At 68.5% G+C, this 56,703-nt stretch carries 46 protein-coding genes, 1 tRNA gene and 3 pseudogenes (2 of these 50 running past the window's edge); 31 read left to right on the forward strand and 19 right to left on the reverse strand.

What is annotated here, in order from left to right; all coding sequences use genetic code 11:
* Both ACP2AH_RS12650 and ACP2AH_RS12655 read right to left on the reverse strand, forming a co-directional pair.
* On the reverse strand, positions 1 to 35 hold the beginning of the coding sequence (locus ACP2AH_RS12650) for a GNAT family N-acetyltransferase (RefSeq protein WP_425106107.1). 1,012 nt of this gene lie to the left of the window's left edge; 35 of the gene's 1,047 nt are visible here — the first part of the coding sequence; the start codon lies at positions 33 to 35; the stop codon falls past the left edge of the window.
* Positions 36 to 268: 233 nt separating this feature from the next.
* Positions 269 to 1,801, reverse strand: a complete 1,533-nt coding sequence (locus ACP2AH_RS12655) for a YifB family Mg chelatase-like AAA ATPase (protein WP_425106108.1) — start codon at positions 1,799 to 1,801, stop codon at positions 269 to 271.
* A 262-nt stretch (positions 1,802 to 2,063) separates the two neighbouring features.
* Here ACP2AH_RS12655 and ACP2AH_RS12660 point away from each other — a divergent pair, with 262 nt between their 5' ends.
* The 14 genes from ACP2AH_RS12660 (at position 2,064) to ACP2AH_RS12725 (ending at position 18,932) form a co-directional block, all read left to right on the forward strand.
* Positions 2,064 to 2,537, forward strand: coding sequence for a formate dehydrogenase subunit gamma (locus ACP2AH_RS12660; protein ID WP_244380283.1), 474 nt, complete (start codon positions 2,064 to 2,066; stop codon positions 2,535 to 2,537).
* Positions 2,534 to 4,093, forward strand: a complete 1,560-nt coding sequence (locus tag ACP2AH_RS12665; protein ID WP_425106109.1) for a formate dehydrogenase beta subunit — start codon at positions 2,534 to 2,536, stop codon at positions 4,091 to 4,093. Before ACP2AH_RS12660 ends, ACP2AH_RS12665 begins: the two co-directional genes overlap by 4 nt.
* Before the next feature lie 12 nt (positions 4,094 to 4,105).
* Complete coding sequence (fdhF, locus tag ACP2AH_RS12670; RefSeq protein ID WP_425106110.1) at positions 4,106 to 6,961, forward strand: formate dehydrogenase subunit alpha; 2,856 nt, start codon at positions 4,106 to 4,108, stop codon at positions 6,959 to 6,961.
* 16 nt (positions 6,962 to 6,977) lie between these two features.
* The gene (gene fdhD, locus ACP2AH_RS12675; RefSeq protein ID WP_425106111.1) at positions 6,978 to 7,826 is read left to right on the forward strand and encodes a formate dehydrogenase accessory sulfurtransferase FdhD; all 849 of its coding nucleotides are present in this window, start codon (positions 6,978 to 6,980) and stop codon (positions 7,824 to 7,826) included.
* Positions 7,816 to 8,103, forward strand: a complete 288-nt coding sequence (locus tag ACP2AH_RS12680; protein ID WP_425106112.1) for a formate dehydrogenase subunit delta — start codon at positions 7,816 to 7,818, stop codon at positions 8,101 to 8,103. Before fdhD ends, ACP2AH_RS12680 begins: the two co-directional genes overlap by 11 nt.
* A gap of 241 nt (positions 8,104 to 8,344) precedes the next feature.
* Positions 8,345 to 10,171 (forward strand): monovalent cation:proton antiporter-2 (CPA2) family protein, encoded by a 1,827-nt coding sequence (locus tag ACP2AH_RS12685; RefSeq protein WP_425106113.1) that lies wholly within the window; start codon positions 8,345 to 8,347, stop codon positions 10,169 to 10,171.
* A gap of 142 nt (positions 10,172 to 10,313) precedes the next feature.
* Positions 10,314 to 11,321: a phosphogluconate dehydrogenase (NAD(+)-dependent, decarboxylating) gene (gnd, locus tag ACP2AH_RS12690; protein WP_425106114.1), complete on the forward strand. Its 1,008-nt coding sequence runs from the start codon at positions 10,314 to 10,316 to the stop codon at positions 11,319 to 11,321.
* 17 nt (positions 11,322 to 11,338) lie between these two features.
* Entirely contained in the window at positions 11,339 to 12,883 is a 1,545-nt protein-coding gene (gene zwf, locus ACP2AH_RS12695; protein ID WP_425106115.1) for a glucose-6-phosphate dehydrogenase, read from the forward strand.
* The gene (locus ACP2AH_RS12700; RefSeq protein ID WP_425106116.1) at positions 12,880 to 13,749 is read left to right on the forward strand and encodes a Cof-type HAD-IIB family hydrolase; all 870 of its coding nucleotides are present in this window, start codon (positions 12,880 to 12,882) and stop codon (positions 13,747 to 13,749) included. The genes zwf and ACP2AH_RS12700 overlap by 4 nt, the downstream gene beginning before the upstream one ends.
* A gap of 276 nt (positions 13,750 to 14,025) precedes the next feature.
* Positions 14,026 to 14,376, forward strand: a complete 351-nt coding sequence (locus tag ACP2AH_RS12705; RefSeq protein WP_425106117.1) for an ethanolamine utilization protein — start codon at positions 14,026 to 14,028, stop codon at positions 14,374 to 14,376.
* Positions 14,377 to 14,465: 89 nt separating this feature from the next.
* Positions 14,466 to 16,208 (forward strand): alkaline phosphatase, encoded by a 1,743-nt coding sequence (locus tag ACP2AH_RS12710; RefSeq protein ID WP_425106118.1) that lies wholly within the window; start codon positions 14,466 to 14,468, stop codon positions 16,206 to 16,208.
* A 17-nt stretch (positions 16,209 to 16,225) separates the two neighbouring features.
* The gene (locus tag ACP2AH_RS12715) at positions 16,226 to 16,720 is read left to right on the forward strand and encodes a hypothetical protein (RefSeq protein WP_425106119.1); all 495 of its coding nucleotides are present in this window, start codon (positions 16,226 to 16,228) and stop codon (positions 16,718 to 16,720) included.
* A gap of 2 nt (positions 16,721 to 16,722) precedes the next feature.
* On the forward strand, positions 16,723 to 17,439 hold the full coding sequence (locus ACP2AH_RS12720; protein WP_425106120.1) for an ABC transporter ATP-binding protein: 717 nt from the start codon (positions 16,723 to 16,725) through the stop codon (positions 17,437 to 17,439).
* 110 nt (positions 17,440 to 17,549) lie between these two features.
* Complete coding sequence (locus ACP2AH_RS12725) at positions 17,550 to 18,932, forward strand: FtsX-like permease family protein (protein WP_425106121.1); 1,383 nt, start codon at positions 17,550 to 17,552, stop codon at positions 18,930 to 18,932.
* A 157-nt stretch (positions 18,933 to 19,089) separates the two neighbouring features.
* Here the strand turns inward: ACP2AH_RS12725 and ACP2AH_RS12730 are convergent.
* Both ACP2AH_RS12730 and ACP2AH_RS12735 read right to left on the reverse strand, forming a co-directional pair.
* Positions 19,090 to 19,165, reverse strand: a tRNA-Ala gene (locus ACP2AH_RS12730).
* Positions 19,166 to 19,331: 166 nt separating this feature from the next.
* A complete protein-coding gene (locus tag ACP2AH_RS12735; RefSeq protein ID WP_425106122.1) occupies positions 19,332 to 19,730 on the reverse strand; it encodes a TIGR02300 family protein in 399 nt (132 codons plus the stop codon).
* Between the two features lie 214 nt (positions 19,731 to 19,944).
* Between ACP2AH_RS12735 and aroA the strand changes: the two are divergent.
* From aroA to rpsA, 7 genes and pseudogenes are all read left to right on the forward strand, one after another.
* Positions 19,945 to 21,307, forward strand: a pseudogene (aroA, locus tag ACP2AH_RS12740) (3-phosphoshikimate 1-carboxyvinyltransferase).
* Positions 21,304 to 21,942, forward strand: coding sequence for a (d)CMP kinase (gene cmk / locus ACP2AH_RS12745; RefSeq protein WP_425106123.1), 639 nt, complete (start codon positions 21,304 to 21,306; stop codon positions 21,940 to 21,942). Before aroA ends, cmk begins: the two are co-directional and overlap by 4 nt.
* Positions 21,939 to 22,391 carry a carboxymuconolactone decarboxylase family protein gene (locus ACP2AH_RS12750; protein ID WP_425106124.1) on the forward strand — a complete coding sequence of 151 codons (453 nt, stop codon included), beginning with the start codon at positions 21,939 to 21,941 and terminating at the stop codon, positions 22,389 to 22,391. The genes cmk and ACP2AH_RS12750 overlap by 4 nt, the downstream gene beginning before the upstream one ends.
* 3 nt (positions 22,392 to 22,394) lie before the next feature.
* The gene (gene cobF, locus ACP2AH_RS12755) at positions 22,395 to 23,168 is read left to right on the forward strand and encodes a precorrin-6A synthase (deacetylating) (protein WP_425106125.1); all 774 of its coding nucleotides are present in this window, start codon (positions 22,395 to 22,397) and stop codon (positions 23,166 to 23,168) included.
* A gap of 108 nt (positions 23,169 to 23,276) precedes the next feature.
* Entirely contained in the window at positions 23,277 to 23,600 is a 324-nt protein-coding gene (locus tag ACP2AH_RS12760) for a hypothetical protein (protein WP_425106126.1), read from the forward strand.
* Between the two features lie 362 nt (positions 23,601 to 23,962).
* Positions 23,963 to 25,366, forward strand: coding sequence for a PspA/IM30 family protein (locus ACP2AH_RS12765; protein WP_425106127.1), 1,404 nt, complete (start codon positions 23,963 to 23,965; stop codon positions 25,364 to 25,366).
* Positions 25,367 to 25,823: 457 nt separating this feature from the next.
* Positions 25,824 to 27,530, forward strand: a complete 1,707-nt coding sequence (gene rpsA, locus ACP2AH_RS12770; protein WP_425106128.1) for a 30S ribosomal protein S1 — start codon at positions 25,824 to 25,826, stop codon at positions 27,528 to 27,530.
* A 153-nt stretch (positions 27,531 to 27,683) separates the two neighbouring features.
* Here rpsA and ACP2AH_RS12775 read toward each other — a convergent pair whose 3' ends face one another.
* The 3 genes and pseudogenes from ACP2AH_RS12775 to ACP2AH_RS12785 form a co-directional block, all read right to left on the reverse strand.
* Positions 27,684 to 28,841 carry an N-acetylmuramoyl-L-alanine amidase gene (locus tag ACP2AH_RS12775; RefSeq protein WP_425106129.1) on the reverse strand — a complete coding sequence of 386 codons (1,158 nt, stop codon included), beginning with the start codon at positions 28,839 to 28,841 and terminating at the stop codon, positions 27,684 to 27,686.
* An 86-nt stretch (positions 28,842 to 28,927) separates the two neighbouring features.
* Positions 28,928 to 29,656: a hypothetical protein gene (locus ACP2AH_RS12780; protein ID WP_425106130.1), complete on the reverse strand. Its 729-nt coding sequence runs from the start codon at positions 29,654 to 29,656 to the stop codon at positions 28,928 to 28,930.
* A 73-nt stretch (positions 29,657 to 29,729) separates the two neighbouring features.
* Positions 29,730 to 29,984, reverse strand: a pseudogene (locus ACP2AH_RS12785) (DapH/DapD/GlmU-related protein); the annotation flags it as partial.
* Between the two features lie 92 nt (positions 29,985 to 30,076).
* On the opposite strand from ACP2AH_RS12785, the gene ACP2AH_RS12790 reads away from it, so the two are divergent.
* Positions 30,077 to 30,652: a YqhA family protein gene (locus tag ACP2AH_RS12790; RefSeq protein ID WP_425106131.1), complete on the forward strand. Its 576-nt coding sequence runs from the start codon at positions 30,077 to 30,079 to the stop codon at positions 30,650 to 30,652.
* Between the two features lie 6 nt (positions 30,653 to 30,658).
* Here ACP2AH_RS12790 and ACP2AH_RS12795 read toward each other — a convergent pair whose 3' ends face one another.
* On the reverse strand, positions 30,659 to 31,252 hold the full coding sequence (locus ACP2AH_RS12795; protein ID WP_425106132.1) for a sugar O-acetyltransferase: 594 nt from the start codon (positions 31,250 to 31,252) through the stop codon (positions 30,659 to 30,661).
* A 239-nt stretch (positions 31,253 to 31,491) separates the two neighbouring features.
* Positions 31,492 to 32,577, reverse strand: coding sequence for a ferrochelatase (gene hemH / locus ACP2AH_RS12800; RefSeq protein WP_425106133.1), 1,086 nt, complete (start codon positions 32,575 to 32,577; stop codon positions 31,492 to 31,494).
* Positions 32,578 to 32,733: 156 nt separating this feature from the next.
* Between hemH and ACP2AH_RS12805 the strand changes: the two genes are divergently transcribed.
* Positions 32,734 to 33,540: a pyrroline-5-carboxylate reductase family protein gene (locus tag ACP2AH_RS12805; RefSeq protein ID WP_425106134.1), complete on the forward strand. Its 807-nt coding sequence runs from the start codon at positions 32,734 to 32,736 to the stop codon at positions 33,538 to 33,540.
* A gap of 21 nt (positions 33,541 to 33,561) precedes the next feature.
* Here the strand turns inward: ACP2AH_RS12805 and ACP2AH_RS12810 are convergent, their stop codons facing one another.
* Positions 33,562 to 34,989, reverse strand: a complete 1,428-nt coding sequence (locus ACP2AH_RS12810; protein WP_425106135.1) for a homospermidine synthase — start codon at positions 34,987 to 34,989, stop codon at positions 33,562 to 33,564.
* A gap of 187 nt (positions 34,990 to 35,176) precedes the next feature.
* On the reverse strand, positions 35,177 to 35,929 hold the full coding sequence (truA, locus tag ACP2AH_RS12815; protein WP_425106136.1) for a tRNA pseudouridine(38-40) synthase TruA: 753 nt from the start codon (positions 35,927 to 35,929) through the stop codon (positions 35,177 to 35,179).
* A 261-nt stretch (positions 35,930 to 36,190) separates the two neighbouring features.
* On the opposite strand from truA, the gene polA reads away from it, so the two are divergent.
* Positions 36,191 to 39,151 carry a DNA polymerase I gene (gene polA, locus ACP2AH_RS12820; protein ID WP_425106137.1) on the forward strand — a complete coding sequence of 987 codons (2,961 nt, stop codon included), beginning with the start codon at positions 36,191 to 36,193 and terminating at the stop codon, positions 39,149 to 39,151.
* A gap of 205 nt (positions 39,152 to 39,356) precedes the next feature.
* On the opposite strand, the gene ACP2AH_RS12825 is transcribed toward polA, so the two are convergent.
* A complete protein-coding gene (locus ACP2AH_RS12825; protein ID WP_425106171.1) occupies positions 39,357 to 40,049 on the reverse strand; it encodes a glutathione S-transferase in 693 nt (230 codons plus the stop codon).
* A gap of 391 nt (positions 40,050 to 40,440) precedes the next feature.
* Between ACP2AH_RS12825 and ACP2AH_RS12830 the strand changes: the two genes are divergently transcribed.
* Positions 40,441 to 41,670, forward strand: a complete 1,230-nt coding sequence (locus tag ACP2AH_RS12830; protein WP_425106138.1) for a polyhydroxyalkanoate depolymerase — start codon at positions 40,441 to 40,443, stop codon at positions 41,668 to 41,670.
* 59 nt (positions 41,671 to 41,729) lie between these two features.
* On the opposite strand, the pseudogene mutS reads toward ACP2AH_RS12830, so the two are convergent.
* The 3 genes and pseudogenes from mutS to ACP2AH_RS12845 form a co-directional block, all read right to left on the reverse strand.
* Positions 41,730 to 44,472, reverse strand: a pseudogene (gene mutS, locus ACP2AH_RS12835) (DNA mismatch repair protein MutS).
* Between the two features lie 219 nt (positions 44,473 to 44,691).
* Positions 44,692 to 45,180 carry an MmcB family DNA repair protein gene (locus ACP2AH_RS12840; protein WP_425106139.1) on the reverse strand — a complete coding sequence of 163 codons (489 nt, stop codon included), beginning with the start codon at positions 45,178 to 45,180 and terminating at the stop codon, positions 44,692 to 44,694.
* Positions 45,181 to 45,189: 9 nt separating this feature from the next.
* Entirely contained in the window at positions 45,190 to 46,662 is a 1,473-nt protein-coding gene (locus ACP2AH_RS12845; RefSeq protein ID WP_425106140.1) for an MATE family efflux transporter, read from the reverse strand.
* 257 nt (positions 46,663 to 46,919) lie between these two features.
* Here ACP2AH_RS12845 and argB point away from each other — a divergent pair, with 257 nt between their 5' ends.
* On the forward strand, positions 46,920 to 47,834 hold the full coding sequence (argB, locus tag ACP2AH_RS12850) for an acetylglutamate kinase (RefSeq protein WP_421698935.1): 915 nt from the start codon (positions 46,920 to 46,922) through the stop codon (positions 47,832 to 47,834).
* 48 nt (positions 47,835 to 47,882) lie between these two features.
* Here the strand turns inward: argB and ACP2AH_RS12855 are convergent, their stop codons facing one another.
* From ACP2AH_RS12855 to ACP2AH_RS12865, 3 genes are all read right to left on the reverse strand, one after another.
* Positions 47,883 to 48,293, reverse strand: a complete 411-nt coding sequence (locus ACP2AH_RS12855; RefSeq protein WP_425106141.1) for a RidA family protein — start codon at positions 48,291 to 48,293, stop codon at positions 47,883 to 47,885.
* A gap of 197 nt (positions 48,294 to 48,490) precedes the next feature.
* Positions 48,491 to 49,825 (reverse strand): dihydroorotase, encoded by a 1,335-nt coding sequence (locus ACP2AH_RS12860; protein WP_425106142.1) that lies wholly within the window; start codon positions 49,823 to 49,825, stop codon positions 48,491 to 48,493.
* A 103-nt stretch (positions 49,826 to 49,928) separates the two neighbouring features.
* Positions 49,929 to 50,987 (reverse strand): sensor histidine kinase, encoded by a 1,059-nt coding sequence (locus ACP2AH_RS12865; RefSeq protein WP_425106143.1) that lies wholly within the window; start codon positions 50,985 to 50,987, stop codon positions 49,929 to 49,931.
* A gap of 247 nt (positions 50,988 to 51,234) precedes the next feature.
* Between ACP2AH_RS12865 and ACP2AH_RS12870 the strand changes: the two genes are divergently transcribed.
* The 3 genes from ACP2AH_RS12870 (at position 51,235) to ACP2AH_RS12880 (ending at position 54,056) form a co-directional block, all read left to right on the forward strand.
* Positions 51,235 to 52,050 carry a Crp/Fnr family transcriptional regulator gene (locus ACP2AH_RS12870; RefSeq protein WP_425106144.1) on the forward strand — a complete coding sequence of 272 codons (816 nt, stop codon included), beginning with the start codon at positions 51,235 to 51,237 and terminating at the stop codon, positions 52,048 to 52,050.
* A gap of 83 nt (positions 52,051 to 52,133) precedes the next feature.
* Positions 52,134 to 53,012, forward strand: a complete 879-nt coding sequence (locus ACP2AH_RS12875) for a TIGR01459 family HAD-type hydrolase (protein WP_425106146.1) — start codon at positions 52,134 to 52,136, stop codon at positions 53,010 to 53,012.
* 93 nt (positions 53,013 to 53,105) lie between these two features.
* On the forward strand, positions 53,106 to 54,056 hold the full coding sequence (locus ACP2AH_RS12880) for a bifunctional riboflavin kinase/FAD synthetase (protein ID WP_425106147.1): 951 nt from the start codon (positions 53,106 to 53,108) through the stop codon (positions 54,054 to 54,056).
* Positions 54,057 to 54,058: 2 nt separating this feature from the next.
* Here the strand turns inward: ACP2AH_RS12880 and ACP2AH_RS12885 are convergent, their stop codons facing one another.
* Complete coding sequence (locus tag ACP2AH_RS12885; RefSeq protein ID WP_425106148.1) at positions 54,059 to 54,964, reverse strand: LysR substrate-binding domain-containing protein; 906 nt, start codon at positions 54,962 to 54,964, stop codon at positions 54,059 to 54,061.
* Positions 54,965 to 55,092: 128 nt separating this feature from the next.
* On the opposite strand from ACP2AH_RS12885, the gene ACP2AH_RS12890 reads away from it, so the two are divergent.
* Together ACP2AH_RS12890 and ileS are read left to right on the forward strand one after the other, a co-directional pair.
* On the forward strand, positions 55,093 to 56,133 hold the full coding sequence (locus ACP2AH_RS12890) for a zinc-dependent alcohol dehydrogenase family protein (RefSeq protein ID WP_425106149.1): 1,041 nt from the start codon (positions 55,093 to 55,095) through the stop codon (positions 56,131 to 56,133).
* A gap of 78 nt (positions 56,134 to 56,211) precedes the next feature.
* Positions 56,212 to 56,703, forward strand: the beginning of a protein-coding gene (ileS, locus tag ACP2AH_RS12895) for an isoleucine--tRNA ligase (RefSeq protein ID WP_425106150.1). It continues 2,580 nt past the right edge of the window; the window shows 492 of its 3,072 coding nt (coding positions 1-492); it begins with the start codon at positions 56,212 to 56,214; its stop codon lies off the right edge, out of view.

Raw genomic sequence — 56,703 nt, forward strand, 5'->3', positions numbered from 1 at the left:
GTCTCGACAGTCCCTTCGGCGAACAGCTGCGTCATGTCCGATCCCCCACGCTGCCTTCACTATAGCGTTTTGTGACAGGAATCACATTTCTCGGACGGTCATGTGACAGACGGGGGCCCTTAAGTCGCGCCGGGGTGGCAGAGGCCGAGCCGTCGTGTCGACGCGGCTGCGCCAGCGGGGCGGCGATGATTGCTGGCCCCGTGTCGTGACCCGCCTGGGCGGCGACACACGCCAAATGCCCCGGGCCGACCTCCGCTCGCCTTCTCCGTCAGGCGGCGGCGGCGTGGCGGTCGGCCGCGGCGCGGTAGGCCAAGGCCTCGGCCAGATGACCCCGGCCGACCGTCTGCGCTCCGGCGAGATCGGCGAGGGTGCGCGCCACCCGCAGCACCCGGTGATAGCCGCGGGCGGAGAGCCGCATCAGCTTGGCCGCGTCTGCCAGCAGCGCCGTGCCGGCGGCGTCGGGCGTGGCGATCTCTTCGAGGATCGGGCCTGTCGCCTCGGCATTGGTGAACAGGTCAGGCCGGCCGAGCGCCAGGAAGCGCTCCCGCTGGAGCACGCGCGCCTGCGCCACCCGCCGCGCCACGGCCGCGCTGGGCTCGGAGGGGCCGGGGCGCACGAGATCGACCGCCGCGACGGCCGGCACGTCGAGATGCAGGTCGACCCGGTCGAGGAACGGGCCGGAGAGGCGCGCCTGATATTCCGCCGCACAGCGCGGCCCGCGCCGGCAGCTCTGCCCCGGCTCGCCCGCGCGGCCGCAGCGGCAGGGGTTCATCGCCGCGATCAGCTGGAAGCGGGCGGGATAGGAGATGCGGTGATTGGCGCGAGCGATGACCGCCTCGCCGGTTTCCAGCGGCTGGCGCAGCGAATCGAGCACGGCGGGGGCGAATTCCGGCAATTCATCGAGGAACAGCACGCCATTATGCGCCAGCGACACCTCGCCCGGCCGCGCCCGCATCCCCCCGCCCACCATCGCCGCCATACTGGCGGAATGGTGCGGGGCGCGGAACGGGCGCCGGCTGGTCAGCGCCCCGCCCTGCAGCGTGCCGGCCACCGAGGCGACCATCGACACTTCCAGCAGCTCCGAGGGGGTGAGCGGCGGCAGCAGCGAGGGCAGGCGCTGCGCCAGCATGGACTTGCCGGCGCCGGGCGGGCCGCTGAGCAGAAGATTGTGGCGTCCGGCGGCGGCAATCTCCAGCGCCCGCCGGGCCGTTTCCTGGCCCTTCACATCGGCGAGATCGGGCAGCTGGGCGGATCCCGCCTCCAGCCGCGGCTCCGGACGGCTGAGGAGTTGGCGGCCGGCGAAGTGATTGACCAGCTGGATCAGCGAGTGCGGCGCCAGCACCGCCATGTCCGGGCTCGCCCAGGCCGCTTCCGGCCCGCAGGCTTCCGGGCAGATGAGCCCGTGGCCGCGCGCATTGGCGCCGATGGCCGCCGGCAGCACGCCGGAGACGGCGGCGATGCGCCCGTCGAGCGCGAGTTCGCCGACCACGGTGAAGCCTTCCAGCGCGTCCGGGCCGATGGCGCCGATCGCCGCCATCAAGCCGAGGGCGATCGGCAGGTCGTAATGGCTGCCTTCCTTCGGCAGGTCGGCGGGGGCGAGGTTGACGGTGATGCGGCGGGCGGGAAGCGCAAGGCCGGAGGCGGTGAGGGCGGCGCGCACCCGCTCCTTCGCTTCGGTGACCGCCTTGTCGGCCAGGCCGACGAGATTGAAGGCCGGCAGGCCCGGGCTCACCTGAACTTGAACATCGACGGGGCGGGTCTCCACCCCTTCGAACGCCACCGTCGCCACGCGCTGGACCATCGCACCCTCTCCCAGGAGATCCGGCAATGCACGTCGGGGCGCCGCCTTTCCGCACCCGCTGGTGGCAGAATACGGCCCAGGACGGGAACGTCAAGAACAATAAGGGAACAAACAAGGCGGAACATGAACAGAACGTTAAGCGCCTACCCGCCTGATTGATGATAGAGAAATTCTATCGTGGCACGGAACACCTGAATTGATTTCAGTTTCGCCGCGTACCATCCTTACCTTCGGAAAATTCTAAAAGAAGGCTACGGGAGAAATGCCGCATTACGAACCCTGGAGCGACGAGCGCGCCCGCGCGGTCATCGATGAGTTTTCTCATCTGGAAGGCCCGCTGATGCCGATGCTCCACGCGGTGCAGGAGACGTTCGGCCACGTACCCGACGCCGTCGTACCCATGCTGGCCGAGAAGCTGAACGTCTCGCGCGCCGAAGTGCACGGCGTCGTCACCTTCTATCATGACTTCCGCCACGAGCCCGCCGGCCGCCATGTGCTGAAGCTGTGCCGCGCCGAAGCCTGCCAGGCGGCGGGCGGCGACGCGCTGGCCGAACATGCCGAGCACCGGCTCGGCTGCAAGCTCGGCGAGACCACGGCCGATGGCCGCGTGACCGTTGAGCCCATCTACTGCCTCGGCCTGTGCGCGACCGCGCCCTCCGCCATGCTGGACGGCCGGATCGTTGCCCGGCTCAACGAGCGCCGGCTCGACGCCCTGATCGAGGAGGCCCAGTCGTGACCATTCGCATCTACGTTCCCAAGGATGCCTGCGCCATCGCCTGCGGCGCCGACGAGGTGGCCGAGGCGATCGCCGCCGCCGCCGTTTCGGCGCGCCAGCCGGTCGAGATCGTGCGTAACGGCTCGCGCGGCATGCTCTGGCTCGAGCCGATGATCGAGGTCGTGACCCCCGAGGGCCGCATCGCTTATGGCCCTGTCGAGGCTGGCGATGTCGAGGGCCTGTTCGCGGCCGGCTTCCTCACCGGCGGCGACCATGCGCTGCGTATCGGCAAGCCGGAGGAGCACCCCTTCCTCGCCAAGCAGACCCGGCTCACCTTCGCCCGCTGCGGCATCATCGACCCGGCTTCTTACGAGGATTACCGCGCCCATGGCGGCTATCGCGGGCTGGAGCGGGCGCTGACGCTGGGCCCGGCAGGCATCATCGAGGAAGTGAAGACCTCAGGCCTGCGCGGGCGCGGCGGCGCCGGCTTCCCGACCGCGATCAAGTGGAAGACCGTGGCCGACGCCAAGGGCGACCGCAAATACATCGTCTGCAACGCCGACGAGGGCGACAGCGGCACCTTCGCCGACCGCATGATCATGGAAGGCGACCCCTTCGAGCTGATCGAGGGCATGACCATCGCCGGCATCGCGGTGGGCGCCACCAAGGGCTATGTCTACACCCGGTCCGAATATCCCCACGCCATCTGGGCGATGGAGAAGGCGATCGAGGTGGCGCGCGCCCATGGCATGCTCGGCGTCAACATCGCCGGCTCGGCCTACAGCTTCGACATGGAAGTGCGCATGGGCGCCGGCGCCTATGTGTGCGGCGAGGAAACCGCCCTGCTCGACAGCCTGGAAGGCAAGCGCGGCACGGTGCGCGCCAAGCCGCCGCTGCCGGCGCATAAGGGCCTGTTCCAGAAGCCGACCGTCATCAACAACGTGCTCTCGCTCACCGCCGTGCCGCACATCCTGGCCGATGGCGGCGAGTTCTACGCCAATTTCGGCATGGGCCGCTCGCGCGGCACGATGCCGATCCAGATCGCCGGCAATGTGAAGTTCGGCGGCCTGTTCGAAACCGCCTTCGGCATCACGCTCGGCGAGCTGATCAACGACATTGGCGGCGGCACCGCCACCGGCAAGCCGGTGAAGGCCGCGCAGGTCGGCGGTCCGCTCGGCGCCTATGTGCCGACCTGGCAGTTCGACCTGCCCTTCGACTACGAGGCGTTCGCGGCCAAGGACGCGCTGATCGGCCATGGCGGCATCGTCGTGTTCGACGAGAGCGCGGACCTCGCCAAGATGGCGCGCTTCGCCATGGAGTTCTGCTCCGTGGAAAGCTGCGGCAAGTGCACGCCCTGCCGCATCGGCTCGACGCGCGGCGTCGAGCTGATGGACAAGATCATTGCCGGCGAGCGCGTCGAGGCCAATCTCGCCACGCTCACCGACCTCTGCCAGACGATGAAGCTTGGATCGCTTTGCGCCCTTGGTGGGTTTACCCCCTATCCGGTGCTGAGTGCGCTGAACCATTTCCCCGAGGAATTCGGCGCACCCCCGCGCCGCCTCGAAGCCGCCGAGTGAGGAGGACGCATCATGTCTCTCATCCATGAGATCGACTACGGTACGCCGGCTCCGAAGACCGACAAGATGGTGACCCTCACCATCGACGGCATGGAAGTGACCGTGCCGGAAGGCACGTCCATCATGCGCGCGGCGATGGAGATGGGGACGCAGATCCCCAAGCTCTGCGCCACCGATTCGCTGGAAGCCTTCGGCTCCTGCCGTCTCTGCCTGATCGAGATCGAGGGCCGCAACGGTACCCCGGCCTCCTGCACCACGCCGGTGGCGCCGGGCATCAAGGTCCACACCCAGACCCCGCGGCTCGCCCAGCTGCGCAAGGGGGTGATGGAGCTTTATATCTCCGACCACCCGCTGGACTGCCTGACCTGCGCCGCCAATGGCGATTGCGAACTGCAGGACATGGCCGGCGCGGTCGGCCTGCGCGAAGTGCGCTACGGCATGGAGGGCGCGAACCACTTCGCCCCCTCGTCCGAGCTGGCCATGCCGAAGGACGAGTCGAACCCGTACTTCACCTATGATCCGGCCAAGTGCATCGTCTGCAATCGCTGCGTGCGCGCCTGCGAGGAAGTGCAGGGCACCTTCGCGCTGACCATTTCCGGCCGTGGCTTCGACAGCCGCGTCTCCCCCGGCCAGTCGGAAGCCTTCCTCACCTCGGAATGCGTGTCCTGCGGCGCCTGCGTGCAGGCCTGCCCGACCGCGACCCTTTCCGAGAAGCGCCTCATCGACATCGGCACGCCCGAGCATTCGGTGGTGACGACCTGCGCCTATTGCGGCGTCGGCTGTACCTTCAAGGCGGAAATGCGCGGCCAGGAAGTGGTGCGCATGGTGCCGTGGAAGGATGGCAAGGCCAATCGCGGCCATAGCTGCGTCAAGGGCCGCTTCGCCTGGGGCTATGCCATGCACCAGGACCGCATCCTCAAGCCGATGATCCGCTCCAAGGTCACCGAGCCGTGGCGCGAAGTCTCCTGGGAGGAGGCGATCGCCTACACCGCCTCCGAGCTGAAGCGCATCCAGGACACCTATGGCCGCAAGTCGGTCGGCGGCATCACCTCCTCGCGCTGCACCAATGAGGAAGCCTATCTCGTCCAGAAGATCATCCGCGCCGGCTTCGGCACCAACAATGTCGACACCTGCGCCCGCGTCTGCCATTCGCCGACCGGTTACGGCCTGAACCAGGCCTTCGGCACCTCGGCGGGCACGCAGGACTTCGACTCGGTCGAGGATTCCGATGTCATCCTGGTGATCGGCGCCAACCCGACCGACGGCCATCCGGTGTTCGGCTCGCGCATGAAGAAGCGCCTGCGCGAGGGCGCGAAGCTGATCGTCATCGATCCGCGCCGCATCGACCTCGTGCGTTCGCCCCACATCAAGGCGGATTTCCACCTGCCGCTGCAGCCGGGCACCAACGTCGCCATCGTCACCTCGCTCGCCCATGTCGTCGTGACCGAGGGGCTGGTGAACGAGGAATATGTCCGCCAGTTCTGCGACTGGGAGGAATTCCAGGACTGGGCCGAGTTCGTCGCCGATGCGCGTCACTCGCCCGAGGAAGTCGAGAAGCTCTCCGGCGTGCCGGCCGAGCAGATCCGCGGCGCGGCCCGGCTCTACGCCACCGGCGGCAATGCGGCGATCTATTACGGCCTCGGCGTCACCGAGCACTCGCAGGGCTCGACCACGGTGATGGCGATCGCCAACCTCGCCATGGCGACCGGCAATATCGGCCGCCGCGGTGTCGGCGTGAACCCGCTGCGCGGCCAGAACAACGTGCAGGGCTCGTGCGACATGGGCTCGTTCCCGCATGAGCTGCCGGGCTATCGCCACATCTCCGACGACGCCACCCGCGCCACCTTCGAGGCGATGTGGGGCCGCCCGCTCGATCCCGAGCCGGGCCTCCGCATTCCCAACATGCTGGACGCGGCCGTCGACGGAACCTTCAAGGCGATCTACATCCAGGGCGAGGACATTCTGCAGTCCGACCCCGACACGCATCACGTCGCCTCCGGCCTCGCGGCGATGGAGCTGGTGATCGTGCAGGACCTGTTCCTGAACGAGACCGCCGCCTACGCGCATGTGTTCCTGCCGGGCTGCACCTTCCTTGAGAAGGACGGTACCTTCACCAATGCCGAGCGCCGCATCCAGCTCGTGCGCAAGGTGATGGCGCCGAAGAATGGCTATGGCGACTGGGAAGTCACCCAGATGCTCGCCCGCGCCATCGGCCTGGACTGGAACTACAGCCACCCCGCCCAGATCATGGACGAGATCGCCGCGCTCACCCCGAGCTTCGCCGGCGTGTCGTTCAAGAAGCTGGACGAGATGGGCTCGGTGCAGTGGCCCTGCAACGACGCCAATCCCGAGGGCATGCCGATCATGCACATTGGCGGCTTCGCGCGCGGCAAGGGCAAGTTCGTCGTCACCGAATATGTGCCGACCGACGAGCGTTCGGGCCCGCGCTTCCCGCTGCTGCTCACCACCGGCCGCATCCTCAGCCACTACAATGTCGGCGCGCAGACCCGCCGCACCGAGAACGTGGCCTGGCATCCCGAGGACGTGCTGGAAATCCACCCGCACGACGCCGAGCAGCGTGGCGTGCGCGACGGTGACTGGGTGCGCATCGACAGCCGCGCCGGCTCCACCACCCTGCGCGCGCAGATCACCGATCGCGTGGCGCCGGGCGTCGTCTACACCACCTTCCACCACCCGACGACGCAGGCGAATGTCGTCACCACCGACTTCTCGGACTGGGCCACCAACTGCCCTGAGTTCAAGGTGACGGCGGTGCAGATCGCCCGCTCGAACGGCCCGTCCGAGTGGCAGGAAGACTATGACGAGTTCACCCGCCAGAGCCGCCGCATCGCGGTGGCGGCGGAGTGAGCGGGGCCTCGCGGTCATGATCCCGCCGGTCGCCCGCGTTGCGCGCCGCGCCGTCACCTCCACGGGTGTGACGGCGGGCGAGCGGGCGATCCCCGAAGAGACGCCCGTCGCCATCGTCCATAACGGCTCCACCTATGCCGTGATGATGGCGACGCCGGCCGATCTCGAGGATTTCGGCTATGGCTTCAGCCTGACCGAGGGCGTCATCGAAAGCCTCGCCGATGTCGAGCAGATCGAGACGCTCGAATTCGGCGAGGAGGACGGCGTCAGCGGCGTCGAGGTTCGCCTCTGGCTCACCGCCGCCCGCGCCGGCGAACAGGTCGCCCGCCGCCGCCAGATCGCCGGTCCCACGGGGTGCGGTCTGTGCGGGGTGGAGAGTCTGGAGCTGGCGGTGAAGCCCGCCCGCACCGTGCCGGAGGGTCGACGGTTCACCGCCGCGGAGATTTCCCGCGCCGTGGCCGCCCTGCCCCCAGCGCAGACGCTGAACCACCAGACCCGTGCCGTGCATGCGGCCGCGTTCTGGGAGCCGGACGCCGGGCTTGTGGCGGTACGCGAGGATGTCGGGCGCCACAACGCGCTCGACAAGCTCGTCGGCCATCTGGTTCGCAACGACCAGGAGGCCGGTGGCGGGTTGGTGTTGCTCACCAGCCGGGTGTCGATCGAGATGGTGCAGAAGACCGCCATGCTCGGCGCCTCGGTGCTGGTGGCGGTGTCGGCCCCGACCGCTCTCGCCGTCCGCACGGCGGAGAAGGCCGGCATCACCCTCGTCGCCATCGCCCGCGACGATGGATTTGAAGTTTTTACCCACCCCCATCGCATCGTGCTGGACGGGGCAGAGAAGGAGCGGATCGCCCATGTCGGCTAACACGATGGAACGTCTGGTCTATATGGCGAACCAGATCGGCAAGTTCTTCGAGCCGCAGGGCTATGAGAAGGCCGTGAAGGGCGTCGCCAAGCATATCAAGGACTTTTGGGATCCGCGCATGCGCGCGCGCATCGAGGACCACATCGCCGCCGGTGGCGAGGGCCTTGCCCCGCATGTGCTCGAGGCGCTGAAGTCGCTGCCGCCGGTCTCCCGCGACAGCATCCCTCTCCCGCGCCCGACCCAGGACATTCCCGGCCCGACCGCGCATCACCACTGAGGCCTGCGGCTTTACACGGGGCCGGCACGCCGCGAGGCGCTGCCGGCCTCGTCATGTCGGGGCTCTCGCGCCGGTGCCTTCCCTTAGGTCATGTGCCCGGGGCGGTTTTCCGCCGCATGATTTCGTGCGAATGGCCGGGTTCAGCGCCGAATCTTCGCCTTTCCATCACGCTTCCGCCATCGGCGCGCGTCATCCGATCCTCTACTGTGGGGCGGGCGAAGGCGCGGAGGATGGCGGGTCCATGCATGCAGACGGCCACGGATTTCTGATCGGGGCGCTGGTCTTCCTCGCCGCCGCCGTCATCGCCGTTCCGGTCGCGCGCCGGCTCGGCCTCTCGCCGATCGTGGGCTATCTGCTGGCCGGTGTCGCTATCGGACCTTCGGGCCTCGGCGCCTTCAACGATCCCGAACGGATCATCACCGTCGCCGAAATCGGCGTGGTGCTGCTGCTGTTCATCATCGGGCTGGAACTGCAATTCTCGCGGCTGCTGGCGCTGCGACGGGCGATCTTCGGCCTCGGCACCGCGCAGCTTCTGTTCAGCGGCGCCGCCATCGCCGTGCTCAGCCATTATGCCGCCCGCGATTTCGACTGGCGCGGGGCGCTGGTCGCCGGCATGGCACTGGCGCTGTCGGCCACCTCCATCGCGCTGCAACTGCTCGAAGAGAAGAGCGGCCTCGCCCAGCCCTATGGCCAGCGGGCCTTCGGCGTGCTGCTGTTCCAGGACATGGCGATCGTGCCGCTGCTCGCCCTTCTGCCCTTTCTCGGGCAGGGCGCGCATGAGGAGCACAGCTTCCTCGATTCGGCCGAGCATGTGGCGATCATCCTCGGGGCGATGCTGTTTATCGTCGGTGCCGGCCGCTATCTGTTGCCACTCGTGTTCCGCATCCTCGCCCATTCCGGCGCCCGGGAGGTGATGACGGCCGCCGCGCTCCTCGTCGTCCTCGGCGCCGGCGCGCTGATGGCGGCGGCGGGCATGTCGATGGCGCTGGGCGCGTTCCTCGCCGGCGTCATGCTCTCCGAATCCAATTTCCGCCATGAGCTGGAAGCCAATATCGAAGCCTTTCGCGGCCTGCTGATCGCCCTGTTCTTCATGGGCGTGGGCATGTCGATGAATCTCGACGTGGTGCTCGCCAACGCGCCCCTGCTCATCGTCGGCACGCTGATGGTGACGTTGGTGAAGGCGGTGTCGGTGTGGGCGGTGTTCCGCTTTTCCGACAGCACGCGCGCCGACGCCGTGCGCTCGGCCTCCGTGCTGACGCCGGCGGGTGAATTCTCCTTCGTGCTGTTTCCGCTCGCGCTCAGCCTGGGGCTGATCGATTCGCGCCAGTCGGACATGCTTGTGGCCTGTGCCGCCATGACCATGCTGCTCGGGCCCCCGGTGGCGCTGCTCGGCGAGCAGCTTGCCCGCCGGCTCGACCGCCGCGCGACCTTGCCGGACGAGGATTTCAGCGACGCGCATGGCTCGGTGCTGGTGGTCGGCTTCGGTCGCTTCGGCCAGATCGTGTCGCAGTGCCTGCTGGCGCGCGGGCTGGAGGTGACAATCATCGACAATGATGTCGAGATGATCCAGAACGCCGGCCGCTTCGGCTTCCGCATCTTCTATGGCGACGGCACGCGGCTCGACGTGCTGCGCGCCGCTGGCGCCGAGCGGGCGCGGGTGGTCGCCGTCTGCGTCGACCGGCGCGAGACCACCGACCGTATCGTCGAGATCATCCGCCAGAACATGCCCGATGTGCGCCTGCACGCCCGCGCCTATGACCGCACCCATGCGGTGGCGCTGCGCGGGCGCGGGGTGGATTTCGAGATCCGCGAGACCTTCGAATCGGCCCTCGCTTTCGGTGAAGCCGCGCTGCGCGCCAATGGCATCGATGCCGCCACCGCGCAGGCGACCGTGGCCGATGTGCGCCAGCGCGACCTGGAACGGCTGCGCCGGCAGCTGGCCGAAGGCGAGGATCGCGGGCCGCTGCCGCTCGAGCCCGAGCCGCTGGTCGCGCCCGAGCGCCCCGCTCGCCCGCTCAATCCGGAGGCGGAGGACGTGCTCAAGCACGAGACCGAGTTCTCATCCTGAGATGTGAACGCGCCGCTGCGAGGATGCCGGCGCTTTCGCACCCCACCCGTTCCAATTGTCGCATGGTCGGCATAGGCTTGGCCTAGACATTCGGCTTGAATGCAGCGGGCGCCGGCTCCGCAGCCGCGGCACGAGCGGGCGGGTGGCGTCGTATCGGGGAGAAAAGCAGATGCAGCTCGGAATCATCGGCCTCGGCCGCATGGGTGGAAATATCGCGCGCCGCCTCACCAAGGCCGGTCATGACTGCGTGGTGTGGGACCGCAACGAAGCCGCCGTGACGGAGCTGGGCGGCGAAGGCAACCGGCCCGCCGCCGATCTCGCCGATCTCGTCGCCAAGCTCGACGCCCCGCGCGCGATCTGGGTGATGCTGCCCGCCGGTGGCCCGACCGAGAGCACGATCGCCACCCTGACCGGCCTGCTGGCGCCGGGCGATGTCATCATCGATGGCGGCAATACCTTCTACAAGGACGACATTCGCCGCGCTGCCGAGCTGGAGCCCAAGGGCCTGCACTATATCGATGTCGGCACGTCAGGCGGCGTGTGGGGCCTGGAGCGCGGCTATTGCATGATGATCGGCGGCCCGAAGGAAGCGGTGGACCGGCTCGACCCGATCTTCTCCGCCCTCGCCCCGGGACTTGGCGACATTCCCCGCACCCCCGGCCGCGAGGACCGCGATGCCCGCGTCGAGCATGGCTACATGCATTGTGGCCCGGCCGGCTCCGGCCATTTCGTCAAGATGGTGCATAACGGCATCGAATACGGGCTGATGCAGGCCTATGCCGAAGGCTTCGAGATCCTGAAGAAGAAGAACTCCACCGACCTGCCGGAGAATGAGCGCTTCACCCTCGACATGGCCGATGTCGCCGAGGTGTGGCGTCGCGGCTCGGTGGTGTCGTCCTGGCTGCTCGATCTCTCCGCCATCGCCCTCACCAAGGATGAGACTCTCAGCGATTTCCCCGGCGAGGTCGCCGATTCCGGCGAGGGGCGCTGGACGGTGATGGCGGCGATCGAGGAAGCGGTGTCCGCCGAGGTGCTGTCCGCCGCGCTTTACACCCGCTTCCGCTCGCGCCAGGACCACACCTTCGGCGAGAAGCTTCTGTCGGCGATGCGCTTCCAGTTCGGCGGCCACACCGAATTCAAGACCAAGTGAGCGGCGGATAGCGATCCATGGGAAGCGAGTCCGTCGTTCTCGGCCAGAAGGTGCTGGCGCCCGATGCGGCGCCGGCACCGGCCTCGACCTTCTTCATCTTTGGCGCCTCGGGCGATCTCACCAAGCGCCTGCTGCTGCCCTCGCTCTACAACCTCGCCCATGAGGGCGTGCTGGTCGACGACTTCGCCATTGTCGGCGTCGACCATGTGGCGCAGAGCGAGGAGGACTACCGCGCCTTCCTCACCGACGCGGTGCGGGAACTGCCGGGCACGGTCGACCCCGAGGGCGAGACCTGGCGCTGGCTGATCAGCCGAATCTTCTACGTCTCCGGCGATTTCGAGGACCCCGCCACCTATGGGCGCATCCGCGAGCGGCTGGACCAGCGCAAGGCGCAGACCGGCAATGCGGTGTTCTATCTCGCCGTGGCGCCCCGCTTCTTCGCCACCATCTCCGAGCAGCTCGGCGCCGCCGGCCTGCTGAAGGAGGCGGAGGGCGCCTTTCGCCATGTCGTGGTGGAAAAGCCCTTCGGCTCCGACATGCCGTCGGCCAAGGCGCTCAACCGGCGCCTGCTGGCGGTGGCCGACGAGCGCCAAATCTACCGGATCGACCATTTCCTCGGCAAGGAAACGGTCCAGAACATGATGGCGCTGCGCTTCGGCAACGGCATTTTCGAGCCGATCTGGAGCAAGGAATATATCGACCATGTCCAGATCACCGCTGCCGAGACGGTGACGGTGGAACAGCGCGGCGGCTTCTACGATGCCACCGGCGCGCTGCGCGACATGGTGCCGAACCACATGTTCCAGCTGCTGGCCATGACCGCGATGGAGCCGCCGAACTCCTTCGATGCCGACGCGGTGCGCTCGGAAAAGACCAAGGTCATTGAAGCCATCCGACATATGCGCCCGAGCGAGGCGATCGGTGCGGCGGTGCGGGGCCAGTACCGCGCCGGCTTCGTCAATGGCCAGGCGGTGAAGGACTATCGCGACGAGAAGGACGTGCATCCCGACAGCCGCACCGAGACCTATGTGGCCCTGAAGTGCTTCGTCGATTCCTGGCGCTGGAACGGCGTGCCCTTCTATGTGCGCACCGGCAAGGCGCTGGCGGTACGGCGCACCGAGATCGCCATCCAGTTCAAGCGGGCGCCGGGCGTGCTGTTCCGCCACCTGCCCACGGCGCTGAAGCCGAACCTGATGGTGATCCATGTGCAGCCGGATGAGGGCGTTTCGCTGCGCTTCGCCGCCAAGGTGCCCGGCCGCAAGGTCCGGCTCTCGGATGTCGAGATGAGCTTCAAATATGCCGACTACTTCAAGGCGGCGCCGAGCACCGGCTATGAGACGCTGATCTATGACTGCCTGTGCGGCGACCCCACTTTGTTCCAGCGCGCCGACACGATCGAGGCCGGCTGGGAAGCGGTGGAGCCGATCCTGGAGGCGGTCAGCGGCGGCGAGAACGAGGTGCAGTTCTATTCCGCCGGCTCCAGCGGCCCGGCCATGTCGGATGTGATGCTGGCGCAGGACGGCTTCCAGTGGCTGCCGCTGGAGAGGGATCGCCCGCGATGAGCGCTTCGACCGAACTGACCCTCGAAGAGCGGGGAGGCGCCACCCGCCCGCCCGCGTCGCGCATCCGCCTCATGGTGTCGGATGTCGACGGCACGCTGGTGAACAAGGCCAAGGAGGTGACGCCGGCCACCATTGAGGCGGTGCGCCGCCTGCATGAAGCCGGCATCGCCTTCGCCGCCGTCTCTGCCCGCCCGCCGCGTGGCATGCGGCTGATGGTCGAGGCGCTGAATGTCGACCTGTTCGGCGGCTTCAATGGCGGCTGCATCCAGCGCCGGGATTTCTCGGTCGTCGAGGAACATTTCGTCTCGGCCGAGGCGGCGCGGGCCGGCATCGCCCTGATGCAGCCGCGCGGCGCGGCGGTCTGGGTGTTCGCCGATGACGAATGGTTCGTCACCGATCCCAATGGAACCTACGTCGCCGGCGAGATCCGCACCGTCGCCTTCCAGCCGACGGTGGTGGAGGATTTCGGCGACCATCTCACCCGCGCCGGCAAGATCGTGTTCTCCTCCACCGATTTCGACATGTTGGCGGCGAGCGAGTCGGAACTGCAGGCGCTGGTGGGAAGTGGCGCGACGGCGCGGCGCTCGCAGGCGAAATATCTCGACATGACGCCGCCCGGCACCGACAAGGGCTATGCGGCGCAGGCCTTCGCTCGGCATTACGGCGTGTCGATGGACGAGGTGGCCGTCATTGGCGACATGGCCAATGATTTGCCGATGTTCGCTGTCGGCGGCCTCGCCATCGCCATGGGGAATGGCGCGGCGGAGGTGAAGGAACAGGCGCATTTCGTCACCCGCACCAATGAGGAGGACGGCGTCGCCCACGCCATCGAGCGCTTCGTGCTGCCCCGCGCCCCCGGCGCCTGATCCGGCGCGAAGATCGTCCAGGCCGGGCGCACGCGCCCGGTCGCGGTTCGCCAGCTGTCCCAGATCATTTCACCGTTTCACGGAAACAGTGAAATGATCTAATTCTTTGTTTTGTCGCGTTTTCTTCACGCGAACCGTTATCCACTTCGCTCGAAAACGCTCCAGACCGGCGCGTCCGCGCTCACAAGATCTTCAACTGCGGGAACAGTCCTCCCGCATGTCCGTCATTTCCCTGCCGCCCGATGAGCCGCCGGCCCGGGCCGCAGGGAGAGGATGATGAAGCTGCAGAAATTCGCCATCGCCGACATTGCGCTGGAACGCACGCCCGGCACGGAGGCGGACATCTTCGTCGGCAATGCCGTCGATGAGCGCCACGGCGGGCCGATCACCATCGGCTATGGCCGCTACGCCCCCAACCAGACGCTGACGGAAACCATGGCGGTGGACGATGTGATGGTCGTCCTCGCCGGCCGGCTCTCGGTCGCGTCGGAGGGCGGCTCTGTCGAGGCCGGTCCGGGCGAGATCGTCTATATGCCGAAGGGCGAGACGGTGACCATCCTGGCGCGGGAGGAGGGCGCCCTCACCGCCTATGTCACATATCCCCATTGGCGCACCGCCCGCGAATAGGCCCCCGCCGCTGGGGACCCGCCCTGTTATCGCCGTGACACGCGGCGGCGCTAACAAGGCCCGGTACTTCGGTGTAGCGAGGGAAAATCATGCGCCTTTTTGCAGCGCTGCTGGCCGCCACGGCCTGCTTCATTGGCACCGCCGATGCGGCGAATGTCTATCCGATCGATCGCGCCACGATCCTGGCCGGCTCGGCTTTCGACTTCAAGGTCGAGTTCGCCGGTGTCGTGAAGCCGGAAGATGTGTCGATCACCATCAATGGCGAGCCTGCGGCGAAGATCCTCGGGAAGGATTTCGAGTTCATCGCCAGGGAAGAGGGCGTCGACGCCTCGGCCGTGCTGCTGCGCGCGGCCAAGGTGGTCAAGCCCGGCACCTACGCGGTTGAGGTGAAGGCCGGCAATGACACCAAGACGGCGCATTGGGACGTGTACGGCACCCCGGACGTGCCGAAGGCCAAGAACATCATCTTCTTCCTCGGCGACGGCATGTCGGTGGCGCACCGCACCGGCGCCCGGCTGCTCTCCAAGGGCATGACCGAGGGCAAGGCCAATGGCCGGCTCGCCATGGACGATCTCGACTACATGGCCTTTATCGGCACCTCGTCCACCAACGCCATCGCCACCGACAGCGCCAACACCATGTCGGCGCACATGACCGGCCACAAGACGGCGGTGAACGCGCTCGGCGTCTATGCCGACCGTACCAAGGACCCGCTGGACGACCCGCGGGTGGAAAACATCACCGAAGCGCTCGCCCGCACCGGCCGCAAGTCCGTCGGCATCGTCACCACCGCCGAGGTGGAAGACGCGACCCCGGCCGCCGTGGTCGCCCATACCCGCCTGCGCGACCGCAAGGCGGAGATCGTCGAGATGATGTTCGCGCTGAAGCCGGAAGTCGTGCTCGGCGGCGGCTCGGCCTATTTCCTGCCGAAAACCACCCCCGGCTCGAAGCGCAAGGACGAGCAGGACTTCATCAAGGCGTTTACCGAGGCCGGCTACAGCCTCGCCACCGACGCCGGCACGCTGCAGGCGGTGGGGCAGGCGAATGCCGGCAAGATTCTCGGCCTGTTCCACACCGGCAACATGGACTCGGTGCTCGACCGCAAATTCCTGAAGAAGGGCACGGTCGACAAGTTCCCCGACCAGCCCGGCCTCGTCGACATGACCAAGGTGGCGCTGGCCCAGCTGGCCAAGAACCCGGAAGGCTTCTTCCTGATGGTGGAAGGCGCCACCATCGACAAGATGTCGCATCCCATGGACTGGGACCGCGCCCTCTACGACACCATCGAGTTCGATCAGGCCCTGCGCGTGGCGATGGACTTCGCCAAGGAGCATCCCGACACGCTCGTCATCGCGACCCCGGATCACACCCACGGCGTCTCCATCATCGGCACCATTGACGACGACAAGCCGGGCGAGGACATGCGCGAGAAGGTGGGCGTCTACGCGGCGGCCGGCTTCCCCAACTACACCGACACTGACGGCGACGGCTATCCCGACAAGGTGGACGTGTCGCGCCGCCTCGCCGTGTTCGCCAACAACTTCCCGGACTATTACGAGACCTGGCGGCCGAAGATGAACGGTCCGTTCGACCCGGCGATCAAGAACGAGAAGGGCGAATACGTCGCCAACGCCGCCTATAAGGACCTGCCCGGCGCGGTGCTGCGCATCGGCAATATTCCGCGCTCGACCGACACCGCCGTGCATGCGGTGGATGACGGCATCCTGCAGGCTTCCGGCCCCGGCGCCGAAGCCTTCAAGGGTTATATGGAAGAAAGCGACGTGTACCGCGTGCTGGTCGAGGCGTTCGCCCTCGCCCCGGCGCCGAAGTGATCGCGGGCGACCCAGCGATGCTGTCGTCTCCGCCGGCCCCCACGGGGGCCGGCTTCTGCCGTCGCCGCGCCTTCCTCATCGGAAGCGCGCGGCTGCTGCTTGGGGCCGGTGGCGCCTCTCTGTGCGGCCTGCCCGCTGCCGCTGCCACGCGGCTCGACTTCGACGAGCTCTACGCCAAGGTCACCGTCTTGGGCCTGACCTTCTCCGACAAGGTGAAGAGCCTGAACGGCCGCGAGGTAACCATGCGCGGCTTCATGGCGCCGCCGCTGAAGGCCGAGGCCAATTTCTTCGTGCTGACCGAGATTCCGATGTCCATCTGCCCCTTCTGTTCCTCGGACAGCGACTGGCCGGACAATATCGTCGTGGTCTATCTCGACCGCGCCCAGACCTTTGTGCAGGCGAACGCACCGATCGACGTGACCGGACGGCTGGAGGTCGGCTCCTGGACCGACCCGCAAACCGGCTTCGTCAGCCTGCTGCGCCTGGTCGGCGCCGCCTTCCGGGCCGTGTGACCATGCCGGAACTTCACGTCCGCGACCTCGCCGTGCGTTTTCCGGGGCTGGAGCGGCCGGCGCTGGATATCCCCGCGCTCGACCTGCCCGCCGGCGCCCATGTGGCGCTCACCGGGCCCTCCGGTTCCGGCAAGACCACCTTCATCAACCTGCTCACCGGGCTCGACCGCGCCCCCGCCGGGCGGATCGTCTGGGGCGATACCGACATAGGCCGGCTGGGCGAGGGTGCCCGCGACCGTTGGCGTGCCGCGCATGTCGGGCTGGTGATGCAGGACTTTCACCTGTTCCCCGGCCTCTCGGCGCTGGAGAATGTGCTGCTGCCGCAGCGCCTGGCGGCGTTCCGGCTGGCGCCGATCCTGCGGGACGAGGCCAACCGCCTGCTGGCGCGGGTGGGCATCGCGCGCACCGGGCAGAAGGTGGAGACGCTTTCCCGCGGCCAGATGCAGCGCGTGGCCGTGGCCCGGGCGCTGGTGGCGCGTCCGCACATCCTCGTCGCTGACGAGCCAACCGCCAGTCTCGACGCCGATGCCGGGGCGGCGGTGGCGGAACTGCTTGTCGCTCTGGCACGCGAGGTGGGGGCGACCCTCATCGTGGCGACGCATGATGCCCGGCTCATCGCCGGCATGGCCCAGGTGCTGCGCCTCGAAGCGGGGCGGCTGGTGCCGGCGGACACGCGTCCAGCCGCGCCGGCGCACGCGGCCGTCGACCCTGCCGCCTAGCTCGTTTCCGGGGCACGCCGGGTCAACGGACGGGCTCCGGGCTTTGTTTGTTGCGCATTTCTCCCGCGAACCGCACCCCGCTTCGCTCGAAGATGCTTCAGGAGGCGCAGATGTTCCGGCTCATTGCGGCGGATCTCGTTCGGCATCGCTGGGGCGCGCTCGCCATTGCGCTCCTGATCGCGCTGGCGACCGCGCTCGGCGTGGCGGTCACGCTGGAAGAGCGGGCCCTGCGCCTTGGCAGCGCCCGGGCGGCGGCGGCCTTCGACCTCGTCATCGGCGCCCCCGGCAGCGAGACGCAACTGGTGCTCTCGGCGGTGTTCCTGCAGCCGGCGCCGCTGACCCTGTTGCCCGGCAGTGTGCTGGCCGCGTTGGCCGCCGACCCGCGCGTTGCCTACGCAGCGCCGGTCGGCTTCGGCGATTTTTCCGATGACCGGCCCCTCGTCGGCACCACCCAGCCGCTGGTCGACGGTCTCGGCGGCGTGACCGAGGGCCACAGTTTCCGCCGGCTGGGCGACGCTATCATCGGTGCCGCCGTGCCCCGCGCGCTCGGGGAGAGCTTCCATCCCATGCATGGGATGGCGGAAGCCCGTGGCGGGGTGCACAGCGCCATCACCTACCGAATCGTCGGGCGGCTGGCACCGACCGGCACCGCGTGGGACCGGGCCATCCTGGTGCCGATCGAGGCGGTGTGGCGCACCCATGCACCCGGCACCCACGGGGCTGAGGGCCATGGCAGCGAAGCTCACGGGCCCGAAGAGCACGAAGACGCGAACCACGCGGCCGAGGACCACGCGCCGGCGGAGGCGGAGCCGCGAAGCGCGCCGGACGCTTCGGAACCCGGCCCGGCCGCTGGCGCGCCGGCGCGGACCATCGCCGAGGCCCACAGGCAGCGGGAGCAGAACGAGGCCGCCGGCTTCGATGCCCCGATCAACCCGGCGGCGCTGACGGACCCCGATGCCCCGGGCGTGCCCGCCATCGTGGTGAAGCCACGCACCATCGCCGATGCCTACCGGCTGCGGCAGGCCTACCGCACCGACCACACGCTGGCTGTGTTTCCCGGCGAGGTGCTCACCCGCCTTTACGGCACGCTCGGCGATGCGCGGCAGATTCTCGCCTTCGTGACGCTCAACGCTCAGCTTCTGGTGGCTGCGGCGGTGCTGCTGGTGGTGCTCATCCATGTCATGGGTCGCCGTCGTCAGATCGGTGCGCTCAGGGCCTTCGGCGCGCCGCGCGCGGTGGTATGTGCCGTCGTCTGGTTGGAGGCGGTGCTGGTGATCGGCGCCGGGCTGGCGGGCGGATTCGCGCTCGGCTATGGCGTCGCCCGGATGCTGGCGCGGCAGATCTCGACGCAGACCGGCGTGGTGCTGCCGGTGGGCTTCGCCGCCGAGGATGGCGTGGCCTTTCTGCTGCTGTTCGCCATTGGCGGGCTGGCGGCGCTGCTGCCGGCCATGCTGGCCTATCGCCAGTCCCCTGCGGCTGCCCTTCGCGCCTGACGCGCTGCGCGGGCGGCATGGTCAGACGCCGGTGATTCGCCGCGCATTGCCTGGAGGCTTGCGTTCCGGCCATCGGCCGCGCCGCGCTGGAACAACGCCAGACGCCGACTGTTCAGATCGACGTCTTTATCGGGAATGTCTTGGGGGAGGAGAGATTTGGTGGAGCCAGGCGGAATCGAACCGCCGACCTCTTGAATGCCATTCAAGCGCTCTCCCAACTGAGCTATGGCCCCACCGAGGGCGCCGGATGCGTGGAGCGCCGGAGCGCTGCACCTTGGGTTCTCATCCGGTCTTTCCGGCCCGGATCGCTCCGGGACGGGACGCTCGTAAACCACAGGACGGATCGGACTGCAAGCCTCGATTTTAAATCGAGTGATCCGTCCCCAGGGCTTTCCTCTTTCAGCTCTCTTCGTCGTCCTCGATGCCGTCGCCGATGAGATCGGTCACGTCATCATCGCCATCCTCGTCTTCTTCGAGGAAGGTGTCGTCGTCATCGGTCGCGACCTCGTCGTCGTCGATTTCAAGATCGTCGTCGACGGCCGCCGCCTTCGAGGTGCCGGCGGCTTCCTCGTCGGCATCCTCCAGCGAGACCAGCTCGACATCGGCGACCTCTTCCAGGTCGGGATCGGCCGCAACAGCGGCGACGCGCGGGGCTTCCACGCGGCCGCGGGTGACCGGAAGGGTGATCGGCACGATCTGGCCGGTATAGGGCGAGATCACCGGATCCTTGTTCAGGTCGTAGAACTTCCGCCCGGTGACGGGGCAGACGCGCTTGGTGCCTAATTCAGGTTTCACCACGGTTTCGGACCTCGGGTGGTGATGGAAAGGGTGCTCCCATTGAACCGCTGAGGGGGCGGAGTCAAGCCGCATCTGCACGGGCCGTGGCGGCTGGCCGGCCCCCGTGCTAGGAGGGGCCCCGCATTGTGGCGCCGCAGGAGGCTTCTCCCGGCGTTCCGCGTTACCGCCCCCGGCCGGGCGGTTCCCCGATCGATCGCAAGACAAGGCTTGAGTGATGAGCAGCACCGGTCACGCCACCCTCCCCGTTCCCGCCCTTGCCCGCCGCTCCCCGGCGCTGAAGGGCCGGGTGCGCGTGCCCGGCGACAAGTCGGTCTCGCACCGCTCGCTCATCTTCGGCGCGCTCACCGTCGGCGAGACCCGCATTTCCGGCCTTCTGGAGGGCGAGGACGTGCTGAACACCGCCAAGGCCTGTGCCGCGCTCGGCGCGGATGTGGAGCGGGTGGGCGAGGGCGAATGGCGGGTGCACGGCGTCGGCGTCGGCGGGCTGCGCGCGCCCGAGGGCGTTCTGGATTTCGGTAATGCCGGCACCGGCTCGCGGCTGATGATGGGCGTGGTCGCCGGCAACCCGATCACCGCGACCTTCGACGGCGATGCCAGCCTGCGCCGCCGGCCGATGCGCCGCATTCTCGACCCGCTGGAGAAGATGGGCGTCGTCGTCGTCGATGCCGCCGAGGGCGGGCGCCCTGCCGCTCACCCTCAAGGGGCCGCAGGAGCTGGTGCCGATCACCTATGAGAGCCCGGTCGCCTCGGCGCAGATCAAGTCCGCCGTGCTGCTCGCCGGGCTCGGCGCGCCGGGCGAGACGACGGTGATCGAGAAGGAGGCGAGCCGCGACCATACCGAGCGCATGCTCACCCATTTCGGCGCCGAGGTGACGGTGGAGCCCTATGGCGACCATGGCCGCAAGGTGACGCTGAAGGGCCGGCCGGAGCTGAAGCCGGCGCCGATCCATGTGCCCGCAGACCCTTCCTCCGCCGCCTTCCCGCTGGTGGCGGCGCTGATCGTGCCGGGCTCGGAGGTGGTGATCGAAGGCGTGATGACCAACCCGCTGCGCACCGGATTGTTCATCACCCTCAAGGAGATGGGCGCCGACATCGCCTTCGAGAACGAACGCGTCGAGGGCGGCGAGAGCGTCGCCGACATCCGCGTGCGCGCCTCGGCGCTGACGGGCGTCAATGTGCCGGCAGAACGGGCGCCCTCGATGATCGACGAGTATCCGGTGCTGGCCGTGGCGGCCGCCTTCGCCTCTGGTGAGACGCGGATGAACGGGCTTTCCGAATTGCGGGTGAAGGAATCGGACCGCCTCGCGGCGGTGGCGGATGGGCTTGCGCAGGCGGGCGTTTCCTATCGCATCGAGGGCGACGACCTCATCGTCACCGGCGCCGGGGCGGCGGCGGGGGGCGGAACGGTGGCCACGCACATGGATCACCGCATTGCCATGAGCTTCCTCGTCATGGGCCTCGCCACCGACAAGCCGTTGAAAGTGGACGATATTTCCTTCATCGCCACCTCCTTCCCCACCTTCTTGCCGCAGATGCGGGCGCTGGGGGCGGTGATCGAGAGCGAGGCCGGGGCGTGATCATCGCGCTGGACGGACCGGCCGCTTCGGGCAAGGGCACCATCGCCCGGCGGCTGGCCGCGCATTTCCGCCTGCCGCATCTCGACACCGGGCTGCTCTACCGCGCGGTGGGTGCCAAGGCCTTGGCAGAACACGTCAATTTCGATGACGCCGCCGCCCTCGAACGCCTCGCCGGCGCGCTCGACCTCGCCGCCCTCGACCCCGAATCGCTGAAATCCGGCGCCGTGGGCGAGGCCGCCTCGCGCGTCGCCGCCCTGCCGGGCGTGCGCGCCAAGCTATTGACCTTGCAGCAGGATTTCGCTCGCCAGCCCGGCGGGGCGGTGCTGGACGGGCGCGATATCGGCACCGTCATCGCGCCGCAGGCGGAGGTGAAAATCTTCGTCACCGCGACGCCGGAAGCCCGCGCCGCGCGCCGCCATGCCGAGCTTGTCCAGCGCGGCGAAGCCGTCACCTTCGAGCAGGTGCTGGCGGATATTCGCAAGCGTGATGAACGGGATAGCGGGCGCGCCAGCGCCCCGCTGATCCGCGCCGACGATGCCGAGATCCTCGACAACACCCATCTCGGCGTGGAGGAAAGCTGGCAAGCGGCGCTCGCCATCGTCGCCCGCCGGCAGGCTTTGGGAGGGGCGCGATGAGCGGGACTAGTGAGTCCGATGAGGTGGACGATGCGGCCGACCTGACCGGGAAGGCCCCGGCGGAGGACAAGCTCGCCCGCGGCAAGGCGCGGCTCTCCGCCATCACCGGACGCTCCGGCGAGGAGGTGATGGCCGCGCTCGGCGATGTCGCCCCGGATTTCGCCCGCTACATTTTCGAGTTCGGCTATGGCGATGTCTATTCCCGCCCGGGGCTGGATCTGCGCGCCCGCATGCTCGCCACCGTCGCCGGGCTGGTCTGCCTCGGCCATGCCGAGCGGGAGCTGCGCGTGCATATCGGCTCGGCGCTGAATGTGGGGGCGACGCGGGACGAGGTGGTGGAGGTCATCATGCAGATGGCGCTCTATGCCGGCTTCCCCGCCGCGCTCGACGCGCTGCTCATCGCCAAGGAAGTGTTCGCCGCGCGCGGCCTCGCCCCCGTGGCGGGGTAGGCCATGCGGCGCGTGCTGGTCATCGGCATCGGCATGGGCGAGGCGGAAGGGCTCACCGGCCACGCCATCTCGGCCCTTGCCCGCGCCGAGGTGTTCTTCCTGCTCGACAAGGGGGAGGGTGCGGGGGAACTGGTGGCGGCGCGTGAAGCGCTGATCGCCCGCTTCGGCAGGCCCGGCCACCGCGTGGTGCGGGCGCCGAGCCCGCCCCGCCGCCCGGCCGCTTTCGCGGGCGCGCGCGAAACCTATGAAGGCGCGGTGGCGGACTGGCACGACGCCCGCGCCCGCCTGCTCGCCGGCCTCATCGCCGGGGAACTGCCGGAGGAGGGCACGGGGGCGATCCTCGTCTGGGGCGACCCGATGCTCTATGATTCGACCCTGCGGGTGCTCAGCGCGGCGCGGGCGCAGGCGGAATTCACCGTCGAGGTGTTTCCCGGCCTCACGGCGCTGCAGGCGCTGTGCGCGGCGCATGCCATCCCGCTCAACGCCATTGGCGAGGAAGTGGCGCTCACCACCGGGCGCAATGTGGCGCAAGCGACGCCCGCTTCCCCCGCCTTCGCCGTGCTGCTGGACGATGGTTCCGGCCTCGCCGCGCTGGCGGCGCGGGGCTTTGAGGGCGACATCTGGTGGGGCGCCAATCTCGGCACGTCAGCGCAGGTGCTGCTGCACGGGCGGCTCGGCGCGGTCGCGGGCGAGATCGCGCAAATGAGGGCGCAGGTGAAGGCGGCGCGCGGCTGGGTGATGGATGTGTGGCTGGCCCGGGCGCTGCCCCCCGGCTGAGGCGCCGGGCGCCTCCCGCGATAGGTGTTGGCGCGAGAGCTTGGCGCGCTTGGCGCGCGCGCATTCCCCGGCATAATGGGCGCGCAACGCAGCCGCGAGGAGCCCGCCATGGCCACCGACCCGCGTGACGATTCGCTTGAGGATGCCGCCCGCCGCCCCGGCCTGCCCGCGCGCCCCGTGCCGGCCCGGCCTGCCGCGCCCGGCCGGGCGGAGCCCGCGCCCCGGGCAGAGGCCGCCTCCCCCGTGCTCGCCTGGCTCGCCGCCCCGCCCACGCACCCTCAGGAGATGAAGGCGGCGGGCGAAATCCGCCTCGGCCCGCTCCGCCTCGCCGGCGGCGCCCGCATGACCCCCGCCGCCGTCCTCGCGGCCGGCGTGTGCACCGGGCTGATCCTTATGGGCGTGGCGGCGGTGGTCCGGGCGGGGAGGCGGTGATCCTTCTGCCGGGACAAGCGCTCAGCCCCCGCCGGGCGCTGCGCATGCGGAGCCCCGGCTTCAACGCGCTGCCGCCAGCGTCATCCCGGAAGGACCGCAGGTCCTGTCCGGGATCGTGTCCCAAGCCTGGTAGACGATCCCGGCCCTTCGCCTTCGGCCGGGATGACGGTCTCAAGAATGGAGCCAACATACCGGCGCCTTGGGGCGGAAGCGATGGAGAGCAGACTGCTGAAGACAGATGGCGGATGACTGATGACGCTTTATTTGCTGAAATGGCAGCTCATGTGATTCTAAAATTAACCTGCCCGTGATTTGCGCCTTCAAAAAGGCGACCACGTTGCGATTCAAGATTCGAGAGAATTATGCTTTCTTTTGCAACGGAGTTTCCTGTTCCATCAGAGGGTGTGGAATCGATTTTTTTGGCTACAATTAAGAAGTGGATTATTGAATCGCCTCACACCGCTTTTACAGAGTCGGATATAGCGCACGTTGGTCTCGGCGATGAATTTAATGTTCAAGTCGGGAGTCAAATTCTATCTTCGATTTCAGTATCAAATAACAATGAAGTTACTTTAGCGTCTAAACTCGTTGCTGAAGATAGGGATATTGAATGGACTACAAGCATCGTACTTCATAAAAATGGAGAAGAGTGCTGGATAGGCGTTCGGACCTCTCGCGAGGCGCGGAATGCCACCGTATCTCTTCCCATGGCCAAGAAGCCAGTCATAGTTAGATTGATTCTTGACGCGTTGGGTGGCGCCAATGATGGCGACCTCGCGGTTCAAGGGATGCCAAGATTTTTAACAAACAATGAGATCGCGCTCGCCGCCCAGATAGTGCTTGGTTCGATCGAGACGAGACTTCCAGTCGTATACGTTAGCGTATCGTTTAATGGTCGACCCGCAGTCGACCCAAGCACCCTAGCAAAAGAATTATCTGGTATGGCTCATGTTGTGGTAGAGCCAAATCGTCCATTTTCGCAGCGCTTGCAGCTAGAGGTTAACTCGCTTAACGTTTATGGAGGCGTTGTCGGGATATATTGGCCAGATGCGGCTGGTAGGCGATTGTTTTTCCGACCTTATGATTATCACAAAGCTGCAGATCTTAGAGGAGATATATTTTCAGCCATAAGGACCTCTTTGGTAAATCGGCAGCCTCTTTACAATTGTACTTGGGATTCGGCGAAGGAGGCTCTATCAAGAAAAATTGTTTCGGAGCTTAAGGCCGTCGACTCTAAGGAGGTCGATTACTATATTGAGCAGTTTGATCAGGAGCTTGCTTCGGTAAAGCAAAATCTCGCTTCTTCTGAAAAAGAAATATCTCGACTGAAGAGCGAAATCAGGCGCTATGAGGCCATGAGCCCCCCTGCCGTAGGGTTGGCGATCAATCCCGGATCAGAGCAGGAATTTTATCCGAGAGAGATATTAAGTTGTATAATTGACGTCCTTACGGATGCGAAGAACAATCTAGGTTCGGATAGTAGGCGGAGGCATTTGATAGAATCTGTCATCAATGCCAATCCGGCGACAAATGAAGCTGGCTCCGAGCGCGCGAAGCTTAAGTCGCTATTGAAGTCCTATAAGAAGATGGATGGAAAGGTGCGTGCAGAGCTAACAGGAATGGGCTTTGCGATTTCGGAAATCGGGAAGCACTATAAGCTAATATATAAGAACGATCCAAGATATACATTTACGCTTCCAAAGACAGGGGGCGATGTGAGAGGCGGGCTAAACTCGGTTAGCGACATAGCTAAAAGGCTGTTTTAACTCCCCCTCCCCCCCAACCGCTTGCCCTTCCCCTCCCCTTGCGCTATTGCACGCGCGTGTCCGGGCCACCATTTATCGAGGCGGTCCATCGGGAGGGCCGGAGGCGCGGGATGCGCGCTCTCCGTCGCTTGGAGGCCTGCCCTCCGATTCCCGCCTCGCGGCTTGCCCCGGACCCATGCAACTTATCTCGGCGGCGTGCCCGTGCGTGACGACCCCTTCGCCAAGGGGCCGCGCCCGGACCGGCGCCGAACAGGCGTTTACCCGGAGTGCGATCCGATCCGATTGAGTCAGTCGGATCGGTACATCGCCCTCTAAGCTCTAAGCCTTTTCTCCCGCGGCCAGCGCGCCGGGTCCGCTCCTTCAAGGGGTGGACAGCGCCGGGCCTGCCAGACCCGGCGTCCGTGGGAAAGAAGGCTCATTCAACCCCGTCCGGCGCAGATCCTGGCAAGGAGCATCTATGTCCGCTACTCAAACGCTTGCCGCCGCGCGTGACGATTTCGCCGCCATGCTCGAAGAGAGCTTCGGCCAGTCCGAGCTCGCCGAAGGTTCCGTCGTCAAGGGCATCGTCGTCGCGATCGAGAAGGATCTCGCGATCATCGATATCGGCCTGAAGACCGAAGGCCGCGTGGCACTGAAGGAATTTGCCGGCCCCGGCCGCGACCAGGACATCAAGGTCGGTGACGAGGTCGAGGTCTATCTCGAGCGCGTCGAGAACGCGCTGGGCGAAGCCGTCCTCTCCCGCGACAAGGCCCGCCGCGAAGAAAGCTGGGTCCGCCTCGAAAAGGCGTTCAACGCGCAGGAGAAGGTGACGGGCGTCATCTTCAACCAGGTCAAGGGCGGCTTCACCGTCGACCTCGACGGCGCCGTGGCCTTCCTGCCGCGCTCCCAGGTGGACATCCGCCCGATCCGCGATGTCGGCCCGCTGATGCACAACCCGCAGCCGTTCCAGATCCTCAAGATGGATCGCCGCCGCGGCAACATCGTCGTCTCGCGCCGGACGGTTCTCGAAGAGACCCGCGCCGAGCAGCGCCACGAGCTGGTGCAGAACCTCGAAGAAGGTCAGGTCATCGACGGCGTGGTCAAGAACATCACCGATTACGGTGCGTTCGTCGACCTCGGCGGCATTGACGGCCTGCTGCACGTCACCGACATCGCCTGGCGCCGCGTGAACCACCCGACCGAGGTGCTGAACATCGGCCAGACGGTCAAGGTGAAGATCATCAAGATCAACCACGAGACCCACCGCATCTCGCTCGGCATGAAGCAGCTGCTCGGCGATCCGTGGGAGGGCATCGAGGCCAAGTACCCGGTGGAGGCCCGCTTCAAGGGTCGCGTCACCAACATCACCGACTACGGCGCGTTCGTGGAACTGGAGCCGGGCATCGAAGGCCTGATCCACGTCTCCGAAATGAGCTGGACCAAGAAGAACGTCCACCCCGGCAAGATCGTCGCCACCTCGCAGGAAGTGGAAGTGGCGATCCTCGAGGTCGACCCGGTCAAGCGCCGCATCTCGCTCGGCCTCAAGCAGACCCTGCAGAACCCGTGGGACGCCTTCGCCGAGAAGTATCCGGCCGGCGCGGTGGTCGAGGGCGAGGTCAAGAACAAGACCGAGTTCGGCCTGTTCCTCGGCCTCGACGGCGATGTGGACGGCATGGTCCACCTCTCCGATCTCGACTGGAACCGTCCGGGCGAGCAGGTGATCGAGGAGTTCAAGAAGGGCGACATGATCAAGGCGGTCGTTCTCGACGTGGATGTCGAGAAGGAGCGCATCTCGCTCGGCGTGAAGCAGCTCGGCGGTGACCCCTTCCAGGACGCCGGCGAACTGCGCAAGGGCGCCATCGTCACCTGCGAGGTGATCGACGTGAAGGATGGCGGCGTCGATGTGAAGATCATCGGCTCCGACATGACCACCTTCGTCAAGCGCTCGGAACTGGCCCGCGACCGCGGCGACCAGCGCCCGGACCGCTTCGCCGTCGGCGAGAAGTTCGACGCCCGCGTCACCCTGTTCGACCGCAAGGCGCGCAAGGTGCAGGTCTCGATCAAGGCGCTGGAAATCGCCGAGGAGAAGGAAGCCGTGGCCCAGTTCGGCTCGCAGGATTCCGGTGCCTCGCTCGGCGACATCCTCGGCGCCGCGCTGAAGAAGCAGGCCGAGAAGGCCGATTGATCGGCCTCTCCCGGAGGGCCGCGCAAGCGGCCTCTCCAGGAGAAGGCGGAGTGATCCGCCTGATCCGGCCCGCCTGAGCGCGGATCGACAAAGCTAAAGACGGCCGGCGTGGCGACACGCCGGCCGTTTTGTTTTGGGGGCGGGGACCTGCGGCTATGGATGCAGATAGCGGCGCAGGGCGGTCGCCAGCGATTCCATCACCGCGGTCCGGTTTTCCAGCGCATCCGGTCCGGAGACCAGCCGTGCATCCACGGCCGGATTGGTGATGAACTCGATCTCGGCCAGCGCGGCGACGCAGCGGCGCCCGCTGGTGGTGTTGCCGAGATTGATATCGCTCAGCACGGCGAGCCCGCCGGAATGCTGGGTCTGGGTGTCCGGCTTGACGCCCCGGTCCTTGGTGCCGGGCGCGACCGAACGCAGCCCGCTCAGCAGGCCGGCCTGCACCGCCTGGGCGAAGGCGAGGTCCTCGGCATAGTTGATGTTGCCGTTCTCCTGGGCGCGCAGGTAGGTTTCGACCCCCGAGGGCGTCGGGTTGGCATTGCCGTTGAAATGCAGCGAGAGGAATGCGCGGGCGCCGGTGGTGAAGGCGCGCTGGGCGCGGTCACGTCCCGCCACATTGACGTCGCTGCTGCGGGTCAGCACCACGCGCAGCGTCTCGCCGGCACCGTGGGCCTGGCGTTCGAGCGCGCTCTTCAGCGAGAAGGCGAAATCGAGGGTGAGCTTCTTCTCCTTGACGCCGCTGACGCTGATCGCATTGTTGGGCGAACTTCCCGGCAGAGGCTGGGTGCCGCCATGGCCGGGGTCGATGACGAGCGTGCCGAGGTCCAGGGCGGCGTCCGCAGCCGCCGGCGCTGGCGCGTCGTCGGCTGGCGCGGCGGCGGCGGCGCGCAGCAACGCTTCGGCCTCCGGCAGCAGGGCGAGCACCTTGGCCGCATAGGCGTCCGATCCCGAATAGGTCTTGCCGATAAATCCGATAAAGTCCTCGGGATCGTCGGTATGCTCCTCCCAGCCGGAATAGGGCGAGCGGTTGAGAAAGGCCCAGTAGCCCGCGATGAAATTCTCGAGGGTCGCGAATTTGCAGTAATAGTCCGGCCCGTCATGCGCGAGATAAAGCACCTTGGTGGCGTAGGGCGCCATTTCCGAACGCCATTTCATGCCCGCGAGATTGTAATGGGCGGTGGCGAGGCCGGAAGTGCCCCGGCCGCTCTCCAGCATCCACTGCGCCAGCGTGACGGCCCGCAGCCCAGGAAAACGGATCGGGTCGTCGTAATAGATCGAAACGAGGCGTTCAAGCAGCGACGTACCGGCCATGGGGCCCCCCTTGAAGGTCGTTACCTCTCGTAGGCACTATCCAGAGCTGTAGAGGGCGAGGAAGGGCAGGAGGCCGCGCTCGGCCGCTAAAGCGAAATCCAGATCTCCAGCCGCCCCGGCGCGACGCGCGGGTTCGAGACCACATTCAGCGGCTTTCCCGGCAGTTTGGCGTTGGCGAGAGCTTGCTGCAGGCTGGTTGCAAGCGCTGTTGCCAGTGGTTTCAGATCGCCGGAATAGCGGATCTCCCACTGGCCCGCCGCGGCGGTGGTGCGCTCGCCGCCCCCGCTGAGCCCCTGCATGTTCCAACCGGCCTTGGCGAGTTCCGCCATCACCGCGCGGATGTCGTCGCGATTGTAGCCCGCGAATTGGGTGAACACCGGAATGGTGGCGGCCGCCGCCGGCGCTGGCGGCACGGCGGCCGCGGCGCTCACCCATGCCGCGCCCGGCACGGTGGCGGCAGGCGCGGCATCGTCGGCGACGACCAGACACGACCGCCAGAAATGAACGAGGCAGTCCATTTCGCGCCAGCCCGGCTTCAGCGTGCTGAAGGTGAACAGACCGACCCATGACACGGCGAGCAGCAGGACGAACCAGCGCAGGAACAGGGCGATGACCGCATCCCGGATCATGGCCACGAGAAGCAGCACGGCGAGGCCGCCGCCGAGCACGAACAGGATGGTGGGAATATCCGTCTGCAGATTGACGAACTTGCCGACCGCCGCCGCCGCTGCCGCCAGCGCGACCCCGGCGAGGATCAGCGCAGCTTCGTGAGGATGGGCCTTGCTCCAATCGCGCAGAAACTGAAATTCGGTCATCGCCGCCTCAGCCCATCGGTTGCATAAGTAGAAATGCAATCGATGGTTTTGGCAAGCGGTATCTTGTTCTCCCTCACAGCACCCGCGCCGGGTTCCCCACCGCCGCCGCGCCCGCCGGCACGTCCTTCATGACCACGGCGCCGGCGCCGATCACGGCGTTATCGCCGATGGTGATGCCCGGCAGGAGGATCGCCTTGCCGCCGATCCACACATTGCGGCCGATGCTGACCGGGCGGCCCTATTCCAGGCCGAGGCGGCGCACCTTCGGGTCGCGCGGGTGCTCGGCGGTGTAGCTGTGGGTACCCGGCCCGAGCTCGGTTCCGTCGCCGCCGCAGCGTTTGATGGCGTCACTTTCCTCCGCTAGGCTCTGTCCTCTCTCGGCGCCTTCGTCGACCCGGACGCCAGCGCGGAGGCGCGAGCATGATGTCAGACCCAGAGCGCCAAGCCCCATCCGTACTGTCTCCCCCATTCGCGCCGGCGACATCGGGCTGGGTCGGCCGGCTCATCGTCCGTACCGTGCTGCTCAGCCGCTGGGCGATGGTGCCGCTGTTTCTCGGGCTGGCCTTCGCCCTGCTGCTGCTCATCGTTGCCTTCGCGCTGCGGTTGTGGAGCTTCGCGGTTCAGCTGCCCGCCCTCACCGAGACGGCGGTCATCATGGAGCTGCTGACCCTGATCGACCTCGTGCTGGTCGGCGGGCTGATGGTGATCATCATCCAGTCCGGCTACGAGAATTTCGTCGCACCGATCGACCGCCGCCACGCGCCGGACTCGCCGGCCTGGATGATGCGGATCAGCTTTTCCGGGCTGAAGCTCAAACTGTTCGCCTCGCTGATGGCGATCTGCGCCATCACCCTGCTCAAGGCGCTGATGCGGCTGGAAACGGATGTGAGCGAGACGCAGGTGCGCTGGCTGATGGCGGCGAGCGTGCTGTTCCTCGTCGCCTATGCGGTGCTCGCCTTCACCGACCGCTTCGCCGGCACGGCCCGCGAGGAGTAGCGCGCCTCACCTCACCCGCGCCGGGTTGCCTACGGCCGTCGCGCCCGCCGGCACGTCCTTGGTGACTACGGCGCCGGCGCCGATCACCGCATTGTCGCCGATGGTGATACCCGGCAGGATGATCGCCTTGCCGCCGATCCAGACATTGCGGCCGATGCTGACCGGGCGGCCATATTCCAGGCCGAGGCGGCGCACCTCCGGGTCGCGCGGGTGCTCGGCGGTGTAGATGTGGGTACCCGGCCCGATCTCGGTGCCGTCGCCGATGCGGACCTCCACCACGTCGAGGATCACGCAGTCGAAATTGAGAAACACCCCTGTGCCGAGATGGATGTTGAACCCGTAATCGCAATGGAAGGGCGGGCGGATGCCGGTGCGCTCCCCGACCGTGCCGAGCCCTTCGGCCAAGAGCGCCCGTCGCTCCGCCCGCGAGAGGGTGAGCGAGGCATTGAAGCGCGCCAGCCAGGCGAAAGCGGTGCGTTCGGCGGCCTGAATCTCGGGATCGCTGGCGCGGTAGAGTTCGCCCGCCAGCAAGCGCTGCATCTCGCTGCGGCGATCGTCGGCGGCGGGCAGGGCGGGTTCGCGGCGTGCGGATGAGGACATGGGCGGCGCTCCGTGGCCAAGGACGGGCGCCCTGCTTGGGCGAGGACACGGGGTGCGGCAACACACTTTGGGTTTCGCGCCTGATACGCGGGGCCGCAATGAAGGGTCGTCATCCCGGTCGGCGCCGCAGGCGACGCGCCGGGATCGGCTCCAGCGGTGTGAGCGCAATAGCGCACGATCCCGGATCGGCCTTCGGCCGTCCGGGATGACGGTTGGGGACGCAAGCGCCTGCGCGCCCCCTAAATCTCCACCCAGCCCTTCAGCTCGCGCGCGACCACCGCTTCCAGCACCTTGATGCCGCCGGGTGAGTCGTTCAGGCAGGGGATGAAGTGGAACTTCTCGCCGCCATTATGGTGGAAGATCTCGGCATTCTCGCCGGCGATTTCCTCCAGCGTTTCCAGGCAGTCGGCGACGAAACCGGGGGTGAGCACGGCGAGCCGCTTCACGCCGGATTTCGCCAGCGCCTCGATGGTCTTGTCGGTATAGGGCTGCAGCCATTCGGCGCTGCCGAAGCGCGACTGGAAGGTGAGGCGCAGCTTGCCCTCGGGCCAGCCGAGCTTCTCGCGCACCAGCCGCGTGGTCTTGTAGCAATAGCAGTGATAGGGGTCGCCCTTGTCGAAATACTCCTTCGGAATGCCGTGGAAGGAGGCGATGACCAGCTCCGGCTCCCAGTCGAGCGTGGCGAGTTCCGAGGTGATGGAATTCGCCAGCGCCTCGATATAGGCCGGCTCGTCCGGCCAGTGCGGGGCGACGCGCAGCACCGGCTGCCAGCGCATCTTCTTCAGCGCGTCGAAGGCGGCGTCGCACACCGTGGCCGAGGTGGCGGCGGCGTATTGCGGATAGAGCGGCACCAGCAGCAGCCGCTCGCAGCCCTGCGCCTGCAGCGCCTCGATGCGCGAGGCGATGGAGGGGTTGCCGTAGCGCATCGCCCAGTCGAAGACGAGCCGGTCGCTGCGCACGCCGAGCGCGGCGGCGAGCTTTTCCGACTGCGCCCGCGTGATGGTGCGCAGCGGGCCTTCATTGCGCTCGTTGTTCCAGATCGTCGCGTAGTCCTTACCCTTGGCCTGCGGGCGGATGGACAGGATGATGACGTTGAGGATGAACCACCACAGCACGCGGTTGACCTCGATCACCCGCCGGTCGGAGAGGAACTCCTTAAGGTAGCGGCGCATCGACCAGTAATCGGTGCCGTCGGGCGTGCCGAGATTGACGATGAGCACGCCGATCTTGCCGAAGGCCACCGGTGGGTGGCCGGCCGGCAGCCCGCCGCCGGGGGCGGGGGTGAGGGCCACGGAGGCGTCCTTGGCCGCAACAGGCTTGTTCATCGCTACTTCCTCGACGGGTCGCTGCCGGCAGAATGTGCCGTGCTTATAGGGTGAGGGGCGCCGCATTCCAACCGGACGAATGTCGCGGGTGGCCTGGGCGAACGCGCGCCGCGCTTTGGTGTACGCTTCCCGGCGGCGGGAGGATCAGGAGGCGGCATGGCGGTTCTCGGACAGATGGTGGGGCTCGTCGGTGGTGGCCAGCTCGGCGGGGCGATCGGCGCGGGGCTGCTGCGGGCGGAGGCGGTGGCGCCGGGGCATCTGTGGGTCGCCAACCGCTCCGGGCCGGCGGGCGACCTCGCCGCCGTGCCGGGGGTGAACTGGACGGCGGATGTGGGGAGGCTGGCGGCGCGCTGCGACGTGATCCTGCTCGCGCTGCCCCCCGCCGCCGGGCGCGCGCTGCGCTTTGCCGGCGCGGGGCGGCTGGTGGTCTCGGTCATGGCCGGGGTGAGGATCGACGAACTCACGGCGATCAGCGGCGGGGCGCGGGTGGTGCGGGCGATGTCGAGCCCGGCCGCCGCGCGCGGCATGGCCTATTCGCCGTTCTTCGCCGGCGAGGGGGTGAGCGCCGCCGACCGGGACATGGTGCGGGCGCTGTTTACCGCCTGCGGGCGCACGGACGAGGTGCCTGAGGAGAGCCAGATCGACGTGTTCACCGCCATTACCGGCCCGGTGCCGGGCTTCGTCGCCGCCTTTGCCGCGAGCGTCGAGGCCTATGCGCAGGCGCAGGGCGTGGCGCCGGAGGTGGCGCGCCGGGCGGTGGGGCAATTGTTCCACGCTGCCGGGGCGATGCTGGCGGGGAGCGAGCGGCCGGCGGCGGACTTCGTGCAGGAGATGGTGGATTATGCGGGCACCACCGCGGCGGGGCTGGAGGCTCTGCGGGCGGCGGGCCTCGCCGAGGTGGTGGCCGAAGGGCTGGAGGCGGCGCGCCGGCGCTGCCTCAGCATCGGCCGGCCGGAGGGGTGAGCCCCCGGCCGTCGCTGCGCCTCACCGCACCAGAATGTTGCGGAACAGCCAGGGGTCGGAGGGGTCGATATCCTCCGGGAACAGGCCGGGCCGGCCGTCCAGCGGGGTCCAGTCGGTGTAATAGCCCTTCACCGTGCCGAGATAGGGCTTCTGGATTTCCAGGCAGCGGCGGTAATCCATCTCGTCGGTCTCGACGATGCCGGCTTGCGGGTTTTCCAGCGCCCACACCATGCCGGCGAGCACGGCGGAGGTCACCTGCAGCCCGGTGGCGGTCTGGTAGGGGGCGAGGTTGCGCGCTTCCTCGATGGTGAGCTGCGACCCGTACCAATAGGCGTTCTTGGCGTGGCCATAGAGCAGCACGCCGAGCTCGTCGCGCCCGTCGACGATCTCGCCTTCGGTCAGGATGGTCCACTCGCCGGAGAAATGGCCCTCATTGCCGAACATCTCGTGCCAGGACAGCACCGCGTCGTTGCAGGGATGGTAGGCGTAATGGCAGGTCGGGCGGTAGGCGACCTGCGCGCCGTTGCGCAGGGTGAAATAGTCGGCGATCGAGATCGACTCGTTATGCGTCACCAGGAAGCCGTGCTGGGCGCCGAGGCTCGGGCACCAGGTGCGCACCTTGGTGGCGGCGCCCGGCTGCATCAGATAGATCGCCGCGCCGGAGCCGAAATTATGCGTGTGGGCGTTGGCCGGCATCCAGGTTTCGTGCGTGCCCCAGCCGAGCTCGGCCGGCTGAAGGCCCTCGGAGACGAAGCCTTCCACCGACCAGGTGTTGACGAAGGTGCCGAAGGGGCGGGGATCGCGGGCGCGCTGGGTGTCGCGCTCGGCGATGTGGATGCCCTTGACGCCAACGCGGGCCATCAGCTCCGCCCAGCCCTCGCGGGTGGTGGGTTCCTCGAAAGCGAGCCCGGTATCGGTGGCGACATCAATGAGCGCCTGCTTGACGAACCAGGACACCATGCCGGGATTGGCGCCGCAGCAGGAAACCGCCGTCGGCCCGCCGGGGTTGGCGCGCTTGGCCTTGAGCATGGATTCGCGCAGCGCGTAGTTGGAGCGGCTCGCCGGGGTGGCGTCCTTGTCGAAATAGAAGCCGAGCCAGGGCTCGACTACGGTGTCGATGTAGAGCGCGCCGCACTCGCGGGCGAGCGTCATGATATCGACCGAGCCGGTATCGACGGAGAGGTTGATGAGGAAGCCGCGCCCGCCGGTGGTCAGCAGGGGCTTCAGCACCTCGATATAGTTTTCCTTGGTGATGGCGAGCTGCAGGAAGCGGATGCCGCGTTCGTCGAGCAGGACGCGGTTGTCGTCCACCGGGTCGATGACGGTCAGCCGTTCCTTGTCGAAATCGAAATGCCGCTCCAGGAGGGGCAGGGTGCCGCGACCGATCGAGCCGAAGCCGATCATCACGATGGGACCGTCGATTTTTCCGTAGACCGGCCAGACTGACATTCTCGGGGACACTCCTTTGGTTCCGAAGGGAAGAGACGGGCCGCACCATGGGACGCCGCAGCCTGCCGCGTCAATGGTGACACGCAGGTGACAACTCCATGGCCGCACCGGGGCGGCCGGGTTCGGGTCGGGTTCGGGCGGGTCGGTGCGGAAAGTCAGCGGCGGTGCCGGAGCCGGCCTTGGCGGCTCAATAGGTGACTTCGGCGAGATAGAGCCCGGCCGAGGGCGCCATCGGGCCGCAGCGCGTCCGGTCCTTCGCTTCCAGCGCGGCGGTCACGTCGTCCGGCGTCCACGCGCCCTCGCCCAGCTTCACCAGCGTGCCGACCATGGAGCGGACCTGATGGTGCAGGAAGGAACGTGCCTGCGCGTGCACGCGGATTTCCATCCCCGGCCCGGTGAGCGGCACGGTTTCCACCTCCAGCCGGTCGAGCGTCTTCACCGGCGAGGCCGCCTGGCAGCCAATGGCGCGGAAGGTGGTGAAGTCGTGCCGGCCGATCAGCCGGGCCGCGCCGTCCGCCATCGCGTCGGCATCGAGCGGGCGCAGCACCCGCCACGCGCGGTCGCGTTCCAGCACCAGGTCCGGCCGGCGGGCGATGATGCGGTAGAGATAGCGCCGCCCCGTCGCCGAGAACCGGGCGTGAAAATCCTCCGCCACCTCTTCCGCCGCCAGCACGGCGACCGGGTGCGGGCGCAGATGCGCGTTCATCGCGTCGCGCACCGTGTCCGGGCGCCAGGTGCGGGCGAGTTCGACATGGGCCACCTGCCCGGTGGCGTGGACGCCGGCATCGGTGCGCCCGGCGCCGTGGACCGCCACCGTCTCACCGGAAAAGCGGCGTACCGCCTCGGCGAGCACGCCCTGCACGCTCAGCCCCGCCGCCTGGACCTGCCAACCGACGAAGGGGGTGCCGTCATATTCGATGGTGAGCTTGTAGCGGGGCATGGTTTTTCCTGCGCGCTCTGTAGCGCCCCGCGCGCGGCGCGTCACCTCTCCGGGCCTCAGGCCCCCCATTACGCCCTCATGCCCGGGCTTGACCCGGGCACCCAGACTTTGCCCGCGCCGCAGACTTCTGAATCCCCGGGTCAAGCCCGGGGATGAGGGAGAGGGACGTGCCGCCGCGCGCCCCTCTCCCCGGCCCCGCTCCCCGCCCCCTTGCCCCGGCGCGGCGCCGGGGGCATCGTGCGGCCGCAAACGGAGCCCGCAATGCCCGCCACTGATGCCCACCACGAGAATGTCGACGCCAGCGACCATGTCGTCCTGATCGACGGCTCGGCCTATATTTTCCGCGCCTATCACGCCTTGCCCCCGCTCACCCGCTCGTCCGACAAGCTGCCCGTGGGCGCGGTGGCAGGCTTCTGCAACATGCTGTGGAAGCTGGTGCGCGCCGGGCAGAATGGCGGCGGATTCGCGCCCCGGCCGACCCATCTCGCCGTGGTGTTCGACAAGTCCGAGCAGACCTTCCGCAAGGATATCTACCCGCTCTACAAGGCCCAGCGCCCTGAGCTGCCGGAGGATCTGCGTCCGCAATTCCCGCTGATCCGCGAGGCCACCCGCGCCTTCGATCTTGCCTGCGTGGAGCAGAGCGGCTTCGAGGCCGACGACCTCATCGCCACCTATGCCGAGCAGGCCAAGGCGCGCGGCGCCCAGGTCACCGTCATTTCCTCCGACAAGGACCTGATGCAGCTCGTCGACGGGCTGGTGCGCATGTACGACCCGATGAAGGACAAGGCGATCGGCGTCGAGGAAGTGTTCGAGAAGTTCGGCGTCGCTCCCGAGAAGGTGGTGGACGTGCAGTCGCTGGCCGGCGATTCCGTCGACAACGTGCCCGGCGTGCCCGGCATCGGCATCAAGACCGCGGCGCAGCTTCTCGCCGAATATGGCGACCTCGACACGCTGCTCGCCCGCGCGCCCGAGATCAAGCAGACCAAGCGGCGCGAGAACCTGATCGAGTTCGCCGACCAGGCCCGCCTCTCGCGCCAGTTGGTGACGCTGAAGCGCGACGTGCCGCTCGACGTGCCGCTCGACGACATCGCCGTGGTGGAACCGTCCGCCACCCGCCTCGTCGCCTTCCTCAAGGCGATGGAGTTCACCACGCTGACCCGCCGCGTGGCCGAGGCCTATGAGGTCGATGTCGCCGCCATCGAGCCCGATCCCGGGTTGAGGGCGGGGGGCGGGGAGGGCGCGCTGCTGGCCGCCGGGCTGGACCCGGACACGCGCGAGACCGCGGTGCCGTTGGACGACGCGCCGAGCGCGGCGGAGGGCTTCACCCCGCAGGCGCTCGCCGCCGCCCGGCAGGCGGAAGCGACCGCCACCCCGGTCGACCGCTCCCGCTACGAGACGGTGCGCACGCTCGCCCGGCTGCAGGAATGGATCGCCCGCGCGACCGAGATCGGCGTCGTCGCTGTCGATACCGAGACCACCGGCCTCGACCCGATGCAGGCGGAGCTGGTCGGCTTCTCGCTCGCCACCGGGCCGAGCGAGGCCTGCTACGTTCCGCTCACCCATAAGGGCGGGGATGAGGGGCTGTTCAGCGAGGGGCTGCTGCCGGACCAGATTCCGTTGCGCGACGCGCTCGCCGCGCTGACGCCGCTGATGCAGGACCCCGCCGTCCTCAAGGTCGGGCAGAACCTGAAATATGACTGGCTGGTGCTGCGGCGCCTCGGCATCGAGGTCGCCCCTTACGACGACACGATGCTGATTTCTTATGTGCTCGACGCCGGCGCCTCGCCGCACGGCATGGACCCCTTGTCCATGCGCTGGCTCGGCCACACGCCGATCAAGTTCGAGGAGGTGTGCGGCAAGGGCAAGGGGCAGATCACCTTCGACCGCGCCCCGCTCGACAAGGCGAGCGAATATGCCGCCGAGGACGCCGATGTGACGCTGCGGCTGTGGCGGGTGCTCAAACCCCGCCTCGCCAGCGAGGGCAAGGCGACGGTCTATGAGACGCTGGAGCGCCCGCTGGTCGCCGTGCTCGCCCGCATGGAGGCGCGCGGCATCATGATCGACCGGCAGATGCTCTCGCGCCTGTCCGGCGAGTTCGCGCAAGGCATGGGCCGGCTGGAGGCGGATATTTCCGAGATGGCGGGGGAGAGCTTCAATCCCGGCTCACCCAAGCAGCTGGGCGACATATTGTTCGGCAAGATGCAGATTCCCGGCGGGCGCAAGACGCCGACGGGGGCCTGGTCCACCGGGGCCGACGTGCTGGAGGAGCTGGCCGAGCAGGGCCACGAGCTGCCGCGCCGCATTCTCGACTGGCGCCAGCTGCAGAAGCTGAAATCGACCTATGCCGACGCCCTGCCCTCCTATGTCCATCCCGAGACGGGCCGGGTGCATTCCTCCTTCGCGCTCGCCGCCACCACGACGGGCCGGCTCTCCTCCTCCGAGCCGAATTTGCAGAACATCCCGGTGCGCTCGGAAGAGGGACGCAAGATCCGCAAGGCGTTCATCGCCGCGCCGGGCCACAAGCTGATTTCGGCCGATTATTCGCAGATCGAGCTGCGGCTGCTCGCCGAGATCGCCGACACGCCCTCGCTGCGCCAGGCCTTCCAGGACGGGCTGGACATTCATGCCATGACGGCGTCGGAAATGTTCGGCGTGCCGATCGAGGGCATGCCGGGCGAGGTGCGCCGGCGGGCCAAGGCGATCAATTTCGGCATCATCTACGGCATCTCCGCCTTCGGCCTCGCCAACCAGCTCTCCATCCCGCGCGAGGAGGCGGGGGCCTATATCAAGCGCTATTTCGAGCGCTTCCCCGGCATCCGCGCCTATATGGACGAGACCCGCGCCTTCGCCCGCGAGCATGGCTATGTCGAGACGCTGTTCGGCCGGCGCTGCCACTACCCTGATATCAACGCCAAGAACCCCTCGATCCGCGCCTTCAACGAGCGCGCGGCGATCAATGCGCGGCTGCAGGGCTCGGCCGCCGACATCATCCGCCGCGCCATGGTGCGGATGGACGGGGCGCTGGAGAAGGCGCGCCTTTCCGCCCGCATGCTGCTGCAGGTGCATGACGAACTGATCTTCGAGGTGCCGGACGCGGAGGTCGAGGCCACCATCCCCGTGGTGCGCGAGGTGATGGAGATCGCCCCCTTCCCGGCGGTGGCGCTGAAAGTGCCGCTGAAGGTCGACGCCCGCGCGGCGTTGAACTGGGACGAGGCGCATTGAGGGGTGAGCCGGGCCGGTGCCCGTCCCCCAGTCCACCGTCATCCTGAGCTGCGAGCGCAGCGGGCCTCGAAGGATGAGGCCGGGAAGCGGGCCCACGCTCCGGTGCGCCTCCGTCGGGGCCCGACCTGCGTGCTTCGAGGCCGGCCTTCCGGCCGGCACCTCAGCATGACGGCACCCCGCGCACGAGCCGGCCGCCCTGCCCCTCTCAGAACTCCACGTCCAGCTCTTCCATCTCCTCCGGCTCGGCGCGGGCGTCGTCGATCCAGTCCTGCATGGCGGGGAGGGCCAGCATGGTGGCGCAATAGGCCCGGCTCTGCGGGTCGAGCGCCACGTCATAGGTGGTGAAGCGCGAGCAGACGGGGGCGTACATCGCGTCCGCCATGGTCGGGGTGGCGCCGAACAGATAGGGCCCGCCATAGGTGCCCAGGCACTCGGTCCAGATGGCGACGATGCGCAGTATGTCGCCCTGCGCCCCCGCCCACACCTTGAAGCCGGGATGATGTGCCTTGATGTTCATCGGCAGCGCCGAGCGCAGATTGGCGAAGCCGGAATGCATCTCGCCGCTGATGGAGCGGCAATGCGCCCGCGCTGCGCGATCCCTAGGCAGTAATCCGGCGTCTGGCTTCCATTCGTGCAGATATTCGGCGATGGCCAGCGTGTCCCAGATGCGCAGCCCCTCATGGTCGAGCCGTGGCACCAGGAAGGAGGAGGATTGCAGCAGCAGCTCGGCGCGGATGGCGGGATCGTCGGCGGAGACGCGGGCCTCGGAGAAGGCGAGCCCGGCGAGCCGGCAGAGCAGATAGCCGCGCAGCGACCAGGACGAATAGTTCTTGCTGCTGAGGGTCAGCACCGCTTCGGGCGCCGGCGCGGTGGGCTTCGGCGAGGCCTCGGCCTTCATTTCCGCCTTGGCCGGCGCCTTCTTGCGGGCCGGAGCGGTGGCAGGCTTGGGCGTCGCGGTGGCGGAGGGCATGGCAGGCGTCCTGTTTCGGCGGGCGTTCAGTGTGCAGCCCGGAAGCGGCAATCACACTTCGTGCCATTCCTGACCGGCCTGTGACAGCGCGCCGGCCGGCGAGGCGGGCTCCCCGGCGCCTTTCGCCTGCTCGGTAGCCTGCTGGGCAACCTACTTGGCAACCTCCTTGGCAGCGTCATTGCATCCGCTCTAGGATGGCGCCGGCAGGGCTCCCGCTCCTTCAGCGCAGCGGGTCGCCTGCGCCTGCGCCGAGCGGCGGCCGACGGCCTGTCGCCGATCGAGCCGTTGCCGCCCCTGCCGCCGGAAGATTGCCCCGCCCATGCTCTATGCCGCCTATCAGGCCCAGTCCGACCTGTTCGATCCGCTCCGCCTCGCGGCCAGGCTGTCGCGGCAGATGCTCGGCACGATGGGCGAGGCGATGGGCGGCCTCCACGACACGCCGCTGCTGCGCAACCTCTCGGCCGGCTTCGAGATGATCGAGCGCGCCGGGCTGAGCCATGAGCGCCCGCCTTTCGCCATCGGCACGGTGATGGTGGGCAATCGCGAGGTGGAGGTGCGCGAGGAGGTGGCGCTAGCCTTGCCCTTCGGCTCGCTGCTGCATTTCGCCAAGGATGTCGACCAGAAGCAGCCGCGCCTGCTCGTCGTCGCCCCGCTGTCCGGCCATTTCGCCACGCTGCTGCTCGACACGGTGAAGACGCTGCTGCCGGAAAACGATGTCTACATCACCGACTGGCACAATGCGCGCGACGTGCCGCTCACCGATGGCGGCTTCGGCTTCGACGATTACGTCGCCCATGTGATCCGCTTTCTGGAAGAGATCGGGCCGGGCGGGCATGTGCTCGCCGTGTGCCAGCCCTGCGTGCAGGTGCTCGCCGCCGGGGCTGTCATGGCGCAGGAAAACAACCCCGCCCAGCCGCTCTCCATGACGCTGATGGCCGGGCCGGTGGATACCCGCATCAACCCGACCAAGGTGAACGAACTCGCCACCTCCAAGCCGATGGAATGGTTCGAGCAGAACCTCATCGCCACCGTGCCGCCGGGCTTCAAGGGCGCGGGGCGGCGGGTCTATCCCGGCTTCATCCAGGTCGGCGCCTTCATGGCGATGAACATGGAACGCCACGTGAAGGCGCATGTCGGGCTGTATGAGAACCTCGCCATGGGCGAGCACGACAAGGCGGCGACCACCAAGACCTTCTATGATGAATATTTCGCCGTGCTCGATCTCGCCGCCGAGTTCTATCTGGAGACCATCGCCAAGGTGTTCCAGCAGCACGAATTGCCGCGCGGCGTGCTCACCTATCGCGGCGAGCGGATCGATTTCCGCGCCATCCGCCGCACCGCGCTGCTCACCGTGGAGGGCGAGCGCGACGATATCTGCGCCGTCGGCCAGACCGTGGCGGCGCAGGACATCTGCGCCTCGCTGCGCCCGCATCTGCGGCGCCACCACATGCAGGCCGGCGTCGGCCATTACGGCGTGTTCTCCGGCCGCCGCTGGAAGGGGCAGGTCTATCCGCTGGTGCGCAACCACATCCTCGCCGCCGATGCGTGAGGGGTACCGCGTCAGCGGTGCCGCCCCCTTTTGTCGTCCTCAGCCGCCCTCAGCCGCCCTCAGCCTTTCGCCGCCGCCTTGAGCCGGTAGAGCGCTTCCAGCGCCTCGCGCGGGGTCATCTCGTCGGGGTCGATCCCGGCCAGCGCGTCCTTCACCGCCGCCGCCACCGGGTCCGCCTTCGCTGCCGGCGCGGCGGGGGGCGGGGCGCGGTTGAGCGCGGCGAAGAGGGGAAGGTCGTCGAGTATGCGCTGCGTCGGCGCCGCGCGGTCGGCGGATTCGAGCTCGGTCAGCACGGCGCGGGCGCGCTCCACCACCGCATGCGGCAGGCCGGCGAGCTTGGCGACCTGGATGCCGTAGGAACGGTCCGCCGCGCCCGGCACCACCTCGTGCAGGAAGATCACCTCGCCCTCCCACTCCTTCACCTTCACCGTCGCGTTGACGAGGCGGGAAAGGCGCTGGGACAGGGCGGTGAGCTCGTGGAAATGGGTGGCGAACAGGCCGCGGCAGCGATTGGCCTCGTGCAGGTGCTCCAGGCTCGCCCAGGCGATGGACAGGCCATCGAAGGTGGCGGTGCCGCGGCCGATCTCGTCGAGGATCACCAGCGAGCGCTCGGTGGCCTGGTTGAGGATGGCGGCGGTTTCCACCATCTCGACCATGAAGGTGGAGCGCCCGCGCGCGAGATCGTCCGCCGCGCCGACGCGGGAGAACAGCCGGTCGACCACGCCGATGCGCGCCAGCCGCGCCGGCACGAAGGCGCCGGCCTGGGCGAGGATGGCGATGAGCGCGTTCTGGCGCAGGAAGGTCGACTTACCCGCCATGTTGGGGCCGGTGACCAGCCAGATGCGCCCGGCGCGGGCGCCTTCAGGCGGGGAAAGCTCGCACTCATTGGCGACGAACGGCCCGCCATCGCGGCGCAGCGCCTGCTCCACGACAGGGTGGCGCCCGGCCTCGATGCGGAAATCGAGCCCCTCATGCACCTCCGGGCGCACATGGTTCTCGTCCACGGCGAGCTTGGCGAGGCCGGCGGTCACGTCGATCACCGCCAGCGCCTCGGCGCAGGCGCGGATCGCCTCGGTCTCCGCCGTCACCGCCGCGACCAGCTCGTCAAACAGCAGCTGTTCCAGCGCCAGCGCCCGGTCGCCGGCGCTGGCGATCTTGGCTTCCAGCTCGGCGAGTTCGGTGGAGGTGAAGCGCATCGCCCCCGCCATGGTCTGGCGGTGCATGAACACGGCGTCGAAAGGCGGCTCGCGCAGCCGGTCGGCGTTTTGCTGGCTTACCTCGACGAAATAGCCGAGCACCGCATTGTGCCGGATCTTGAGCGCGCGGACCCCGGTTTCCTCGACATAGCGCCGCTCCAGCGCCGCCACCACGCGCCGGCTCTCGTCGCGCAGGGCGCGGGTGGCGTCGAGCTCGGGGTGATAGCCGGGGCGGATGAAGCCGCCGTCGCGGCGGTTCAGCGGCAATTCGTCGTCGAGCGCGGCGGTGAGCCTGGCCGCCAAAGCGGGATCGACCCCGCCCAGCGCCCGGGCGGCGGCCTGCAATTCGGCCGGGGCCGGGGCGTCGGCGATCAGCCCGGCGATGGCGGTGCCCTCATTCAGCCCGCGCCCGATGGCGGCGAGGTCGCGCGGCCCGGCGCGGCCGAGCGCGACGCGGGGACAGCGCGCGGGCGAGGTCCGGCACGCCGGCGAGCCGGTCCCGCAATTGCGCGCGCAGGCTCGTCTCCTCGACGAGGCACTCCACCGCGTCGAGCCGCTCAGCGATGCGCTTCGGGTCGGTCAGCGGCTCGGCGAGACGGCGGGCGAGCAGGCGCGCCCCGGCCGAGGTGACGGTGCGGTCCACGGCGGCGCACAGGCTCCCCGTGCGCTCGCCGGTGGTGGTGCGCAGGATTTCGAGGTTCGCCCGCGTCGCCGGGTCGATGATCATTGCCTCGGTGGAGGCCTCGCGCTGCGGCCGGCCGAGCGGCGGACGGGCCCCGAGCTGGGTGCGCTCGATATAGGCGACGATGGCGGCGGCGGCGGCGAGTTCGGCGCGGGAGAAGCTGCCGAAGGAATCCAGAGTCGCCACCTGGAAGAAGCCGGCGATGCGCCGCCCGGCGGTGGCGCCGTCGAAGCTCTCCTTCGGCAGCGGCGTCACCGCGGGAAGGGTGCGCCAGAGCGGGCGCAGCTCGGCATCCTCATAGACCGCGTCGGCGACGAGAAGCTCGGCCGGCTCGATGCGGGCGAGGTCGGCGGAAAGCCTTGTGCTGTCGGTTTCCGCGACGCGGAAGGAGCCGGTGGAGATATCGGCGAAAGCCAGCGCATAGACATAGCCGTCGCCCTCCTCGCCGCTGCCCTTCACCCGGGCGAGGCTCGCCAGCACGTTCTCGCGTCTTGCATCCAGCAGCGCGTCCTCGGTGAGCGTGCCGGGGGTGACGAGGCGGATCACGTCGCGCCTGACCACGCTTTTCGGGCCGCGCTTCTTCGCCTCGGCCGGCGGCTCCATCTGCTCGCACACGGCGACGCGGTGGCCGGCGGCGATGAGCTTGTGGAGATATTCCTCCGCCCGGTCCACCGGCACCCCGCACATCGGGATGTCCTCGCCCTGGTGCTTGCCGCGCTTGGTCAGCACGATGCCGAGCGTGCGGGCGGCGATTTCGGCGTCGTCGAGGAACAGCTCGTAGAAATCGCCCATGCGGTAGAACAGCAGGCTGCCGGGATTGGCGGCCTTGATCTCGATGTACTGCGCCATCATCGGGGTAACGCGCTCGGCGTCGCCGAGCGCTTTGGGCGATACGGGCGCGGGGCTGTTCTCGGGCTGATCCATGGCGGGGACGCTGGCAGAGGGGAGGGGCGCCTTTCAAGCGCCGGGTGCGGTTATCCCCTCACTGTTTCGCCGGATGGGCATCCTTCGAGGCTCGCTTCGCTCGCACCTCAGGATGACGGCGCACCCGATAACGAGGCCCGTCATGCTGAGGTGCCGGCCAGAGGCCGGCCTCGAAGCACGCACACCTGATGGAAGGGTCTGCGCCGCCGCACGATGACTCTAAAGCACCACGCCGCGCAGCGCCTCGGGGTCCATCAGCCCCATCAGCCGTCCGGCGGCGGCGCGGGCGAAGCGCAGGGTCAGCGCCTTGCGTGTCGCCCCGGCCAACGCATGCAGCGGCGCCTCGCGCACCAGCCCGGCGCCGAAGGCGTCCGCCACCAGTATGCCGGTGTCCTCGGGCAGGATCTCCAGCGGGAAATCCGGGCCGACGGCGAAGAACAGCCGGTCGCAATGGGCGCGGTATTCCGCCCATTTGCGGTCGGTGCGGAAATCGGTGACCGAGGATTTGATCTCCACCACCCACACCTCGCCGCGCAGGTCGAGCGCGGCGATGTCCGCCCGCCGGCCGGAGGCGAGGCTGAATTCCGGCACGCCCACCAGCCCGCGCGCGGCGAGATAGCGCAGCGCCCCGCGCTGGATGGCGCGGGCGGTCTCGGACTGGCGCCCATCCGGGGGCAGGACGAGGTCGGCAAAGGCGGTGTCGCTCATTCCCGTACTCTATCCGTTCTCCTCGGCGCGAGGAAAGACCCCGGCGGCGGTCTCGATCGCCGGGGCGTCCTCGCCGCGCGAGAAAGGCGGCAGTTCCGGCCCGGCCAGCGCGGTCGTCGGCGTGGGCGGCGGGTTGCCGGCATGCAGCCGGCGCACCACGGCGAAGGCGCAGATCAGCGCCGCCACGCCGAAGAAGACCGAGCCCAGTGCCTGGCCGGCGATCACGCCCTCCACGCCATACCAGCGACTGCCGAGCCAGACGAAGGGAATGGTGCCGAGCGTCGCCCGCCCCCAGTTGAACAGGGTGGACAGCAGCGGCGCGCCGAGATTGTTGAAGGCGGCATTGGCGACGAACAGCGCACCGAAGAACACATAGGCCCCGGCGGCGTAGAGGCAGAAGAATTCCACCAGCGCCACGCCTTCCGCCGACAGGCCGAACAGCCCGGCGAGCGGCTGGCGGGCCAGCGCCAGGATCAGCCAGACGCCGAGCACATAGCTGACGGTCAGGGCAAGGCTATCGCGCACGGCCTGCCGCACCCGGTCATAGCGCCCGGCGCCGACATTCTGGCCGATCACCGGGCCAATGGCGCCGGTGAGGGCGAAGAGCGGGCCGAAGGCGACCGGGATCAGCCGGCCGATCACCGCCCAGGCAGCCACCGCCGCATCGCCATGCGGGGCGAGGGCGAAGGTGATGTAGGCATTGCCCACCGGGGTCGCGACATTGGTGAGGATGGCCGGCACGGCGATGGCCGAGAGCGGGCCGACATCGGCGATGAAATCCGGCAGGCGCGGGCGCGCGGCGAGCTTGTGCACCCGTATCACCGCATTCAGCCCATAGGCGACCATGACGACGCGGGCCAGCACATTGGCGACCGCCGCGCCCTCGACGCCGAGACCGAGGGCGAGGATGAGCAGCGGGTCGAGCACGGCGGTGGTGAGCCCGCCCGCCAGCGTGACCCACATGGAGCGCCGCGCATCGCCAATGCCGCGCAGCGTGCCCGACGCCGCCATGCCGAGGCCGAGCAGCGGGGTGGAGGGCAGCACGATGAGCAGGAAGTCGCGCGCCAGCTCCAGCGTGCGCCCGGTGGCGCCGAGCAGCGCAAGCAGCGGCCCGAGAAAGGGCAGCAGGGCCAGCGTCATCGCCCCGGTGGCGAGCGCCATATAGATGAGCGAGGAGGTGGAGAGCCGTCGCCCTTCCTCGATCCGCCCGCTGCCGATCGCCCGCGACACCAGCGCCGAGCCGGCGATCATCACGCCGATGCCGACCGAGGTGGTGAAGAACATCACCGTGCCGGCATAGCCGATGGCCGCCGCCAGCTCCTCCTCGCCGAGCAGCGAGATGTAGAACAGGTTGAGCAGATCGACCACGAACACCGCCATCAGCCCGACCGAGCCGGCGGCGGTCATGGTGGCGACATGGCGCATCGTCGAGCCTTCGACGAAGCGGGCCTTCAGCGGCTTGCGGGGGGCGGTCGTGTCCATGGCGGGGCATATGGCATGCGCACCGCCCGCCGCACAGGCCCCGTGCGCGCAACCCGTTTCTTGCAGGCACGCCCATCCTTCGCTTGAGGCCCGGCCGCCACCGCCCCGCCACAAGGCGATGCCACGAGTGCCTGGCGCCACGCCACAATGATTGAGAAGCGTCATTGAAATCGGCTAGAAGGGCGTTCCCTGCCGCCGAGCCCCCGCCGGGCCTGCGCCCGCCTCACCCGAAGCCCCCCCGTGCGAACGGACCCGTCATGACCGCCGAAACCTCCGCGCCCGCCGCCGAACCGATCGACGACCACACCAAGGCCCGCGTGCTGGTGCAGGCGCTGCCGCACATGCAGCGCTATGACGACGCCATCATCGTGGTGAAATATGGCGGCCACGCCATGGGCGACGAGCAGGTGGCGCGGGATTTCGCGCAGGACATCGTGCTGCTCGAACAGTCCGGCGTGAACCCTGTCGTGGTGCATGGCGGCGGGCCGCAGATCGGCGCCATGCTGGCCAAGCTCGGCATCAAGTCGGAATTCGCCGCCGGGCTGCGCATCACCGACAAGGCCACCGTCGAGATCGTCGAGATGGTGCTGGCCGGTTCGATCAACAAATCCCTCGTCGGCTTCATCAATGAGGCCGGCGGCAAGGCGCTGGGCCTGTCCGGCAAGGACGGCAACATGGTCGTCGCCTCCAAGGTGACGCGCTCGGTGCGCGACCCGGATTCCAATCTCGAACAGGTGGTCGATCTCGGCTTCGTCGGCGAGCCCGAGACGGTGGACACCACCGTGCTCGACCAGATCCTCGGCCGCGAGCTGATCCCGGTTCTGGCACCCGTCGCCACCGGCAAGGATGGCGGCACGTTCAACGTCAATGCCGACACCTTCGCCGGCGCCATTGCCGGCGCGCTCGGCGCCAAGCGGCTGCTGTTGCTGACCGACGTGCCGGGCGTGCTCGACGCCGACAAGCAGCTGATCAAGGAACTGACCATCGCCCAGGCGCGGGCGCTGATCGCCGACGGCACCATTTCCGGCGGCATGATCCCCAAGGTCGAGACCTGCATCTATGCGCTGGAGCAGGGCGTCGAAGGGGTGGTGATCCTCGACGGCAAGGTGCCGCATGCGGTGCTGCTGGAACTGCTGACCGACCACGGCGCCGGCACGCTCATCACCCGCTGAGCGCGGGCAGGGCGCCCCCGCGCGGGGGCGCCTCACGGCGCAGATGCTTCAAGGCGTGGGGATCACCGCCACCGCGTCGACCTCGACGAGATATTCCGGCTGGGCGAGGGCGTCGACGCCGATCCAGGTGGAGGCGGGCGGATTCTCCGTGCCGAAAGTCTCCGCCAGCACCCGGCCGACGAGGTCCGCCTCCGGGCCCGAGTGAAAGCCGGGCATGTAGAGGCGCAGCATCTGGATGTCGTCGGCCGTGCCGCCGGCGGCCTCCACCGCCAGGATGACCTGCGCCAGAACCTGCCGCAGCTGTGCCTCGCGCCCCACCGCGCTGACCTTTCCCTCCGCATCCCACGCCACCTGTCCGGCGACATGCACCAGCGTGCCGGGCGGGGAGATGCTGACCTGCGAGAAGCCCCAGGGGCGGCTGTCGAACAGTTGCGGCGGCTGCAGGGTGCGGCGGGGCATGGGGGCGCCTGTGTGGGTGGGGTGACAAAACACTGCGTGCCTCAAAGCCGGCGCGGTGCGCCGGCGCCTCAGCATGACGAGGTTTTTCCTCTCCGCTGATTCACGCCGTCATCCTGAGGTGCGAGCGCAGCGAGCCTCGAAGGATGATCAGCCGCGCGGAGGCGGAAACGTAGGCCGTCCGGGATGACGGAGGAGCCTCACCCCTTCGCCAGCGTTTCCAGGAAGCGGATGGCCTCGCCCTGTGCCGGGGTGACGAGCTCGCCTTCCCACATCACCCGGTTGCCGCGAATGAGCGTGCCGACCGGCCAGCCGGTCACCTCCACCCCGTCATAGGGCGTCCAGCCGGCCTTGGAGGCGATCCATTCATTGCGGATGGTTTCGCGGCGCTTGAGGTCGACAATGGTGAAGTCGGCGTCATAGCCGACCGCGATGCGGCCCTTGGTGGCGATGTTGAAGATGCGCGCCGGGCCGGCGCTGGACAGATCGACGAAGCGCTCCAGCGTCAGCCGGCCGGCATTCACATGGTCGAGCATGGTCGGCACGAAGGTCTGCACCCCGGTCATGCCCGAGGGGCTCGCCGGATAGGGCTTGGCCTTCTCTTCCCGCGTGTGCGGGGCATGGTCGGAGCCGAGCACGTCGACCACGCCCTCCGACAGGCCGCGCCACAGCGCCGCCTTGTGGCGCGCCTCGCGCACCGGCGGGTTCATCTGCACCCCGGTGCCATGCGTGGCGTACCAGGACGCGTCCATGGTGAGGTGATGCGGCGTCACCTCCACCGTGGCGACATCCTTCTGGCTGCGCAGATACTCGATCTCCTCCTGCGAGGTGATGTGCAGCACATGCACGCGCTTGCCCTCAGAGCGGGCGAGGTTGACGAGGCGGGTGGTGGCGGTCAGCGCCGCGATCTCGTCGCGCCACACCGGATGCGAAGAAGCATCGCCCGGCACGCGCAGGCCCTTGCGCTCTTCAAGGCGCGGCTCGTCCTCGCAATGGAAGGCGGCGCGGCGGCGGATCACCTTGAGAATGGCGCGCACGCCGGGATCGTCGGCCACCAGCAGCGAGCCGGTGGAGGAGCCGATGAACACTTTCACGCCCGGCACGCCCGGCAGCATTTCCAGCTCGGGCAGGTCCTTCACATTGTCATGCGTGCCGCCGACGAAGAAGGCGAAGTCGCAATGCATGCGGTGATGGGCGCGGGCGAGCTTGTCTTCCAGCGCCTGCGCCGAGGTGGTGAGCGGGTTGGTGTTCGGCATTTCGAACACGCCGGTGACCCCGCCCATGACGGCGGCGCGCGAGCCGGATTCCAGGTCTTCCTTGTGCTCGAGGCCGGGCTCGCGGAAATGCACCTGGGTGTCGATGACGCCGGGCAGCAGATGCAGGCCGGTGCAGTCCACGGTCTCTCCCGCCTGCGCGGGGTCGAACGCGCCGAGGCCGACGATGCGCCCGCCACGTATGCCGACATCGCGGGCGGCGATGCCGTCCTGATTCACCACCGTGCCGCCCTTGAGGAGAAGATCGAAGGTCTCAGTCATGCTGTCCCCGCCTGTCATGAGAGCTTGCCGCCGCAAGGCCGCGCCGGCTCGCTCTTACGCCAAAGCGCGGCGCAGGTGAACGCCTTCCGTCCCCGTCGGCGGCTTACACCAGCGTGAACTGCACCCGCACCGCCGTGCCGCGGCTGGGCTCGACCCGTGTGGCGAGCTCCACCTTGCCGCCGAGCTGGGAGGCGAGGCTCTGGATGATGCGCCAGCCGAGCCCGTCGCTGCGCGAGAGGTCGGCGCCGGGCGGCAGGCCGCGCCCGTCATCGGCGATGGTCATTTCATAGCCTTTGCCGCCGCTCGCCAGCACGGTGATGCTGATCGTGCCGGACTCGGCCCCGACAAAGGCGTGCTTGAGCGAATTGGTGACGATCTCCGCCACCAGCATGGACAGGGTGGTGAGCTGCGCCACATTGAGCGGCAGGTTCGGCGCGTCCACCGTGCAGCCGATGCCGGGCGTGCCGGACGCGGTGACGAGATCGCAGCAGAGCTGGCTCAGATACTGGTCGGTGGGCAGGTCGAGCCGCTCGGGCGCGTAGAGCTGGCGGTGGATGCGGGCGATGGTGTCGAGCCGCGAGCGCGCCTCGTCCAGCGCGGTGATCGCCTGGCGCGCATCCTGCCCCACCTTGCGCTTCTGCAGCGACAGCAGCGCGGCGACGAACTGCATGTTGTTGGCGACGCGGTGCTGCAGCTCCTGAAACATGGTGCGCTGCGTCTCGTAGAGCCGCGCGGTGGTTTCCTTCTCGCGCCGCAGCCGGTCGGCGGCGTTGAAGGTGAAGTGGATCAGCGTGATGTCGATGGCGGCGATGACGACGAAGAAGCCGAGCGCCAGCAGCGTCTGGCCGTCGATCTGCATGCCGTTGTCCGGGCCGATGAAGCAGAACCAGGCGGCGAAGGTGGAGAGCACCGCGCAGGTGATGCCCGGCCGCAGCCCGCAGAAGAAGGTGGTGAGAATCACCGCCGGGAAGAAGGTGAGGAAGGGAAAGCCCGGCGGCAGCACATCGTCCACCGCGAAGCGCAGCGCCAGGGCGAAGCCGAACATCGCCACCCCCACCGCGTCCGGCAGCCAGGGGTGGCGGCGCAGGGGCTGGGCGGCACGCACCAGCGACCAGAAGAACGAACGGTCCACGCTGTCGCGCGCCGCCGAACCCTCTGTCATGGCCTTGCTGTCCAGATCCCGCTGACGGGCCGACCCGTCGCTCATGGGCGAGAAACCGCCGGCGAATCACGGAAGGTCGCCCGCCGGGGCGCCGTGGAAGTCGCATGCATCGATTAGGACTCCCTGTCGCGCTTCCTGTCGCTGGTGCGCGAGTGTGCCCGTTTGTACCCAACTCGTCACCCGGCTTCTGTCCGTTTGTGAACATTTCCCTTCGTGGTGCGTTGATAGGGAAACGAGGGTCGGAACCATGCGCCTCAACGAGAATGACGAGAGTGGCGGGAATGGCGGGGCGGTCGCGTCGTCGGGTGGCAACAACCTGCTCGGCGCCCTGCGCCCGGCGGACTTCGCGCTGCTGCGCGCGCATCTCAAGCGCATCGACCGTCCCGCTGGCGGCGTGCTCTACGAGCCCGGCGACGATGTGCGCCACGTCTATTTCCCCTGCGGGCAGACGCTCGTCTCCTTCATGGTGCTTTTGGAGGACGGCCGGCAGGTGGAGATCACCAGCATCGGCCGCGAGGGCGCGGTGGGCGGCATCGTCAGCCAGGGCAGGCTGCCGGCCTTCTCCCGCGCCGTGGTGCAGATGGAAGGCCCGCTGCTCCGGCTCGACGGCGTCGAGCTGGAGCGGGCCAAGGAAACCTCGCCGCCGCTGCGCAACCTGTTCGCCCGCTATGCCGACTGCCTGCTGGCGCAGGTTTTTCAGTCGGTCGCCTGCAACGCCACCCATTCCATCGACCAGCGCACGGCGAAATGGCTGCTCGCCGCCTATGACCGCACGGGCGACGACACGTTGCGCCTCACCCAGGAACAGCTCGCCGCCATGCTGGCGGTGGGGCGGCCCTATATCAGCCGGGTGCTGGGGGACATGAAGGCGGCCGGCGCCGTGGAGCCGCGCCGCGGGCGCATCCGCATCACCGATGCGGAGCGGCTGCGCGGCCTGGGCTGCGGCTGCCACGCGGCGGTGAAGCGGCATTTCGACGAGGTGCTGAGCGGGGTCTATCCCCGCGCCAATGAGGTGGCGGGCCACGGCATGGTCATCACCAACGGCCCGTCCTTCCGCCCGTGAGCGGGAGGCGGGAAGGTTCCCGCAGCCCTGCCCTGCCGGCGCGGGCCTTGTGCGCGGCGCGCGGAAATGGCATGCGCCCCGCCATGGAACACGACAACGCCCCGCCCCTCGTCCCCTCCTTCGCCACGCTGGCGCCCCGCTACGACCTCGTCCTGTGCGACGTGTGGGGCGTGCTGCACAATGGCGTCGCCGGTTCCCCGGCGGCGGCGGATGCATTGCAGCGGGCGCGGGCGGGTGGGACGACGGTGATCCTCGTCTCCAACGCCCCGCGCGAGCCGGAGGGCGTCGCCCGCATTCTCGACGGCTTCGGCATTCCGCGCGACGCCTATGACGCGATCGTCACCTCAGGGATGGTCACCAGCGCGCTGCTGGCCGGACGGCCGGGGGTGAAGATGTGGCATCTCGGCCCGGAGCGCGATCTCGGCATCTATAAGGGCCTCGATCTGGCCCTCGCCCCCTTCGAGGAGGCGGAGCTGATCGTCTGCACCGGCCTGTTCGACGACACGGTGGAGACACCGGACGACTATGCCGACACGCTGGCGGCGGCGAAGGCGCGGGGCCTGCCTTTCATCTGCGCCAACCCGGATATCGTGGTCGAGCGCGGCGGCGACCTGATCTGGTGCGCCGGCGCCATCGCCGAGGCCTATGCCGAGCTTGGCGGCGAGGTGGTGTTCTGCGGCAAGCCGCACCGCCCGATCTATGACACCGCCTTCGCCACGGCGGCGACGCTGCGCGGCGCGCCGGTGGAGAAGACGCGCGCCATCGCCATTGGCGACGCGCTGCGCACGGATCTCGCCGGGGCGCTGGGCCATGGCATTGACTGCCTGTTCGTGGCGGCCGGCATCCATGCCGGCGAACTCGGCCTCGAACAGGGCGCCGAGGTGGATGAGCGGGCGCTGGCCCGCCTGCTCGCCGACGGGCCGGGGCGCCCGGCGGCGGTCACCACGCGCCTCGCCTGGTAGCGCCCGGATTGACGCCGGCGCGGGACGGGGCCACTTAAGCAGCCGCCTCTCCCGACGCCTCCAGGGGCGCTCCTCCCGTTGCGTTGCGCTGACATGACCCACGCCGCCGCTACCCCGCACCCTTTCCTCGTGCTGCGCGAGGGTGACGCGCTGCCCCCGGCCCTCGCCCAGCCGGTGGTCGCCATCGGCAATTTCGACGGCGTGCATCGCGGCCACCGCGCGGTGATCGGCACCGCCATCGACCAGGCGCGCTCGCTCGGGCGTCCGGCGCTGGCGCTGACCTTCGAGCCGCATCCGCGCGCCTATTTCCGCCCGGCCGAGCCGATCTTCCGCCTGACGCCGGAGCCGATGAAGCTGAAGCGCCTGAGCGAGACCGGGCTCGACGGCGCGGTCGTGCTCGCCTTCGACGCCGCCATGGCCGGGCGCGACGCCGAGGATTTCGTCGCCGCCATTCTCGTCGCCCGGCTCGGCGTCGCCATGGTGGTGGCGGGCTATGATTTCCATTTCGGCAAGGGCCGGGGCGGCTCGCCGCTATTCCTGCGCGAGGCCGGCAAGCGCCATGGCTTCGGCGTGGAGATCGTGCCGCCGCTGCTCGATGAGGGCGCGCAAATCTCTTCCAGCGTCATTCGCGCCGCGCTGGCGCAGGGCCGCGTCGAGCAGGCCGCCCATATGCTGGGCGCGCCCTTCGCCATCGAGGCCGAGGTGGTGCATGGCGACAAGCGCGGGCGCGAACTCGGCTACCCCACCGCCAATATGCGGCTCGACCCGGCGGTGACGCTGGCGCACGGCATCTATGCGGTGACGGTGGAGATCGACGGGACGCGGCACAAGGGCGTGGCGAGCTTCGGCCGCCGCCCGACTTTCGACGACGGCGCGCCGCGGCTGGAAACCTTCATCTTCGACTTCGCCGGCGACCTCTATGGCCGCGTGCTCACCGTCGCCTTCCACGCCTGGCTGCGGCCGGAGCTGAAATTCGACGGCATCGACGCGCTGATCGCGCAGATGGACATCGACAGCGCCCGGGCCCGCGCGGCGCTGGGGTAAGCTCAAAGCTCGGCGCTGCCGGGCAGCTCGGCGGCGAGCGCGTCGAGGGCGAGGCGCAGCTTCATCGGCATATGCGGCGCCGCCGGCCACAGCGCATGGGTGGCGAAGACCTGACGCGGTACGTCCGCCAGCAAGGGCACCAGCGTGCCGCCGTGAACCCGCGCGCGGATGAGCCAGCAGGGCAGCCAGGCGAGGCCGTGCCCCGCCTCGGCGGCATCGGCGATCGCCTCAAGATCATCGAAGCGCAGCCGGGTCGGTGGCGTCACCGCCACCGGCGCTCCCTTGCCCAGCGGAAATTCCCAGGCCCTCACCCGGCCGTCGCGGGCATAGGTCACCGCGTGGTGGCGGTGAAGATCGTCGAGCCCCCGCGGCGTGCCCTCCACCGCCAGATAGGCGGGAGCCGCGCAGACGGTCATCCGCTGGAGCCCGACGGTGCGGGTCATCAATCCATGGCCTGACCCGATCTCGCCATTGCGGATGGCGAGATCGAACCCGTCCTCGACCAGATCGACCAGCCGGTCCGACAGGGCGAGATCGAGTTCGAGCCGGGGATGGCGGGCGGCCAGCCGCGCCAGCAGGGGGGCGACGCAGCGCCGCCCGAACAGCAGCGGCGCGCTCACCCGCAGGCGCCCCGTGGCCTCGCGCCGTCCGCTCTCAAGCGTCGCCCGGCCGGCACGCAACTCGCCCAGCGCCCGCACGCAATGCTCGTAATAGCGCTGGCCGTCCTCGGTGAGGCTCAGGGCGCGGGTGGTGCGGTGGAACAGCCGCACCGCGAGCCGACCTTCCAGCCGCGCCACCGTCTTCGCCACCGCCGAACGGGTCAGGCCGAGGCGGGCGCCCGCCGCCGAGAAGCTGCCGGTGTCCACCGCGGCGACGAAGGCGTCCACGCCCGCCAGAACCTCGCTCATGCCGCTTTCCGATCGCCTCCCGCTATTGGCGCCTCAACGTCGCCAATAGCGGGAGAAACTAGCGCAACCGGAGACGCAGCTTCAACCTTAGAACGCTCCGAGACGTTTCCGCTCACGGAGCCAGGACAATGAACGCAGACACGATTCCCGCCACGATGCGGCGCTGGGAGATGGACGGTTTCGGCCGCGCGGCGCTGGAACTGCGCGACGTGGCGGTGCCCCGGCCCGGCCCGGGCGAGGTGCTGGTGAAGGTCGCGGCGGTGGCGCTGAACTACCGCGACCTGCTCATCATCGCCGACGGCGTGGGCGCGCCGCTCGCCTTTCCCTTCACGCCCGCGTCCGATCTCGCCGGCACCGTCGTCGCCATGGGCGCGAATGCCGCCCGGTTTGCGACGGGGGCGCGGGTGATCTCCACCTTCTTTCCCGGCTGGATCGACGGCCTGCCCGAGGGCGATTCTGCCCTTCTGCCCTATCAGGCGCTCGGGGGCGCCTATCCCGGCGTGCTCGCCGAATATGTCGCGCTCCCCGAGGCCTGGCTGGCCGCGGCGCCGGAAACGCTGCCGCTTGAGGAAGCCAGCACCCTGCCCTGCGCCGGGCTCACCGCCTGGTTCGGGCTGGTCGAGCGCGGCGGGCTGCGGGCCGGCGATACCGTGCTGGTGGAAGGCACCGGCGGCGTCGCGCTGTTCGGGGTGCAGATCGCCAAGGCCATGGGGGCGCGCGCCATCGTGGTTTCCGGCAGCGCCGGAAAGCGGGAGCGCGCCCGGGCGCTCGGCGCCGATATCTTCATTGACCGCAGGCAAGGCGACTGGGTGCAAGCGGTGCGGGCGGCGACCGGCGGACGCGGTGCCGATCATGTTCTGGCGCTGGCCGGCGGCGCCACGCTTGGCCGGGCGGTGGAGGTGGCGGCGATCGGCGGGCGCATCGCCCAGATCGGCGTCATCGAAGGCTTCGACGCGTCGCTGCCGCTCGGCCCGCTGATGCTCAAGCAGCTCACCGTCAACGGCATCGGCGTCGGTCATCGGCGGGCGCTGGAGGATCTCGTGCGGGCGGTCGACGCGGCGGGGCTGAGGCCGGTCATCGATGCGCGCTACCGGCTGGCGGAGCTGCCGGCGGCGCTTGATCATCTGGAGCGCGGCGCCTTCGGCAAGATCGTGGTGACGCCCGGCTGAACGGCCGCATCCCCCGCCCTCCCTTGCACGCGCCCGGCGCTGCGCTTAAACCGGGCGCGAAGGCTTAAGGAGCGCGTCATGACGAGCCGCAACAGCGATGGTCGCAACGGGAACGAAGCGTCGGTTGAGCCGGCCGGCGAGGGCACGGCGCACGACTATTCCGCGACCCTGTTCCTGCCGCAGACCGATTTCCCCATGCGCGCCGGCCTGCCGCAGCGCGAGCCGGAGCTGCTGGCGCGCTGGGAGCGGATCGACCTCTATGGCCAGCAGCGCAAGGCCGGCGCCGGCCGGCCGCGCTTCGTGCTGCATGACGGCCCGCCCTATGCCAATGGCAACATCCATATCGGCCACGCGCTCAACAAGATCCTGAAGGACGTGGTGGTGCGTTCCCAAGGCGCGCTCGGCCATGATTCCAACTATGTGCCGGGCTGGGACTGCCACGGCCTGCCGATCGAATGGAAGATCGAGGAACAGTACCGCGCCAAGGGCAAGAACAAGGACGAGGTGCCGGTCGTCGAGTTCCGCCAGGAATGCCGCGCCTTCGCCGAGGGCTGGATCGACGTGCAGCGC

The sequence above is a fragment of the Ancylobacter sp. genome, assembly GCF_965249975.1.
In the GTDB taxonomy this organism is placed as follows: domain Bacteria; phylum Pseudomonadota; class Alphaproteobacteria; order Rhizobiales; family Xanthobacteraceae; genus Ancylobacter.

Excerpts from the sequence above, each read along its gene's own strand:
- ACP2AH_RS12840 (WP_425106139.1), bottom strand. The coding sequence starts at position 45,180 with ATGAGCGACACCGCCTTTGCCGACCTCGTCCTGCCCCCGGATGGGCGC.
- zwf (WP_425106115.1), top strand. The coding sequence starts at position 11,339 with ATGGGAAGCGAGTCCGTCGTTCTCGGCCAGAAGGTGCTGGCGCCCGAT.
- truA (WP_425106136.1), bottom strand. The coding sequence starts at position 35,929 with ATGCCCCGCTACAAGCTCACCATCGAATATGACGGCACCCCCTTCGTC.
- hemH (WP_425106133.1), bottom strand. The coding sequence starts at position 32,577 with ATGAACAAGCCTGTTGCGGCCAAGGACGCCTCCGTGGCCCTCACCCCC.
- ACP2AH_RS12855 (WP_425106141.1), bottom strand. The coding sequence starts at position 48,293 with ATGCCCCGCCGCACCCTGCAGCCGCCGCAACTGTTCGACAGCCGCCCC.
- ACP2AH_RS12765 (WP_425106127.1), top strand. The coding sequence starts at position 23,963 with ATGCTTTCTTTTGCAACGGAGTTTCCTGTTCCATCAGAGGGTGTGGAA.
- ACP2AH_RS12760 (WP_425106126.1), top strand. The coding sequence starts at position 23,277 with ATGGCCACCGACCCGCGTGACGATTCGCTTGAGGATGCCGCCCGCCGC.
- ACP2AH_RS12805 (WP_425106134.1), top strand. The coding sequence starts at position 32,734 with ATGGCGGTTCTCGGACAGATGGTGGGGCTCGTCGGTGGTGGCCAGCTC.
- ACP2AH_RS12865 (WP_425106143.1), bottom strand. The coding sequence starts at position 50,987 with ATGACAGAGGGTTCGGCGGCGCGCGACAGCGTGGACCGTTCGTTCTTC.
- ACP2AH_RS12795 (WP_425106132.1), bottom strand. The coding sequence starts at position 31,252 with ATGTCCTCATCCGCACGCCGCGAACCCGCCCTGCCCGCCGCCGACGAT.
- fdhD (WP_425106111.1), top strand. The coding sequence starts at position 6,978 with ATGATCCCGCCGGTCGCCCGCGTTGCGCGCCGCGCCGTCACCTCCACG.
- polA (WP_425106137.1), top strand. The coding sequence starts at position 36,191 with ATGCCCGCCACTGATGCCCACCACGAGAATGTCGACGCCAGCGACCAT.
- ACP2AH_RS12680 (WP_425106112.1), top strand. The coding sequence starts at position 7,816 with ATGTCGGCTAACACGATGGAACGTCTGGTCTATATGGCGAACCAGATC.
- ACP2AH_RS12750 (WP_425106124.1), top strand. The coding sequence starts at position 21,939 with ATGAGCGGGACTAGTGAGTCCGATGAGGTGGACGATGCGGCCGACCTG.
- ACP2AH_RS12685 (WP_425106113.1), top strand. The coding sequence starts at position 8,345 with ATGCATGCAGACGGCCACGGATTTCTGATCGGGGCGCTGGTCTTCCTC.
- ACP2AH_RS12885 (WP_425106148.1), bottom strand. The coding sequence starts at position 54,964 with ATGAGCGAGGTTCTGGCGGGCGTGGACGCCTTCGTCGCCGCGGTGGAC.
- ACP2AH_RS12890 (WP_425106149.1), top strand. The coding sequence starts at position 55,093 with ATGAACGCAGACACGATTCCCGCCACGATGCGGCGCTGGGAGATGGAC.
- ACP2AH_RS12830 (WP_425106138.1), top strand. The coding sequence starts at position 40,441 with ATGCTCTATGCCGCCTATCAGGCCCAGTCCGACCTGTTCGATCCGCTC.
- ACP2AH_RS12870 (WP_425106144.1), top strand. The coding sequence starts at position 51,235 with ATGCGCCTCAACGAGAATGACGAGAGTGGCGGGAATGGCGGGGCGGTC.
- ACP2AH_RS12710 (WP_425106118.1), top strand. The coding sequence starts at position 14,466 with ATGCGCCTTTTTGCAGCGCTGCTGGCCGCCACGGCCTGCTTCATTGGC.
- ACP2AH_RS12720 (WP_425106120.1), top strand. The coding sequence starts at position 16,723 with ATGCCGGAACTTCACGTCCGCGACCTCGCCGTGCGTTTTCCGGGGCTG.
- ACP2AH_RS12810 (WP_425106135.1), bottom strand. The coding sequence starts at position 34,989 with ATGTCAGTCTGGCCGGTCTACGGAAAAATCGACGGTCCCATCGTGATG.
- ACP2AH_RS12875 (WP_425106146.1), top strand. The coding sequence starts at position 52,134 with ATGGAACACGACAACGCCCCGCCCCTCGTCCCCTCCTTCGCCACGCTG.
- ACP2AH_RS12725 (WP_425106121.1), top strand. The coding sequence starts at position 17,550 with ATGTTCCGGCTCATTGCGGCGGATCTCGTTCGGCATCGCTGGGGCGCG.
- ACP2AH_RS12825 (WP_425106171.1), bottom strand. The coding sequence starts at position 40,049 with ATGAAGGCCGAGGCCTCGCCGAAGCCCACCGCGCCGGCGCCCGAAGCG.
- ACP2AH_RS12845 (WP_425106140.1), bottom strand. The coding sequence starts at position 46,662 with ATGGACACGACCGCCCCCCGCAAGCCGCTGAAGGCCCGCTTCGTCGAA.
- ACP2AH_RS12780 (WP_425106130.1), bottom strand. The coding sequence starts at position 29,656 with ATGACCGAATTTCAGTTTCTGCGCGATTGGAGCAAGGCCCATCCTCAC.
- argB (WP_421698935.1), top strand. The coding sequence starts at position 46,920 with ATGACCGCCGAAACCTCCGCGCCCGCCGCCGAACCGATCGACGACCAC.
- rpsA (WP_425106128.1), top strand. The coding sequence starts at position 25,824 with ATGTCCGCTACTCAAACGCTTGCCGCCGCGCGTGACGATTTCGCCGCC.
- cobF (WP_425106125.1), top strand. The coding sequence starts at position 22,395 with ATGCGGCGCGTGCTGGTCATCGGCATCGGCATGGGCGAGGCGGAAGGG.
- ACP2AH_RS12775 (WP_425106129.1), bottom strand. The coding sequence starts at position 28,841 with ATGGCCGGTACGTCGCTGCTTGAACGCCTCGTTTCGATCTATTACGAC.
- ACP2AH_RS12655 (WP_425106108.1), bottom strand. The coding sequence starts at position 1,801 with ATGGTCCAGCGCGTGGCGACGGTGGCGTTCGAAGGGGTGGAGACCCGC.
- ACP2AH_RS12715 (WP_425106119.1), top strand. The coding sequence starts at position 16,226 with ATGCTGTCGTCTCCGCCGGCCCCCACGGGGGCCGGCTTCTGCCGTCGC.
- ACP2AH_RS12705 (WP_425106117.1), top strand. The coding sequence starts at position 14,026 with ATGAAGCTGCAGAAATTCGCCATCGCCGACATTGCGCTGGAACGCACG.
- ACP2AH_RS12700 (WP_425106116.1), top strand. The coding sequence starts at position 12,880 with ATGAGCGCTTCGACCGAACTGACCCTCGAAGAGCGGGGAGGCGCCACC.
- ACP2AH_RS12860 (WP_425106142.1), bottom strand. The coding sequence starts at position 49,825 with ATGACTGAGACCTTCGATCTTCTCCTCAAGGGCGGCACGGTGGTGAAT.
- ACP2AH_RS12880 (WP_425106147.1), top strand. The coding sequence starts at position 53,106 with ATGACCCACGCCGCCGCTACCCCGCACCCTTTCCTCGTGCTGCGCGAG.
- ACP2AH_RS12790 (WP_425106131.1), top strand. The coding sequence starts at position 30,077 with ATGATGTCAGACCCAGAGCGCCAAGCCCCATCCGTACTGTCTCCCCCA.
- fdhF (WP_425106110.1), top strand. The coding sequence starts at position 4,106 with ATGTCTCTCATCCATGAGATCGACTACGGTACGCCGGCTCCGAAGACC.
- ACP2AH_RS12660 (WP_244380283.1), top strand. The coding sequence starts at position 2,064 with ATGCCGCATTACGAACCCTGGAGCGACGAGCGCGCCCGCGCGGTCATC.